Annotated in this window: 35 protein-coding genes and 2 pseudogenes; 16 read left to right on the top strand and 21 right to left on the bottom strand. The window is 68.0% G+C overall.

Annotation, left to right across the window (positions count from 1 at the left end; translation table 11 throughout):
* Positions 1–16: 16 nt before the first annotated feature.
* Positions 17–1318 carry an NF041680 family putative transposase gene (locus KBZ10_RS25405; RefSeq protein WP_210990060.1) on the bottom strand — a complete coding sequence of 434 codons (1302 nt, stop codon included), beginning with the start codon at positions 1316–1318 and terminating at the stop codon, positions 17–19.
* A 96-nt stretch (positions 1319–1414) separates the two neighbouring features.
* Here KBZ10_RS25405 and KBZ10_RS25400 point away from each other — a divergent pair, with 96 nt between their 5' ends.
* Positions 1415–2179 (top strand): transposase family protein, encoded by a 765-nt coding sequence (locus KBZ10_RS25400; protein ID WP_210990059.1) that lies wholly within the window; start codon positions 1415–1417, stop codon positions 2177–2179.
* A 98-nt stretch (positions 2180–2277) separates the two neighbouring features.
* Here the strand turns inward: KBZ10_RS25400 and ltrA are convergent, their stop codons facing one another.
* The 9 genes and pseudogenes from ltrA to KBZ10_RS25360 all read right to left on the bottom strand — a co-directional run bounded on the left by ltrA (position 2278) and on the right by KBZ10_RS25360 (position 25424).
* Entirely contained in the window at positions 2278–3594 is a 1317-nt protein-coding gene (gene ltrA, locus KBZ10_RS25395; protein WP_210990058.1) for a group II intron reverse transcriptase/maturase, read from the bottom strand.
* A 625-nt stretch (positions 3595–4219) separates the two neighbouring features.
* Complete coding sequence (locus tag KBZ10_RS25390; RefSeq protein ID WP_247702976.1) at positions 4220–4387, bottom strand: hypothetical protein; 168 nt, start codon at positions 4385–4387, stop codon at positions 4220–4222.
* 151 nt (positions 4388–4538) lie between these two features.
* Complete coding sequence (locus tag KBZ10_RS25385; RefSeq protein ID WP_210990057.1) at positions 4539–5819, bottom strand: hypothetical protein; 1281 nt, start codon at positions 5817–5819, stop codon at positions 4539–4541.
* Between the two features lie 362 nt (positions 5820–6181).
* On the bottom strand, positions 6182–15193 hold the full coding sequence (locus tag KBZ10_RS25380) for a neuraminidase-like domain-containing protein (RefSeq protein WP_210990056.1): 9012 nt from the start codon (positions 15191–15193) through the stop codon (positions 6182–6184).
* 199 nt (positions 15194–15392) lie between these two features.
* Positions 15393–22685 (bottom strand): SpvB/TcaC N-terminal domain-containing protein, encoded by a 7293-nt coding sequence (locus KBZ10_RS25375; protein ID WP_210990055.1) that lies wholly within the window; start codon positions 22683–22685, stop codon positions 15393–15395.
* Between the two features lie 654 nt (positions 22686–23339).
* Positions 23340–23732 (bottom strand): annotated as a pseudogene (locus KBZ10_RS25370) (sugar nucleotide-binding protein); the annotation flags it as partial.
* Positions 23733–24059, bottom strand: coding sequence for a class I SAM-dependent methyltransferase (locus tag KBZ10_RS30660; RefSeq protein ID WP_374223417.1), 327 nt, complete (start codon positions 24057–24059; stop codon positions 23733–23735). It abuts the pseudogene before it with no gap.
* Positions 24056–24328 (bottom strand): hypothetical protein, encoded by a 273-nt coding sequence (locus KBZ10_RS29805; RefSeq protein WP_247702975.1) that lies wholly within the window; start codon positions 24326–24328, stop codon positions 24056–24058. The genes KBZ10_RS30660 and KBZ10_RS29805 overlap by 4 nt, the downstream gene beginning before the upstream one ends.
* Positions 24329–24770: 442 nt before the next feature.
* Positions 24771–25424: a hypothetical protein gene (locus tag KBZ10_RS25360; protein WP_210990054.1), complete on the bottom strand. Its 654-nt coding sequence runs from the start codon at positions 25422–25424 to the stop codon at positions 24771–24773.
* Positions 25425–26142: 718 nt separating this feature from the next.
* Here KBZ10_RS25360 and KBZ10_RS25355 point away from each other — a divergent pair.
* On the top strand, positions 26143–27387 hold the full coding sequence (locus KBZ10_RS25355; RefSeq protein WP_210990053.1) for a hypothetical protein: 1245 nt from the start codon (positions 26143–26145) through the stop codon (positions 27385–27387).
* A 1414-nt stretch (positions 27388–28801) separates the two neighbouring features.
* Here the strand turns inward: KBZ10_RS25355 and KBZ10_RS29795 are convergent.
* Positions 28802–28975, bottom strand: a pseudogene (locus KBZ10_RS29795) (DDE endonuclease); the annotation flags it as partial.
* Positions 28976–29172: 197 nt separating this feature from the next.
* Between KBZ10_RS29795 and KBZ10_RS25350 the strand changes: the two are divergent.
* Positions 29173–29310 carry a hypothetical protein gene (locus KBZ10_RS25350; protein WP_210990052.1) on the top strand — a complete coding sequence of 46 codons (138 nt, stop codon included), beginning with the start codon at positions 29173–29175 and terminating at the stop codon, positions 29308–29310.
* Between the two features lie 497 nt (positions 29311–29807).
* Here KBZ10_RS25350 and KBZ10_RS25345 read toward each other — a convergent pair whose 3' ends face one another.
* The 4 genes from KBZ10_RS25345 to KBZ10_RS25330 form a co-directional block, all read right to left on the bottom strand.
* Positions 29808–31031, bottom strand: coding sequence for a site-specific integrase (locus tag KBZ10_RS25345; protein WP_210990051.1), 1224 nt, complete (start codon positions 31029–31031; stop codon positions 29808–29810).
* 114 nt (positions 31032–31145) lie between these two features.
* Positions 31146–31562: a helix-turn-helix domain-containing protein gene (locus KBZ10_RS30655; protein WP_374223416.1), complete on the bottom strand. Its 417-nt coding sequence runs from the start codon at positions 31560–31562 to the stop codon at positions 31146–31148.
* Positions 31559–32449, bottom strand: a complete 891-nt coding sequence (locus tag KBZ10_RS25335) for a TRM11 family methyltransferase (protein WP_210990049.1) — start codon at positions 32447–32449, stop codon at positions 31559–31561. Before KBZ10_RS25335 ends, KBZ10_RS30655 begins: the two co-directional genes overlap by 4 nt.
* A gap of 18 nt (positions 32450–32467) precedes the next feature.
* Positions 32468–33016: a hypothetical protein gene (locus KBZ10_RS25330; protein WP_307847600.1), complete on the bottom strand. Its 549-nt coding sequence runs from the start codon at positions 33014–33016 to the stop codon at positions 32468–32470.
* A gap of 534 nt (positions 33017–33550) precedes the next feature.
* Here KBZ10_RS25330 and KBZ10_RS25325 point away from each other — a divergent pair.
* The 13 genes from KBZ10_RS25325 to KBZ10_RS25265 all read left to right on the top strand — a co-directional run bounded on the left by KBZ10_RS25325 (position 33551) and on the right by KBZ10_RS25265 (position 49925).
* Entirely contained in the window at positions 33551–34276 is a 726-nt protein-coding gene (locus KBZ10_RS25325; RefSeq protein WP_210990047.1) for a DUF4839 domain-containing protein, read from the top strand.
* A 470-nt stretch (positions 34277–34746) separates the two neighbouring features.
* The gene (locus tag KBZ10_RS25320; RefSeq protein WP_210990046.1) at positions 34747–35577 is read left to right on the top strand and encodes a hypothetical protein; all 831 of its coding nucleotides are present in this window, start codon (positions 34747–34749) and stop codon (positions 35575–35577) included.
* A 368-nt stretch (positions 35578–35945) separates the two neighbouring features.
* Positions 35946–36326, top strand: coding sequence for a pilin (locus KBZ10_RS25315; protein ID WP_210990045.1), 381 nt, complete (start codon positions 35946–35948; stop codon positions 36324–36326).
* 299 nt (positions 36327–36625) lie between these two features.
* Positions 36626–38305 (top strand): hypothetical protein, encoded by a 1680-nt coding sequence (locus tag KBZ10_RS25310; RefSeq protein ID WP_307847599.1) that lies wholly within the window; start codon positions 36626–36628, stop codon positions 38303–38305.
* A gap of 6 nt (positions 38306–38311) precedes the next feature.
* On the top strand, positions 38312–39262 hold the full coding sequence (locus tag KBZ10_RS25305; RefSeq protein ID WP_210990044.1) for a PrgI family mobile element protein: 951 nt from the start codon (positions 38312–38314) through the stop codon (positions 39260–39262).
* The gene (locus KBZ10_RS25300) at positions 39259–41130 is read left to right on the top strand and encodes a VirB4 family type IV secretion system protein (protein WP_210990043.1); all 1872 of its coding nucleotides are present in this window, start codon (positions 39259–39261) and stop codon (positions 41128–41130) included. The genes KBZ10_RS25305 and KBZ10_RS25300 overlap by 4 nt, the downstream gene beginning before the upstream one ends.
* The gene (locus KBZ10_RS25295) at positions 41127–43532 is read left to right on the top strand and encodes a helicase HerA domain-containing protein (protein WP_210990042.1); all 2406 of its coding nucleotides are present in this window, start codon (positions 41127–41129) and stop codon (positions 43530–43532) included. The genes KBZ10_RS25300 and KBZ10_RS25295 overlap by 4 nt, the downstream gene beginning before the upstream one ends.
* A gap of 60 nt (positions 43533–43592) precedes the next feature.
* Positions 43593–44579, top strand: a complete 987-nt coding sequence (locus KBZ10_RS25290) for a replication-relaxation family protein (RefSeq protein ID WP_210990041.1) — start codon at positions 43593–43595, stop codon at positions 44577–44579.
* On the top strand, positions 44576–45493 hold the full coding sequence (locus tag KBZ10_RS25285; protein ID WP_210990040.1) for a bifunctional lytic transglycosylase/C40 family peptidase: 918 nt from the start codon (positions 44576–44578) through the stop codon (positions 45491–45493). Before KBZ10_RS25290 ends, KBZ10_RS25285 begins: the two co-directional genes overlap by 4 nt.
* Complete coding sequence (locus tag KBZ10_RS25280; protein ID WP_210990039.1) at positions 45490–46377, top strand: extensin; 888 nt, start codon at positions 45490–45492, stop codon at positions 46375–46377. Before KBZ10_RS25285 ends, KBZ10_RS25280 begins: the two co-directional genes overlap by 4 nt.
* Positions 46378–46748: 371 nt before the next feature.
* Positions 46749–47621: a hypothetical protein gene (locus tag KBZ10_RS25275; RefSeq protein WP_210990038.1), complete on the top strand. Its 873-nt coding sequence runs from the start codon at positions 46749–46751 to the stop codon at positions 47619–47621.
* Positions 47622–48582: 961 nt separating this feature from the next.
* Positions 48583–49191 (top strand): maleylpyruvate isomerase N-terminal domain-containing protein, encoded by a 609-nt coding sequence (locus KBZ10_RS25270; RefSeq protein WP_247702974.1) that lies wholly within the window; start codon positions 48583–48585, stop codon positions 49189–49191.
* A 74-nt stretch (positions 49192–49265) separates the two neighbouring features.
* Entirely contained in the window at positions 49266–49925 is a 660-nt protein-coding gene (locus KBZ10_RS25265; protein WP_210990037.1) for an HAD family phosphatase, read from the top strand.
* Between the two features lie 283 nt (positions 49926–50208).
* Here KBZ10_RS25265 and tyrS read toward each other — a convergent pair whose 3' ends face one another.
* From tyrS to KBZ10_RS25235, 6 genes are all read right to left on the bottom strand, one after another.
* On the bottom strand, positions 50209–51477 hold the full coding sequence (tyrS, locus tag KBZ10_RS25260; RefSeq protein ID WP_210990036.1) for a tyrosine--tRNA ligase: 1269 nt from the start codon (positions 51475–51477) through the stop codon (positions 50209–50211).
* Between the two features lie 113 nt (positions 51478–51590).
* Positions 51591–52757, bottom strand: a complete 1167-nt coding sequence (locus KBZ10_RS25255) for a glycosyltransferase family 4 protein (protein WP_210990035.1) — start codon at positions 52755–52757, stop codon at positions 51591–51593.
* Positions 52758–52761: 4 nt separating this feature from the next.
* Entirely contained in the window at positions 52762–53715 is a 954-nt protein-coding gene (locus KBZ10_RS25250; RefSeq protein WP_210990034.1) for a phosphotransferase family protein, read from the bottom strand.
* Complete coding sequence (locus KBZ10_RS25245) at positions 53712–54773, bottom strand: glycosyltransferase family 9 protein (protein ID WP_210990033.1); 1062 nt, start codon at positions 54771–54773, stop codon at positions 53712–53714. Before KBZ10_RS25245 ends, KBZ10_RS25250 begins: the two co-directional genes overlap by 4 nt.
* Positions 54770–56221 carry a pyridoxal-dependent decarboxylase gene (locus tag KBZ10_RS25240; protein ID WP_210990032.1) on the bottom strand — a complete coding sequence of 484 codons (1452 nt, stop codon included), beginning with the start codon at positions 56219–56221 and terminating at the stop codon, positions 54770–54772. Before KBZ10_RS25240 ends, KBZ10_RS25245 begins: the two co-directional genes overlap by 4 nt.
* 270 nt (positions 56222–56491) lie before the next feature.
* Entirely contained in the window at positions 56492–57094 is a 603-nt protein-coding gene (locus KBZ10_RS25235; protein WP_210990031.1) for a DUF4254 domain-containing protein, read from the bottom strand.
* Positions 57095–57671: the final 577 nt, after the last annotated feature.

Below are 57671 nucleotides of genomic sequence, written 5' to 3'. Positions count from 1 at the left end.
CGTCGTGGTGTCTGGCTCACTGTTTGTTGCGGGATCCGGGTGGGCGTCCTGGGCCGAGCCGGGACGGTTTTGGTGCGGCTGCCGGACGGGAAGCCGCCGCGCGGCCGTTGCGAAACCCTCGCCTCACCCGGGCGGGGGTGAGGCGGCGGGGTTCGGTGCGGCGTTCCCAGGGCCGGCGCAGGTCCTCCGTCAGGGGCCGGGCGAGGCGGAGCTGGGTGTGGGCGGCGATGACGAGCCAGGTCCACAGGTCGGCGGCGTCCGCGTAGCGGATCTTCGGCGCGGTCCAGCCGAGGGTCTGTTTCATGAGCCGGAAGGTGTGTTCCAGGTCGAATCTGCGGAGGAACGACTGCCACCAGCGGTCGATGTCCGCAGATGTGGCGCTGTCCGCCGAGGACCACAGCCAGACGGGTTTCGGGTCACGGTCGCCCGGTAGGTGCTCGACCTTCAGGCGGATCAACGTGCCGTGGAGGATGGGTAGTTCTTCGTGGGCGTGATCGAGCCAGGGGCCGCGGTGGGTGAGTCTGGGGTGCATCCGGTCCCAGGCCCTCGCCTCGGCGGTGCCGTAGTGGCTGGTGACCGTTGTGGTGGTGAGGTCGGGGGTGTGCCAGGTGTCGGGCTTGGCGAGGGCGAAGACACCGCCGTGGCGGCGGGGTCGTCCGCCGCGCGGTCCGGAGCGGGCGGGGCCGGCATCGCGGAGCATGACGCGGTCCGAGCGCAGGCGTCCGACCAGTACCACCGGGAGGTCCGCCAGGGATGGGTGAGGTAGGCGCTGTCGTAGCCGGAATCCATGACGATGAGGATCTCGGCATCGCCCGGCCGCCAGTGCCCCGCCGCGATCAACCGGCTCGCGGAGTTGGTGGGTGGTGACCTGGGTGGCGTCATCCGCCGGACCCAGGCGGATCGCATCCAGTAGAGCGACCCAGGAAGTGCGGCCCGTTTCCGGGGCAGCGACGAAGGAGTCCGGCCAGCCGGGCACGAACTGATCACTGCTGCGGTCGCCGCGTCCACAGACGTGGCAGAACAACCGCTGGTCACTGGTCGGCGCGTCAGGCCGCAGCCAGTGCGACACGTCCACCGCGAGCACGATCCGCCCGTCGGCCGCCCTCGGCAGCGGCAGGTCGGCCAGAGCACGGCGCAACCGCGCCGGCTCCAGCCAGCCCCGGTCCAGCACGGCATACAGGGCACCGTGCCCGCGCCGGTACTCGACTGCCAGGGACAGCTCGACCAGTGTCTTCACCGGCCCGTCCGTGCACAGCACCGCGTCGGTGAGCTCGAAGAGCGCGTCCGCCCGCCGGTAGAGACACTGAGCCTTTTCCAACCTGGTTCCGAAGTACGGCAGTTGGGCTGACGACGTGATGAAGCCCCTGGTAGATGGGTTTTCGACCAAGAGAACCGTCTCCACCAGAGGCTTCACGTGCTTGTCTACCCGTCGGGCGTCGACGTGGCCGGCTCCGCCCTCAGCTTCCTCACTCAGCAGCCGCGGCGGCACCGCCGCGCGATCGGCTCCCGGTGGCGGCGCTTGGCCGCCGGCCGCCAGGCTCTGCTCACCCTCGCCCATCTGCGGGTGGGACATACCTATGCCCAGCTCGCGGTCGGGTTCGGCGTCGGCACCACGACGGCCTACCGCCATGTGACCGAGGCGGTCGAGCTCCTGGCCGTTCTCGCCCCGAGCCTGGCCGACGCGGCGCGGGCTGCGTCGGTGAAGGCGTACCTTCTCTTGGACGGCACGCTCCTGCCGATCGACTGCATTGCCGCGGACCGGCGTACTACTCCGGGCAAGCACAAGAAGCACGGTATGAACGTGCAGGTCCTCGCCGACCTCTTCGGCCGGCTGCTGTGGGCGTCACCGGCGCTGCCCGGCGCCGTCCACGACGTTCGCGCGGCCCGCGAACACGGCATCGTCGAGGCCCTGGCCGAGACCGGTATCCAGTGCTGGGCCGACAAGGGATACAGAGGCGCCGGCGGCACGGTCCGCATCCCGTGCTGGGGACGGTGGGAGACCCTCTCCGCAGGCCAGCAGGCGGTGAACCGGTCCCACACGAAGATCCGGGCCCTCGTCGAGAAGGCCGTCGCCACCCTCAAGTCCTGGCGGCTCCTTCGTCAGCCCCGCTGCTCGACCACCCGGATCACCAGCCTCGTCCAGGCAGTCCTCGTCCTGCATCTGGCCGGCTCAGGGTGAGGATGTAGGGTCGGGGGCTGGCGCGGTGGCGGAGTACGTCCGCTCCGTTTCCAGCCCCCGCCGCTTCGAACCGTGCATGCGGTTCTCCCGCACACGGCTCACCGACGCCGTTCACCGGCGGCATTCGGTCTTTCCCGCCAGGGCTTGCCCGCCCTGGGTGCAACGACGGTCCCGTACGGGCTGATCAATCCGAGCCGGTTCGGAGACGAAACCGCAAACACCCACCAGCCGAAGGCCCGGCTGCGCCGGTGCTTCCTGCTGATGAAGTGCGCGACCCGTTCCTCTGCGTATCGTCCGATCTTGCTGAAGCGTCGGGCGGAATGACCGTACTTGAAGTACGCCATCCAGCCCCGGAGGAACAAATTCAAGTCCTCCACGATCACTTGCGGATGCAGCGGGAGCCGGCGCCGGGCAGTAATCTCCCGGATCCGGTCCCTGGCGTGCTGCATCGCCCTGTTCGAGGGCCAGCGGGCGAGGAAGTCGACGCGTCGGCGCCCGTGCAGCCCCCGGGAGCGGACCTGACGGTGGTGGAATCCGAGGAAGTCAAAGCCTTCCCCTCCCACTTCCAGGTGCACGATCCTCGTTTTGGCCGCCTTCGGCTTCAGCCCCAACTCCCCCAGCAGGTCAACCAGTCGGGCCAGCGCCCGTTCGGCCTGGCTGCGGGAGAAGCACATCACGACCAGGTCATCGGCATAGCGGACCAGAGTCCCGTCGTGCGCGTCCCATACCCGGTCCAGCCGGTGCAGATAGACGTTGCACATCAACGGTGAAATCACACCGCCCTGTGGGGTTCCGGTCACCGGCCGCCGCACCTGTCCGTCCTCCATCACCCCGGCGCGCAGGATCTGCCGCAGAAGTTTGAGGACAGACTGGTCACAGATGCGTTCTTCGATCGCGTGCATCAACTCTTCATGCGGGATCGCGGAAAAGCACTCGGCGATGTCCGTCTCCACCACCCACCGTCTGCCCCGGTGGTGCTCGTCGATGAGCACCTGCAGAGCGTCGTGCGCCGAGCGTTTCGGGCGGAACCCGAAGCTGCACGGCAACATGTCGGCCTCGAAGACCGGCTCGAGCACGATCTTCATCGCGGCCTGCACGACGCGGTCACGAACCGCCGGAATGGACAGCGGCCTACGCTCGTCCTTCACCCCCGGTTTGGGAATGAGCACCCGGCGGGCGGGCAAGGAACGATACGTTCCCTGCCTCAACTCGTGGGCCAGCTCGCCGAGAAGACGGTCGATGCCGTACTCCTCGACCGCGGCCAGGGTGATGCGGTCGATGCCCGGTGCGCCGTTGTTGGCACGCACCATGGCCCACGCGCGCCGGAGCACATCCCTGCGGTGGATCTTGTCTCCCAGCGCGTGGAACCGTCGTCCGGGATCGGCCTTGGCCGACCGGTAAAGCGCATGCTGCAAGGCACGGACCTTGTCCGAGGGAGAACGTCCCCCGGCGGCGGGACTAGCCACACGGGCACTCACCGAGCCCCTCCTTCACTTCATGACGCACCGACGAAGCAGTGGCCCTTCCCTCACCAGGAGTTGTGTTGTCTCCCGGCTGCAACCGGTACTACGGCCACCTCCGACGCCCACCCGGCCCGCGCCCACTTCCCGGGATCACCGGTTATAGGACGCGCCGCTTCCGATGACGATTCTCCGCAGGTCACCGGGCCAGGGAGGGCCTCCCCAGTTCCCGCCGCCACCCTCGATACGTTCCGCGCCCCATACGCCGGGGAGTCCTTCACGGCTGCCCGTCCAGGATCTTCACCGCTTCCATGGCCTTCACCCCGATTTCGAAGGGCTCGGCACTCCCTCGTTCCACCCGAAAGGGTGGCTGAGTAACGACGCCGCAGGCTTCGCGTGATGCTACGGACCGTATCGTCGCTCCCCCTTGCAGGGCCTTTGACGCTGGGCTTCGACGCCGGAGGTTTCCCTCCAACGCCGCCAGCCTGCTACCGGGCCTCCTGGCAGCTACCCGGACCGGACTTCCACCGGCAGGCGACGACGAGCTTCCGAACAGCAAGAACACCGCTACGTCACGGTGTCACCTCCTGTTCTGCTGGGCGCACGGAAAAGGCTCACTGACCCGCAGGTCATGAGCGATGACCGCGTTCTCCTCGCCCTGGACGAACCGCTCGGCCGCCTCCAGCCTCAACTTCCCGCGGAAGGCCCGCCGCTCATCGGTCAACCCACCGCCTTGCGCATACCTCATACAACCGGCATACCGCAGGGATCACGAAAAGTCAGACCCTACCAACACCGCACTTTGAAGGTCAGTAGGCCCAAAGGATAAATGGCGACGATCACCGTGGTCCGAGTCAGTGCTGAGATATACCCTGCCGCACGAACTCTGAACGCTCTCCTTATTGGCCGGGAAATCCCGACACCGGCAACTCTGCAGTCCCGCTGGTGGTCCTAATGAACCCATATCGCTTAACCCAGGAATCCACTTCCTTCTGGGTGGGCGGATCATCCTCCTCACCGGGTGAGGAGATGGTAGTCGCCAAGTAGGGGCCTGACGGATCGAGAACCCACCACGTGGTGATTACTTTTGGAATTCTAGTGACTTCGAATAGAATACTGCTAGGCTGGACCGTGTATGTATGCTGCACATAATCGACACCATCTCCCCCACTCCCCCAGCCAGTCACCCAACTAGGGGCGGGCTGGGCTGAACTTTTCCAGGAATGCTTAGGTGACGGGCTATCGAGTGTCAGGCGGTCTTTTCTAGCCAGGTTTACGTAGGTCGTGGCCGTCACGGCTTGATAGGGCAGCGCTTCCGGCAATTCCACAATCTTTTCTTCGGTCAAGCTCTCTCCGGGTTCGAGCCACAAGCCAGGCTCCGTGAAACGACCAGACTCGATTGTGTAATACCCCTCGATATCAACGTTCTGATGGATTTCATTACTAAGATTATCAATCTCCTCCTTCCAGCCCTCTGGCCCCCTTTCCTGTTTGACATGAGAAGCCTTCTGGCCGGTGACGGTATAGAGGCTCTGGATGGCATACACAGCAACTTTCCCCGTATTTTTAATCCTCAGGCGCAACGGCAGCAAGGTGCCACCGTTTTGATTGGCGACGGGTTCGCCAAACTTCACGGTGCTGCTAACCAACACGGGGTTGGAATATGGCACATAGATCTGCGAATACGAAAAATTTGCAACTGCGATAATCCCGGTTACCAGAACGCCCACCGCAAAGGTAGGGCGGGAGCGAATACTTTCCCATACTTGCTTCCGGTGGCACAGTGTCCAAAGCGCCCAAACCGACCAGAGTGTCAGCACGGTCCAGATGACGAGGTAGGGGGTGTACTCGTGCCCCTGAGCATGGATCGCCAGGATCATGAGGTTGGCAAGCAACACGGCCAACACCCCGAGTAGAACAACTGCGCCCGAATTCGCGACGCGCTCCTTTCCCCAGTAGTCGATCACAGCGACCGCGCCCACGAGCGCAAGCACAGCTGCGATAAGCATGAAGAATCCAGTAAGCCGCCCTAGGTACGAGAGAGCTCCGCTTGCGTCAGCGAAGCCGAGCCAGGAAAGCAACACTGAGGAAGCCAGAAGTCCAGTAATCATCATCAGAGCGTCGGCACGACGACGCTCGATGCGCGTTGCACCTTCTGGCCTCTTTGGTGGGGTGTCCATGGAGCCATGATTTGCATAGCAGCGGTAACGCCACGCGAAGGCACTCCGTCCGTTGGCCAGTGCACAGCCGAATGTAGGACCTGTTGGCGCACACCACCACCCGGACAGCCTTCCGGGGGCTTCGGGGGCGAGTGACTGACACTCCTCGGCGCGCTGTCGTGCGGGTACTGGACCGCAATGACGTACTGACCGAGGGGGCGGGGGATGCCGACGCCCTGGGTGGGCGAGGGCGATGGCTTCGCCCGCCTGAAGGGAGAGCTCGGCGTCGGCCCGAAACGGGATGGCCGTCGTTGCCGACCGTGGCGGGCTCGGCTTAAAGAGCGTGCCCGTCACCCAGGTTCAGCTCGGTGAACCAGCGACGTTCAGCCGGATCTCGGCCAGTTCAACGGCCCGACGAAGTCGATCACCAAGTTGACGTCCTGGATCGCGTCCTCGCGGAGCCGTGAACCGTCCGCCGTTTTCAGCACGTCCGGGATCGCGCTGAGACTGAACCCGAGCGTCTGACCGTTGCCGACGAGATCGCACAGCAGAGGGCCTGTGCCCGCCGGGAAGATGTGGGACCCCGCGTAGCCGTCGCGGAATGGGATTTTGACGGTGGAAGCATGGGGGGCAAGCGTGATGGATACGAAGGGGCCGCCGGAGGGGAAGGCTTCCGTGGTCCGCAAGGACAGATACAGCGACACCACGCGGGCGACGCGCGGATCGACGTGCGGCGGCAGCAGTGTGCGGGGCAGTTGGAACCGCATCAGCTGGTTACCCGCCTCGAACTCGGGCTCGGCGAGGAAACCATGCCAGTCGGCTGGGTATTGCTGTGCGAGGCTCACGAACTGCCGCCCGGCGTAATCGGGGAGGAGCCGCTGCACCTCGCCCCGGAAAACATCACCTCCATCCAGCGCGTTGTAGCGCACGGTCAGCACAACATCGGAGATCGCCTCGAAGTCGATCTGATTGGCGGCGAAGGGAATGCGCAGCCGCCACTGGGAGACGGCCCCCGTGCGTTCGAACGGCAGATAGCGGCCGTCATTCTTGCTGACATCGAAGACGCCGTCGTCCTCCATACCAGTCGACAGCGCGATGGACTGCGCTGCCCGGACAGTGCTGCGCAGGACCTCGGGGCCCGGGGGCTGCACGGTGGTGTCACCGAGCAGGTATGCCACCCCGGCGCGGTTCGCCTGCAGCAGGATTTGGCTGCCGAGCTGGGTAAGGGTTCCCCGGATGTTCTGGTACGGGCCGACGAGCGCCGGAATCGTCACCGCCACGGAGGTGATGGCGCGCCGGTAGTGGCCGGGAAAGTCCTGGTCGTAGAGGCGCTCCGGAAGGTCGAAGACGCATTCGCCGGTGGTCCGGAGATTCAGCAGCGCGGTGGGGTCGTGGCCGAGTAGGGAGATGGTGCGTTGGATCTCGTAACCCCGGACGTACTCGTCGAGGTAGGCGCGCTGCAGGGATCCTACGGCGAGGGATAGCGACTCCCCGGCCACGAGGCCGGAGCGGGTGTCGTCCCAGCAGTCGGGGGTGATGAACCGTCGGTTGCTGCCGACTTCCGTCTGGTAGGCACGCTCGGCCAGGCGGGCCGACGTCTGGGCCAGCCGGTAGAGCTGGAAGTAGAGGGCTGACAGTCGGCGGGCCATCCAGGAGTACAGCTCGCGGCTGGTGAACTTCTCGCGCAGGAAGCGGTCGGTCTGCGTGCTCTGCTCGAGGGAGCGGAGGTGAGCCGTGTATTCCTGCTGTGCCGCCTTGATCGCCGACTGGTTGGCGTCGAGCTGGGCCTGGATCTGCTGGGCTTCGTGACCGGCCAGGTTCGCCTGCAACTGCCACTCCTGGGAGCGCCGGTCGTAGTTCGCCATGAGCAGTGTGCGTTCGGCGGCGAACTGGGATGTGGCCGCCCCAAACTGCAGGACACCGGCTGCGGCCTGCGTCGCGGAGCCGATCTGCTCACCTCCGTAGGTCATGGCGAAGGGGGAACCGACATTGGGCAGGGCGAAGGCGATCGCGGAGGCCGTCTGCGCGGCGACCGAGAGGGAGTTGAACACCAGGGCAACCTCGCTGGCTCGCAGGTTCGCAACCTCTGCGGGGATGAGGCCGGTGGCCAGCAGGCTCTTGTAGTGGGTTTCCCGGTAGCGGGCGGCCGCGAGCGTCTCGGCCAGCGAGTCCTGAGTGGCCAGGAGCTGGTTGACCTGGTCGCGGCGTACGCCGGTGGCCAGGTCCAGGAGAGCCTGCTGCTGGCGGTTTTGGAGCAGGGCGAGGTCTTCGGCGTCCTTGCGTTCGAGCGCGGCGAGCAGTTCGGCACCGAATTGGATGACCTGGGAGCTGAGCTGCCGGGCCTGCTCGATGAGGGTCGAGAAACGGTAGTTGGGGATTCCCACCGGGATGTCGGCCCCCGTCGTCCCGCCCCATTGGGCGCGGGCGATCACCGTGCGTGTGTCGCCCGGAGGTGCGAAGAGGGGGAGCGACCGGTTCACGCCCTGCAGGTTCTGACATGTCCGGATCTTGGCCAACCGGTCCTCGATCAGAGCCCAGCAGTCGTCCAGTTCATGGTTGGCGGGGACGCAGAAGTAGGCATCGATGTCGTTGATCGGGGTGGTGGCGTACGTCCGCTCGTCCGGGCCGAGGGAGCCCAGGGGGGTGTGTTCGAGGTCGATCAGGAATTGCGGGATGTTCTCGTGCCGACCGCGGTACTCGGCGCGGATCTGGGCGAACGACTTCGGCGCCGGCCGGGGTGAGTCGCCAAGGCGGCGCGGTCGTGGCCCGAGCAGTTCCGCGGCGGCCATGTAGAGATTGGCCGCCTGGCCGATCGACTCCCTGGTGTCCTGAGCGAAGAGGCTGTCGCCCCAGCTCACAAGGTTCTGCACGTATCGCATGACCACGGATTTGGCGTACGCGCTCGTGCGTACGTCGGCGATGGCGAAGGGGTCGAGCGGATCGTCGTTGTAGGCGCGGATGCCGGCCGGGTCGGTGAGCGAGGCGAGCAGGGCGGGCACGGTGACGCCGCGGAAGGGGAGGTAGCGCCAGAATCTGTTGGTGCCGTCGCCGTCTTCCGAGCGGGGCTCGGCCGTCGGGTCGAAGATGTACTGGTACCACTGGCGTGCCTCGTCGTACCGGGAGTTGGCGGTGAGCAGGGCGGCGGCCAGGTACGGCGTGTGGAAGAACACCTCGCGCTGGTAGAGCCCGAACGGCCCGGTGAAGCTGAGCTGGTCGGTGGGAAGCCTGTGCGCGTCGAGGGTTGGGGGCGGGGCCGCGTCCGGCGTCTGATAAAAGCGCTTGAACGGCGCTTCGCGTGTCAGTTGGGCCTCCGGTGTGAGGAGCCCGCTCACCCCGCGGGCGAGCAACTGCCGTCCCAGGCTGTCGATGGTGCCTGTGGTCAGCCGGGTGACGGCGAAGGACACCCCCCGGACACCGTGTGGGTCGGGCACATAGCGGTCGGTGGCGAGCGTGTGCCCGCCGCGTACCTTGGGGTCCAGTGGATAGGGAACGGCCGTGATCCGGTCGGAGAGCGGCCAGGTTCCGCTCTCCTGGGACTCCAGCAGGAACGCCTCGTCCCCGTTGTCGAACAGCACGGAGCCGGTCACGTTGGCGACGTTGCGCACCGCCGCGTCGGCCGAGACATTGAACAGCAGCGGAACGGGGTTCGCCGGAAGAGTTCCGGTGTGGACGTGGCCGGGGTCGCTGTTCATCCAGTACTCGGCGCTCATGCTGCTGTCGACCGTCCCCACGATCAACATGCTGTTCTCGTCGTCGAGCGTTCCCGCGTAAGGGGCCGCACCAGGGTACGGCGAGTCGTCGGGAGGCAGGTGGAAGCGCGCTTCCTGCGAGTTCAGGCCCTCGTCGATGAGGAACCCGACCCCGGCGCCGACCTGTCCCTTCAAGCCCTGAGCCTTCTGGCAGAAGGAGAGGGCGTCGCTGACCGAGGTGTTCAGCCGGCCGAGGGCATCGGTGTAGGGGTCTCCGCTGTCGTTCGTGGGCGGTGTCCATGAGGGGATGACGAACGTGTTCGACACCTCCACCGGCGGCCCGAGCTGGACGAGCAACTGCTCACCGCACCGCTCCTGCGGGACCACGATGTACGGCAGGTCCTGGCGACTCTCCGGGCAGGCTTGGTCGACGTACAGGTTGTTGTTGCTCCCGACCTTGGTGACCGTTCGGGTATATCCGTCGCAGACGATCCGGTCACCGATCGAGACCTGCTCGAGGAACTTCGTGCCGGTGCCCGATACGGTCGGCTCGGTGTTGCTCACGCTGATGGTTCCCGGGCCGGTGAACGTCTTGAACCGGGTCTGCCGGGGGTCGGCGGGAACGATCCTGTATTCGCTTGCTTCGACGCGCCACGCCCACAGTTCCTCCATGGTCAGTTCCTTGGCGGAGTCGACCGATCTGACCACGCCGCGCTGCGCCCCGCAGGTGATCGTGTCGCCCTTGCAGACCTGAAGGTCAAAGCTCGTCAGGCCGTTCGGAACTGCCTTCAGCCCGCTGACCTTGCCAAACAAGCGCTGGTATGTGTACATCCATACGCCGGTGGCAGTGAATGGCTTGTCGACCACCAGCTCTTTTTCGCCCCGGATTTTCACCACTTGGCGGATGTCTTTGCCGACGGACAGTGTGCAGCCGGGGCGCAACTGGGTATTGAACCTCGTGCCCAAACCCTGGACCGTCGTGGATCCGGCCGTGAGTTTCACCTCGCCCCACCCCCGCATCCAGTTGCCATCGGGCTCGTTGTGAAGAGTCACCCGCGCACGGCCCCGCAGCCCTCGGGAGACCTTCACGGCCTGCGGCTGACGCCAGATGAGGTGGTCCGGGTTGAACAGCGAGGCCAGATCGGGGTTCTTTCCCAAGACGGTCCCGGAGGGCTGGGGAAGTACGCGGATCGGGACCCGGTCGGCGAGCGTCTGGGGTGATGTCCAGTTGCCGGTCAGCGTGCGGAAGGCGTAGCGCAGCGTCGCGGTGGCCACCGTCTGGGTCTGGGTGGCGGCTGTGACGTTGTCCCCGGCCTGGCCGCCGACGGAGACCGCCGAGCTTTTGATCACCTCGATCTCGGACCAGAAGAGAAAGAGCTTGTCGAAGGCGACTACGGGGGTGACGAACTCGGAATTGATGGTGAGTTCGATCTTCTGCCAGGGCGTCCACCGGTCGCCGTCCTCGCGGGTCAGGTAGTAGTAGGTGTAGGGGGCGGTTCGGGTGCGGGCCAGCAGGTAGAGCGTCGATCTGCGGTCCGCGGGGCTCGGTGCCGGGGTGACGTCCGTGAAGGCGGCGCACGGTACCAGCGCGGCCAGGTCGGTCAGGGCCTGGAAGTAACGGGCGTAAGCGGTGGTCACGGAGGCATCGGTGATCTGGGTCTGCGTCAGCCCTTCCTTCAGTTCGGCGAACTGGGGGCTGGTGCGGCGGCGAAGTGTCGGGTCGAGGTAGTTTTCCGGATACAGGAAGACCTTCCGGCTCGTCTGCCAGGCCCGGTAATCCTCGGCCCACTCCCACCACTGCGGCGCGATCCCCTTCAGGTTGACCACCCCGGGCTCCAGCCCGAGGTGGCAGCGCTGCAGATACAGCTGTACCGAGGAGATGGCCTGACTCAGTCGGGAAGTGGTGTCACACGCCGACATCTCGACATCGATCAGCAGGCGTGAGCAGAGGGACTCGGGGCCCGTGATCGAGGGATCGTTCTGCGCGAGTCTCCAGATCACGCGGGCGAGCAGCACGTCCCTGTAGAGGGTGTCCGTGGCGTTGACACAGTCGGTCATCGCCGACGCGGGCCGACCGTCTTGGCGGGCGCCGAGCATGCCGAGCGCTGCCTGTGCCATGGCCTCGTACTCTTGCCAGGTGCGGTCGCCGACGGGCAGCCGTCGCAACGCGTCGAACCTCAGCAGGGACCGGACGTCGGCGTTGACGCGCGCGGAGAGGACGAAGCACGCGCGCAGGGCGGCCACAACGGCCACCGAGCGGACCGGCTCGTTACCGAGCGGGTACCGGGCCGTGATCAGGTCCTGTAGCTGCGCCTCTTCCCAGCCCGTCACCAGTGCCAGCTCGGCGGCCGGATCGGTGCCGATCCCAGTCAGGTAGCGGAGCAGGCCCCCTGTGGTGTCGTCGAAGGCGATGGTGAGAGTGCGGAACGCGGCCAGAGATCGCAGATCGGCGACCGAGGGAGCGGCTGGATCGGCGACGTCGAAGCCCGAGGGCCGTCGGCTGAGGGCGGTCAGCTCGGGTCCGCTGTATTCCAGCGCCGTCACCCAGCGTCGCGTGCGCCACAGCGAGGTGACCAACCGCACTGTCGGCTCGGGCAGTGGTTGGTCGGAAGGCAGGGGGGTGAGCAGCAACTGACGGCAGCCGGTGAGGCGTTCGGTACCGGTCGCGATCCCGAGCATCGCGGTGCCCGTGCCGGTGTCGACCGCGAGGGAACGAGCGGTTTCCTCGCGGAGCACACCGTCCTGTGCCGCACAGGCTGCGAGCAGACCGGTCAGGACCTGGTCGATGGACGCGGCGGTCCGTGACAGCAGGCCCCGGACCAGGTCGGTCTTCTCCTGTCTCAGCGATGTGCCGGCCGGGAAAAGGAAATCCAGGTTGGCCTCCGGCCGGTAGTGGGGCGTCAGGAAGACACTGTCCGGCCCGGTCCCGGCGTGTCGGCCGTCCGGCGTTCCCGCCCCCCGCCCCTCCGTCGGGTCGCCGGGCGTGGTGGACAGATAGGGAGGATCGTGGCGCGTCAGTGCTTCCACGATGGCGGCCGATGCCGGGGCGTCGATCAGTTCCCCGGCGAAGGCGTCCGGCCCGAAGGGAAGCAGTGTGGTCGCCAGGGCGTGGTCGAGGACGGTATCGCCGATGATCCCGGCGTGATTGAGCACGCCCCGGTTCCGCAGCGCTTCGGTCAGCGCGGCCGATTCCTGTGCGCTGATCGTCGCTGACCAGAAGACTTCAGGGGTGACGGCCGTTCCGGTCGCGGCGGTGGACAAGGTGCCGGCGAAGCCGCGGACGTCTCTTTCCTGGTCCGGGGTGACCGGGTGTGGCGAGACGATCTCGAGGACGTCGTCGAGAGTGAACGGGCTCACGTCGACCCACGCCGCGGCCTCCAGCAGGCCGCGGAGGCTGTCGGGGTCATCGGGCCCGCCCGAGCCCACGGCCCGTACCAGCCGCAGTAGGTCCCGCACCGACCAGCGGGCCAGCCTCGCCGCGGCCGCGATCCGGTGGAAGCGGCTCAGTGTCGGCAGGTCCAGCGGCAGCCTGTGCCCTCCGGCTGGTCCGGCGCAGTGGAAGGCAAGCGCGGTCAGGTCGTCGTCGCCCAAGGCCAGGGCCGCGCCCAGCCGTCTGCGCAGCGATTCGGCGGTGGCGTCGTGTTCACCGTAGGCCCATACGGGGGAACGCGCCGGGTCGAAGGGCGTACTGCTGCCCGGGGCGTAGGGGTCCTTCCCTCCGAGCAACACGGGCTTGTTGTAGATCTCGTCGAACGGATCAGCGGGATCCGGACCGTCGCCTCGCCCGGTGGTCTTCAGGTCCCCGAGGAAGGCCGCCGCCGCGCGGACGCTCAGCCCGGTCTCTTCAGCCAGGCGGACCAGGGCGGCGAGCCGCTCGATGGTCTGCGGAGTGATGGGGTGCTGTGCCCCGCCGCATCGCATGGCCCAGTCGAGGTCCTCGTAACCGATTCCGGTCGTGTTCGCCAGCCGGATGAACCGGCTGAGCCGGTCCAGGCGCTCAAGCGTGAGATCGGTGACGCGCTGGACGGTGTTGCCGGGGTCCCGACGGTCGAGTTCCAGTCGCATCGGCGGGCGGTCATCGGTGCCGTTGATGTAGAAGTCCCGAGCGGCGCCCGCGGTCAACTCCGCGTCGGACAGGCATTGGCGGAACAGTGCGGTCAGCTGGTCCTCGGTCAGCCCGACGCGCTGCGCGAACACCTGCGCCCGGTCGAATCCGTCCCTGGGGTAGATCCGGTATCCGCCGGAATCGTCCCTGTCCCACCGCCTGTCGACCTCCGCCCTGGTGGGGTCGGCCGGGTCGAGCCGGGCCACCGTTCGCAGTTGAGTGCCGATGAGGAGCTGGCTGCCGACATCGGCGCTGCTGAACACGGCCTGCTCCCCGCTCAAGCGCACGGTGCTGGACCCGGCGCTGACGGTGAGCGTTCCGGTTCCCGCACGGGGAAGATGGCTGCGAATATCGGACACCCCGTATTGCGCGCTCAGGAGGGCGGGTGCGCTGGCATCCACCGGCGACGCCAGCAGGATCTCCAGGGCCTCGCCGGTGAGGCCGAGGGCCTCCCGGGCCCGCTCGAGCGGATCGTCGAGCAAGAACTCCGGTGGGTCTCCGGGGGCGGGATCGAAGGAGCGGTCGAGGGTGGCGGTTCTCCCGGGGCCGTCGTAAGAGACGATACGACGGCGCTGCCCCGCCGCCGCTCCGCCCGTGAGGAGCACCTCCGTCCTGGCGTAAGCCCCGGACTCGGTGGACGCGGCGGAGTCGAGCGTTAGGGTGCGGCCCGCGTATCCCTGGGCTGTTCCGGCATGTACCGGTGTGCCGCAGGTGCGCCACAGCTCGGTCGTCGAGGTACCCAGTTGCCGCAGCACCTCACGGATCCGGCTGAGCGGTAGGTTGAACGGGGCGTTGAAGGGATATACGGCACCGGCGAGCACACGCGCGGCCTGGTCGGGACCCCGCTCGGGTGCGACGAGCGCGGTGAGAACCTCATTGATCAGGGTGAGGTAGGGGATCCCGTCGTTGGCACAGGCGCAGTCCAGCTTCATCGCGAAGAGGTCGGGTCGGCGGTCCTCCAGCCGCATACCGCTCGGGATCGCGTTGCCGCTGGCCGGGTCAGTGACGTAGCGGTCGACGATCCGCATCAGGTCGGTGAAGTACGCCGCCGGCCCGAAGATCGAACAACAGTCGGGACAGCCGAGGAAGTCCTGGGACCCGAAAAGCTCCTCGAAGCTCGGCAATCTTCTCAGGTCGTCCGCGAGCTGCGGGGACGCGTTGTTGAACGGGGCACGGCGAACCTGGGGAGAGAGCATACCGATCAGATCCGCGAACGCATGGGCGGTTTTCGCCTGAACGGCGGTCGCCCGCCGGTGGATCGCTCGGGCCACCGCGTCACCCGAGGCGCTGGAATCCGCGTGCGAAAACCGCTCACCGTAGTCGGCGACGAAGTGCTCGACAGGTACGCGGGCGACAGCGTTGGCCGAGCGCAGCCCGTCCGCGTGGAGCAACTTCGCGGCGGACTCCTCGGGGTGGAGGCGGAGCAGCCGCTGCCAGCCGAGCAACGCATCATGCTCGCCCGACCCGTGCTCGACTCCGATGGATTCGAGCAGCGCCGCGTCAAAGAGATCTTCCGCCACGACGTCGAAATCAGGTCGCGCATCGTAAATCGCGGCGAATTCAGAGGAAAGCAGTCGGACGGGCGACCCTTCTACGGTCATGGCGAACAGCCTTCCGTTGGAATCGGCGCGGCCGAGCGACGCCCAGTCACACTGCCGGATAATCCGAGCACATATCGGGAATATGCGAGGCGCGGCGAGTCTATGACATCTCCGACGGGCGCCCCCGGAGGACACGCACGGCCATGACAGCCCGCGGGTTACGCGGCGGGAAACCTCGTGGCGCCGCGCCGCCGCGCTGTTACGACTTTGACGACGCCGGCTGCACGACCACCGTGATGGGCTTAGCCCCTACGAAATACCCCTCTCCCTCACCCCAGACAGCGTGGAAGGAGCTCGTGCTACTTCCGACGGTGTAGAGATGGGCATGAGCAGGCGCTTTGCCCGGTGGATTTTTGTTGTCGGACCAGGCCTCAAGGGTAATGCGAGTAGGGCCGTCGAGAGCAACTACGGCACCGGCGTGGAACTGGCACATTTTTGTGTCTCCGGTGTCGGTCGCGACGATTACGAATGCTTCCCCAACCCCAGGGGAAGCAGAGCCGTTACGCGGCCTAGCGAAATTCTCGGCCTGGCTTCTGTTCTGCTGGTCACTTTCCCCGAAGGATTCAAATCTCTCCTCTCTCCCCGCGCTCCTGACTTCGATTCGACTATACGAACCTGCGCCCCATTTCAGTTTGCCGACCTGGTTGTTGATGATTTCCTCGGCAGTGTGCAGGCAGTCACACAACACATCCTTACCAAGTGAGTACGAGCGATAGGTATGACCCTCATTCCTAAGCGCTTCAGTGCCAGCCTGAAGCGCCTTGGCGACCTGGTTCGGCCGCACGTCCTCGCGGACATAGACCTGGGGCTCGCCGGGCTTGATCGCGAAGCGTCGATTCTCGGAGAACTTCAGTCTCGGCCGCCCCCCGTTGTGTCCCGTCGGATCGACGTGCACTGTCGGGTTGTTCGCGCAGTAGGTGTAGAGGTTGAGTCCGTCGAGAGTGCCGGCCGGGTCCGGGGTGATCCAGCGGAGCAGCCACGGGGCGTAGTAGCGGGCGCCGTGATAAGCGAGCCCAGTGGTCCCATCGCGTTGCTGGCCGGTGTAGCGGTACATCTTCTTCGCCACCTCGTCCTGGGACCTTCCGGTGACGAAGACGGTTACCCCGAACGGCGCGTATTCTTCATAGCTGATCCATGAGGCGTCGTCGTCGAATTCCGCCGTCGCGGAGTCGACGAGATTCGGGAGCTGGTGACGGCGCTGCACTACGGGGTTGCTGCCCGGCTCACCACGATGGACCAGGACTTCACCCAGCCGCTGGCTGCCGTCGTGGACCTCGATTCGTCCCTGTTCGGCGTGGAGTTGGCCGTGGGGCCCGGACCGGCGCTCGGTCACCAGGCCGGGGAAGTAGCGGGTGTCGGTTGTCGAGCCGTCAGGCGCCCTGGTCACGCGGCGACGTCGGGCACCCTCCGAGTCATAGGCGTAGTGTTCGGCCCCCAGGGGTGTTCCCGAGGGGGTTTCGGACCGGGTGGTCCGCAGGGCGGATCGGTGATCCCAGGTCAGCTCCGGGACGGTCGGCAGTTTCAGCGCGTTCCCATCCTCATCGAACTCGGACAGGTCGAAGGCATCGCCCACCGTCACACGGTTGGAGTCATCGGCGGCGGTGAGCGCAGTGGTCCAGCTGCCTTCGGCGGTAATGAACGTCTGCCGCAGGCAGTTGCCGGAGTCGTCGTAGCCGTAGGCGGCCGAGTAGCGAACCAGCCGTCCCTGCCGCCATGGCGCATAGACCTTCGTGTATCCACCTGACGCGGCCGCCTCGGCGTCGAAGGAGGCGGTCGCCCGGCCAGTGGCCTCGGTGAGGCGGTAGAGGGCGTCATAGGTGTAGGTGAGGTCGGCGCTCACACCGCTCTCGCCGCCGGGGGCCGCGGCATCATCGACGCTGATCACGTTTCCGGCGGGATCGTAGACGTAGTTCAGGTCTTGGACGACGGTGTCGTCGCCGGTACGGGTGGCCCGGATGGCGACCAGTCGCTGGGTGTCCTTGTGGTAGCGGAGCTCCCGCTCGATGATCCTGTCGCCCTGGGTGGAGCGGAGGGCGAGGCCGCGGCACCGGCCTGCGGCGTTGTAGCTGATGTCGGTGGCGTAGGGAGCCGCCGTGCCCCCCTGTACGGCTACATCGATACCGCACACTCTGCCCGCCCTGTCGTAGTGCCATGCCGTCGTGTGGCCATGGGGGTCTGTGCCGGCGAGGACGCGCCCCTGCGGGTCGTAGCGGCTGGTCGCGTGGTACTCGGAGGGCTCCAGCCGGTCCGCGAGGGCCGCGAACAGTTCCGCCCAGGTCGTCCAGTCTCCGGTGCGCCAGTCGGGGTCGTGTTCGATGTCCGCCGTGAACGATTCGCTCGACGACAGTCCCTGGCCGGTCAGAGCGTAGGAGTCGACCTGGTGCCGGCCCGCCTGGTCGTAGCGGACACACAGTCTGCCGATGAGGCCACGCCTTCCGGGATCGGGAAAGACCGTCTCCCCGGTGCCGTCGAGTGTGTCCCCGTACACCCGGCGCTCGATGATCACCGATGAGCCCGCTGCGGGCCGGTCCGGCGCATTCGCCGAGCCCGCTCCGGTGTCGAGGCTGATGCCCGCGCGGGGGCCGCTTTGGAGGATGAGGGCCACTGATCGGCGCAGCGGGTCGCGTTCGTGGATGAGTGTGTTGCCGCGGCCGTCCGCTTCGATGAGCGGGGCGCCGGTGGCGTCGATGAGGCGCATCCGGGTGCCTGCGTCTACGCTGGTCGTCTTCACGGGGTCGGGCGTGAGGCCGTAGCGGACGGTGAGGTTGGTGCGTCCGGCTGCCGCCTGGCGGGGATCGGCGGCGCTGATCTGCCGGCCGAGCGCGTCGTGGCGGAAGAGGGAGATCAGGGACCGCTGCGGGGTCAGCCGGCGCTCTTCGGCGATCGTGCCCCCGCGCACATCCAGATGCCGGGTGGTCGGCGTGCCCGCGCATCGGGCGGCGGCGATCAGGGCCTCGCGCTCACGCTGCGGGAGTACGTGCCCGTCGATGATGTGGTGGCGATAGTACGCGGACTCGGTCACGGTGTCGTTGACGTCGGCTTCCGTGACCGCCCAGGGGCCGTAGCGGGTGGTGGTGAAGAAGGCGTGGGGGAAGTCGCCGAGAGGAAAGTCGGTCCGTGTATGGCGGTCGAGTGCGTCGTAGCTGGTGGTCGCGGCGTTTGTGGTGCGTTCCAGCTCCGCTGTGCCGGGGAAGGTCAGCGAGTCGGTCAGGAACGGGAGGTAGTGCCGCCACGCGCCGCCGCGGCCGGTGTAGCGGATCCGGCTGTTGACGGCCCAGCCGGGAGGGCCCTCCCCCAGGGTTGGTGCGGCGGAGGGCGACGGTTCCGGAGGGACCGCGGTGGTGGTTTGTAGTAGGCGGCCCGCTCCGTCGGCGTACCTGATGGTCAGGGTCGGCGGATCTGCCGTGTCCTGGCCGGGCGCATCCTGCGGGTACGCACGGGCTGTCGCGGCGGCGCTGAGCGCCGGTGCCCGGTCCCTGCACCAGCCGAGGTCGTCATGGAAGAAGAACGCGGCGGCAGGGCCGAGGAACGCGGCCGGATCGGCGGCCAGTTCCAGCACATCGCGCGGTTGTGGCCAGGAGACGGGGTCGGTCACCGGAAGCGGCTCGAAACCCTTCTCCCGAGGAACACCGTCCATCCACTCGGTGCCCCGGAACGCGGTGGCGAAGACACGGCCGCGCGGATCATAGAGCACTTCGCTCACCACACCCGTGGCGTCCCGGACCCGTTGTGGCAGCAGCGACTGGTAGTCGATCGACTCGGCCGTGATCCGCTGGTCCAGCACACCGCCGCCCTCGGCCCGCTGCACCGCCTCGCGAAGCGCCATCGCCGTCTCGTCGTACACCAGCGTCCGGGTCACCCCACGCGCCGGTTCCAGGGCCGCCATCGGGTCGAGAACACGGCTGGGAACCCAGAACCGCTCCGGGTCGTAGAGCGTGGTGTCCCCCGGGCACCACCACACCCCCGCCTCGGCGTCATTTACGTAGCCGCCCCACTCGCTCATGAACCGCTCCGGGGGAACCGGCAGCGCCACCCCCGCGAGCAGATCGCACACCTGAGCGTCCGTGAACGCGGCCACGTCGCGGCGGCAGACTCGCGGTGGCACCGCCAGCTCCCCCGACGGGTCTTGTCCCCCATGCGGCCCGGCGTACGTCAGCCGCTCACCGGCCAGCAGGCCGGTCTCCGGCATCGCCGAGGCGTCCGGCGCCGGGTCGGCGGAACGCTGGTTGGCGAGGGCGAGTTCCACCTGCCGGGAGATAGAGTCGACGTCGTAGTAGAGTCCCCGCACCGCAGGCGCCGCGATCCCGTTGACCGCATAGGTACGGGACAGCCGGGGGAACCCGAACAGCAGGACGTCCGCTTCATCGCGCGGCGGCAGGAAGTCCCCCACGTGCGCCGTCACGATCGTCTCGTCCTGGCCGGCCAGCGCTGCCCGGCCAGGACGACGACGGTAGAGCACCGTACAGCTCCGCGAAACGACCCCGTACTCGTCCACGGCCAGCGTGAACCTGTGCTGAACGGCGGGGTCGGACGCATCACGCTCATAGCGGTAGTCGATGGACTCGCGTTCGTGGACCAGGAACGCGCCGGCGCCTGCGGTGGCCCGTGCCACTGGCCGGACGGACATGCCACACTCCGCCACCCGGTACGGGACGTCCGGCCGGGACGCGTCATAGATCTCCACGCGCCGCAGGATCCCGGCGAGCGCATGGTGGGCCTGCCTGCGCAGCGAGCCACTCGGCACCGCACCCCTCCAGTCGAAGACCGGGCCACCGATCGGGCAGACGTCGACATCACCGCGGAAGTACTCCCGGCGCAACGCCTCTTCCAGCCCGTCGACCGCGTACGCGCCCACATGGAACCAGCTCCGTGTCAGCAACGGCTCCGCACCGGTGACGGAGGTGTCCTCCGGGCCGTCTCGCGGCGGCTCGTCGGGCAGGACCGTCTCCGTCTCGGTGCGATCGACTCGGGCGAAACCGGTGAACATCCGCTCTTCCGAGTCGAAATAGCCGTCACGGTAGCGGTAGGTGTTGGTGGAGCGGACCGCGGCGATCTCGTCGTCCACCTCCATGGTCTCGACGACGACCACGGGGAAGGGCAGTGTGAGGAGCCAGGGTTCGCCGCGTGCCTCGTCCCGCAGCCGCATCCGCGTCGACGTGGTGTAGCCGAGCCTCACGCGTGTGCCGCGGTTGGCGTTGTACTCGCTCAGCCGGAACGGGTCCGCCCCGGCCACGAGGGTCAGCGCATGGAGGCGGGGGTGCGGCCCGCCGGTGTTCCAGACCAGTGACCGGCGGCCATCCGTCGTGACGTTGCCGATGGTTAGTATCCCGTGTGTGGTCTCCGGCGTCGGCACCACGAGCGGCTCTGGCAGAAAGCCGTTGCCGCCGCGGTTGAGGTGGACGCAGACGTGGCCTGGGCGCAGCAGGACGAGGTCGTCCGTGCCGGTACCGGTCAGGTCCACGAGGTGGACGTTCTCGCTGCTCACGTCGTCGAACGACGGAACTTCGGACATCTCGACCGGGGCACCGAAGGTCCCGTGCCCAAGGCTGGGCCAGCAGATCACGCGGCCGCTTTCGACGAGGACGAGCTGCTGCCCTCCGCCGAGGACGTTGGCGAACCGGGTGGCGGTCCGTGGGGCCTCGAGCACTGCGGAAGGCAGATCGGCGCGGCGTGTCCGACGGCGGAAGGCCGCGTATCCGGCTGGGCCCATGTTGGCGGAATAGGTTACCGAGGTGTCGTTGATGTGGATCAGATCGGGCAGGCCGTTGCCGGTCACGTCGGCCCGGCAGTAGGTGTGGCCACCCGTGGAGGGGGACAGCCGCTTCGGCACCGAAGCGCGGCCTCTGTCGTGCGGCGCGCCGGCGGCCGCATCCGTGACATGGCCGGCGAAGGCCGTGAATGGCCGCCAGGTACCGTCCGACCCGCGGGCGTAGTACCCGGCGCGCGTCTCCGACTCCACGATCAGTGACAGGCGTCCGTCCCCGGTGACATCGCCCAAACGGCACGTGCCCCAAGCCTCGCGCTCGATGGGGAACGTCACCGGCGTCTGCGGCTCGAACCGGACCGGACCGTCGGGGGCGGCGCGGTCGAGCGTCGGCCGCCAGTAGGTGATGGCCGCTTGGTCGGCGTACACGATGCCGTCCACGCCGTCACCGTCGAGGTCGGCGAGGCAGTACGAAGGCGGTTGATCCGCCATCGGCGGCACACCTTCGGATCGGGTGGATAGGGGAACGAAGCGGGCGCCTTCGATGGTCGGTGGGTGATAGCGGAGGGCCAGTGGCGGCTCGTCAGCCGTCCAGTAGCGTTTGCCGGGCGGGCGGGCCGCGATGTAACGGTGCCCCGTGCCCCGTGCCTCGACGAGATGGGTGGCCAGCCCACCACTGGCTTCCGTGTCGTAGGTGAACGATGTCGAGCGGACGAGCACCGGCTCCGGGCCCAGCTCGTCGAAACGGTGGAACAGGCCGATCGCGCGGCACAACCGGTGGGTCCGCCGCTCGAACCCCGCAGAGTAGTCGGAGAACGGAAGCTCCCGAGCCGACCACGGACGAACCGGCCGGTACGGAGTGTCATGAGCGGGCGAGAAGTCGTATTCGCCGTAATCGAAGGCCAGCTCGATATGCCAGGGGCCGTCCGGCAGGATGAGTGGGGAGTCCGGGTGGAACGGCAACCGATTCCCATACCTGATCGACTGCGGATATCGGTTGGCCGAGCGCTGCCGGTTCCGCTCGTGGAGCACATCGGGCACCCCGGTCGCATCCTCACCCTGATAGGTGAAGAGAATAGCGCTGCCGCTCCCGTCGTAACGCGCTTGCGGAAGCCAGGCGAAGACCCGCCGGGGGTCGTCCGGGTCGGCGACCCGCGCCAGCGGCGTCAGGCCGAACACAGTGATCACGCCGGAACGGTCGATAGTCCGCCAAAAGTCCGCCCCCGCTGCGTCGGACGACCAGCGCTCGACACGTTCCCTCACCTCAGCACTGCGGCGCGCGTACGCCGAAACGGTGTACGCAACACCATCGAACGCCCGCCTGGTGACCGAGCCCGGCAGCAGAACGAGCGGCGCGTCGTCGAGCTGGAAGGTGTCACTGCCGTCATAGCGCGGCACCGAAGTGTTGGTACGCCGCGCAACCGACGGCAGGTCAAGAGTGAAACCGAGTCCGAAGATCCCATCGCCCGATTGCGAGCTGTACCCAATGGTCACGTCCGGTTCGAAACCGCGTGCCCGGCTGGTCTCGACACCGATGCCCACCATGGCAGCACCCGTGAGGGCGGCCGTCGTCACATGTGGCGTCAAGCCCTGCTGAGTTCCGCCGTCTCCTGGCATTCGGGTCCGCGTCACGTCGAGAGGACCCAGCGGACTCCACGCGGCACCGAGCGCCGTATCCGCCCCGAGCGCCGACTCAATACCGCCGTCGGGTGCGCCACCAGACAGACCCGACGACTGCGGCACCACACCAGCAGGGACACCGTCGTTGGTGCTCGCGTCGGCGTTCACGTTTTCCTCCGGCATCTGTGTCCTGATGGTCCTATCCGCACCGCGGGGGACCGGACAGCAGCCGGTACGGACGGCGGTTTACGCGGCGTCAGAGCCGTGGCTCTATACTCCCCCCTCTCACCCCTGCTAATTCAGGCATTCAAAATTGTCGACCAAATGCGACGGTAAGCGCGTAGGCAGACACATGATCGAATCAGCTTGATATTCTTCCGATCATATCGAGCATGTCGTCGAGCGGCATAGCCGACATGAATCTTGCCATTTCGAAATATACAACACCGATCGTTTCACCGACCGAAGACACGCGGACGTCCTAGGGAGCTGTCCGGGCGATCACGGTTTGATGTGCAAGGTCAGGGGTTGCTTGTCAGCACATTCCCATAACTGCGCTCATGACGATCGCTGAGTCCGGATCTTTTTCGAGTTCGGCCCTTGCGGAGTACCGGCCGAAGAATTCACAGCAGCCAGCACCAAGCCCTCCTTGCCCGCCGACTACGCAATCGTGTTGGCCAGGCGCTCACCATCGCCGACGAGAAAACGGCTCATCCCGTTACTCACGCACAGTGAGCTCCAAGCCATGATTCGCCAACAAGACTCCTCCACGCGCCCCTGACCTGCGCATCTCGTACCATGATTCGCCAACTATGAGTCTCGGTCACATCCGTCGCGCCGGGCGATGAGCACACCCAGCTCGTGCCGGCTGAGAGCCTGGTTCCCGCTGAGGTAGTGGACGCTGGTCGTGTCGCCCGACGCGAGTTCGAGGAGCGCTGCGGCCAGATCGCTCGCGTGGACCGGGCATCGGAAGTCGTCTGTGGAGAGGAAGCCTTCGCGGGTGCCGGTGGCCAGTTCGTGGACGGTGCGTTCGTGCTCGGGCTGTCCGTCACCCATGATCAGCGAGGTTCGGGCCACGGCGGCGTTATTCGGATGGAGCAGAAGCACCGTTTCCGCGGCGACCTTCGCCGCTCCTTACGGGGTGATGGGGTCGGGCTTGCAGTGTTCGTCGTAGGGAACGTGGCTCTTGCCGGAGAAGACGGCGTCGGTGGAGACCTAGATCATTCCGCTTCCGGCCTTCGCCGCCGGCCCCGCCGCTCGATGCCCGGCGTAGCGGCCCTGGGCCAGGGTGTCACGGACCCCGTCCTGAATCGCGGACTCGGTGATACCGGTGGTCGCGATGTGGTCGAGGAGGGGCGAATAGCGGGAGATCGCCGCCGCGGCGATGAGTCCGCCAGGCCGTGCCAAGCGGGCCGCCTCCGTCAGCGCCGAGATCCGGTCGGTCTTGCCGTGAAGGTGGTAGAGCGGGCCGAGGAGCAGAACGACGTGGTACGTCCTGTCCGCGAAGGTGAGGCGGCGGGCGTCGCCCAGCTCGGCCGTCACGCCGTCGATGGCGGCGGCCTGGGTGACGTGCTTGGGGAGGGGTTCACGACGTGCACCGTGTAGTCGTCGGCCAACCACCGGGCGTGCATTCCCGGACCACCGCCGACATCGAGCACGCGGGCCGGTCCCGGCGGGAGGTGGCGACGCAGTAATTCGCGGGTGCGCGCGAACTCCAGGGTGCCTGTGGCGATGGTTTGCAGCCGTGCGGCTTCGTCGGACCGGGTGTAGAAGTCGGTGATCTCCGGGCTCACGGCGGGGCTGCTCGTCATCGGGGTGTCCTCGTCAGGAGGGGCTGTTGGAGTCCGGCAGGGTAGGGGGCAGGGAAGTGATCACTTTGATTCTCGGAGCCCTGCGACGGTCCGGACCCCACCACCGCTGCCACAGTGCCCGGCTCATTCTGACCAGGGCAGGGCCACGCATTCAGTCCCGGATGCGAGGTTGTGGAACCGCGGCTGGTCGTCGCACACCAAGCCGACGAGGAAGCAACTACCGGGTCCAGTAGGTACAGGACGGCAAGAGGCGCACGTCGGCAATGAGTGACGACCTGCCCAGCGTGTAGAACCGCAAGAGGACGCTGGAGGCCCAGGGCACCGCCACGGACATCAACATCGTGAAGTGCAGCCCGGCCAGTAGGTGCCAGCATCCATGAGTGAGCGGTCACGTGGTTGTCCAACGAGCGCTGCTCCGGCTGAAGAACGCGGGGACCCGTGCTCACCGCCCGGGCCGCTCGTCACTGCGTGGATGATCTCGGCGGTTCAGGTGCTCCTGCGCGGCCTGCGTGAACCGCTCGATCGCGGCAAGCAGGTCCTCATGACAAGTCCAGGAGCGCTCCGGGTCCGGCGGGACGACGCCTCCGGCCAAGCGCTGGCTATGCCCCGCCCGCCGGAGCGTGCGGAAGAGACCGGTGGCGGCGACGCGCACCTGCCGCGCGGCCTCGGCTACCTCGACGGGCCCTTCGAGCTCCACATGCTGAACAGCCGTCGATACCAGGTCCGGGTTGTTTACCGCCGATATGCGGTCCCGGAAGTCCGCTTCCGCCGCGGCCTCGCGGGCGGCCTCCCTGCGGGAGAGGCTGCGTGTGTTCGCGGCCGCCCTGTCCATCCCCCTGGCCAGCCGAAGGACCGGGTGTACCTCGGTCGCGTAGCTCTGGGCTGCCGTCATGAGCCGTACGTAGGCTTCCCTCTGCGCCGCGCGGCGGGCCGTGTCGAGGGGGCCGAGGTAGGCGCTGGCGGCCTGGGCGAGACCGGCTTGGACAGCGGCTGCGGCTTGCCGCCGCGCACCACGAACGCTGAACATCCCGGTGAGGGCCGAGCCCACCACAGCTCCTCCAGCGCCCATGACGGCGGTGGCTGTCTCCTGTCCCATACCCCACAAGCTCATGTCCCCGATCTTCGCCTACAGTGCCGGGGTTGGTCCCGGAATCGTAGGCAGGAGACAACGGGCTAGCGCTGGCGGGAGGTGCCGAGGTACTTCGGCCGGCGTGCCACCCCCATGACCGGCTGCCGGGCAGATGCCATTTCTACGGGGGGGTTCGGCTCTGTCTCACTTCCGGTGGTGGCGGAGCGTAAGAGTTGGGCGGCGTTGCTTGCGGAGAGTGCGACCGGCGCTTGACCTCGTAGTTCGAACGGATGGCAGCGCACCAGGGTCGCTGAGCTTGCCGCGCAGACTCTCCCGGGCAGACGCCGAGCCGATCAGCCAGTACCGAAGAACGATCGCCACGGTGCGCGGACCTGCAGGTTCTGGTTGACGGCCTGCCCATCACTACTGTTACTGTCTGTTACCACCGGAAGTGAGACAGAGCCGATTACGGGACAGAGCCGAACGTCTTACAGTCCCACGTCCGGCGAGGCCTACGCCAACTTCAGTACCGCCACGACGTCCTTGACGGCTGCCTCGCCGGAACCGGCCTCCAGCGCGAACCACCATGACGACACCACACATTCAAAGTGAGTAGCACCAGAACAGCTCCATCAAACTCCTCCGCCAGCCTATGTCCCAGGAGCGCCCATCCAGAAGGAGGAACTTCTGCAATCAGAGCTTCTCTTGCCTTTGCGCGCCCACCTGATGTCGTACCTTCTTTCATATGGCGATTGGAATTACAGGCCCAAAGTCCGGACTCTCCAAAATCCTCAACATTTCAGCCGCAATCCTAGCTCTCCTTATCCCCGTCACGGGTGGATTGATTACACTTGCCTCAGCTCACACGAATGTGAAAGGTGAAGAATCACCAACCATTTCCGTTACCCTCAATGGCGCCGGCAGCATGACAGATCGCTCCCCTGCCGATATCACTGCCGTAGTGCGCAATAACTCCACTGCCGAAACGGCGGTCACAGTAAAGGCTGATGCCAGTCATCACCAGGTGATCGCTGCCCAAAAGGTCAGAGACTTGAAGGCTTCGAAGATCAGAGCGCTGCAACTCACGCTTCCTCCACGCTCAGCGAGACTGCTATTCATTGAGGTACGGGCCAAAGACCCGGTGCGTCAAGGCACCGCGGCTCTGGTCGTGATCGCTACAACAAAGACCCAACCGCCCGAAGAGACTGTAGCTGTGCAAGAACTGCAAGTGGAGCTGGCTGGCTCCGACCTGTTGCCGGGGGCATTGGGCTTCCCCGCCTTGATCGTCCCCGGACTGGTCGCAGTGTGGGCGGCATTGGAGATCTGGGTTGCTGACCGTCGACGTCTAGGACTAAGAAACCTCAGCAGCCCTGCAATTATTTGGGGAAATAAGCTGTGGCTACTGGCAGCAGTAGCCGTCTCACTAATTAGTACCTGGTCCTACAGTGCCGTTTTTGGGCAGGTCGACCTGCTGGACACCTATCGTTGGCATGACCTGGCACTGGTCACCGTGGGTGCCGCTGCATTCACCGCGGTAGCCGCTCTGACAGTGGTCGGCATCCACCGATGGCATACTCCCCTGATCACCCAACGCACTTCCGTCCTCAACATCCTCCGTGCAGTACAGAAGCGTGGTAGCGAAACATTCGAACAGCCCGTATACCAAATTTCGGAAAATCCAGCCTGTTACGGGCTGCTGGTGCATCATGATCGCGAAGCCACGGTTCTAACCCCTCCCATCAAGTTCAGCAAGCCAGATACTCTCTTCAAAATCTACAACAAGACCGACAGGAATCTAACCGACGCAATTAACGAGATTAACAAAATTGAAGAATCTGGTGGAATCTTTGACGCCAAAAAGAACACCAGTGATCTACCAGAGACGTGGATCTCTGATGTCACCGTCGCATTGTCGCCGAAGAGGGCTGATCTAAATGACGTAGAAATTCTCAGGTTTCGCCTTGATAGCGAGGAGGGTTTCGAAGAATGAAAAGTCCTGGAGCCATTAGAGCGCTCAGCGCCAAGATGGCGCTGAGCGCTCCGCCATGCAACATGCACGGCCTTCTTAAGGGTGCTCCAACCCCGTGAGCTGGAGCTGCTGTCTCTGGAGAGAGGAGGGAGGAGCTGCCCCTGCCGGCGTAGAGGCTCCCTCGCCACCGCAACAGCAGGCGGACGTGCATCCAGCGCGACAGCGTATGACAATGATACCTCCGGGAGGTTAGTCGAGCCAACGGAGACCGTCATGGGGCACAAGGCCAAGCACGAGGTGAGGGCGAAGCGCCTTCGCGTCACTTACATAGATAGCCAGGTTCATGATCAGGTGCCGCTTGGAGGACCCAACGCCTTCATAGACTGCATAGCACAGCTAGGAACGGCGGGTTCTGTACAGATGTTGGGCGGTCTGCAGGTCTCGCTTCCTTTTCAAGACCCCGGTAATAGGGACGACGTGGCATGGCGGTTCTGGGACGCCGTCCTAAATTTCCGCCAGAAACTGCGTCCCCCTGCCGATCAAACGGAAGCGAGAAGGCTATTTGCACGATTGCTACCTATCCGCCACCAGGGAATCTTGGAGTCTCACCTTACACCACCACGCCTAGAGACTTATATCTACCCATTCGGGTTGACGGCATTGACTACGGTCGACATAACGTGGAAAGAAGCTGTTCATCTAGCGCAGGCTGCAAAAACGCTCGAAGATGAGGAAGTTAAGAGCACCGAAGCAATTGTTGCCGAGGAGAAGATATCAACGTCTCTGGCTACGATTTCGCGCGCTGCGGTGCAAATCCTATCCAAGCGTCTTTCACTGAGCCAACCGCAGGCACTGCCTGGCCATAGACTAGCATCCGTCATTGACGGATCAGTTTCATCGCAGCCTATGGAAATGCCTTCGGCTCGAAGCCCACTGCATAGCGCCTTGCATCAACTCGCCTCAGGATCCTCGCCCCCATTGAGTAGGCCGGAAAAGAATTTGGTACCCCGCTGGGACGGCAGTGGGGAATTTGTGTGGGATCCAGGCCTCCTGGTTTACATGCTGTCGGGGGGGACCTCCGCAGCCGCTCCATACGAGGTCAGCATGCGCCCTTCTACAAGGATAGAAAGTACCTCAGGCCTCCATCGACGCCTAGCTCTGCTCATTTCTCACCTGTCAGTGACTGCGGGACTTGCCTACTCAAGTCCGAAACAACCGGTGCAAGCCGATTGGGCCCGAGACACGGCCAAAATGCTAGGACGCCTATACGGCCCATACATTCCAGGAATTGATTATTGGGGACTTGAAAGTAGGTACTACATAGATAGGTCCCCCGCCAAGTCTGACATTGAGAGGCTACAAGGCGGCAAGCTATATGTCCGACCGGACATAGGGGTGCCAACGGAATACTACTGACTTTGAATGCGTGGTGTCGTCATGGTGGTTCGCGCTGGAGGCCGGTTCCGGCGAGGCAGCCGTCAAGGACGTCGTGGCGGTACTGAAGTTGGCGTAGGCCTCGCCGGACGACGGTGATCAGATCGTGTGGGTCGGCGAACGCGCGGTTGGCCGTGGTGGTGCGTCGCAGTACCGACCAGATGCCCTCCCCTGGTCGGCGCCGAGCCGGATGGCGGTGCCCGAGCTCACCAACGTCGGCTCTCAGTGGCTCGGTTCCGCCTCCGAGACGTACCTACTGGAGCGCAGCCTCATCAACGCAGGAACACTGCACCCCCGCCAGGCCCGACTCCTGCTCCTCGCGCACCTTCGGTAAGGGCTGACGGTTCTTGATCCCTGCGGTATGCCGGTTGTATGAGGTATGCGCAAGGTGGTGGGCTGACCGATGAGCGGCGGGAGGCTTTCCCTGATCACGCGGTCGGCGGCACGGGCGGCGGCCAGCACCCGCTCGCGCAGCCGATCAGGGAACACGCCCGCGCCAAGGTCGCATGAGCGGACAAGTGCCGCAAGGGAACGGGTATGGCGGCTCCCCGTAGTGGTCGCACATGCGGGGTGGGACACGATGTCCCGGGCGGCATAGCCGTCACGGGCATCCAACGTGCGGCGGACCAGGTCCTCGGCGAGACGGTGCGCCGCAGGGGCACCGGCTGGGCCGACCGCGTCGAGGATCGCCAGGCCCAGCCGGATGTCGAAGACGGTCAGGCCGGGTTGCCGCCGCCGGACTCGCGGCCGAACCGGCGATACGCCGCTTCTCCCGGGGCCGGCGTCTTACTCTCGGAAGACGGCGGAGCAGCGCGAGCCCCGTACCCTCCCAGTCGATGTAGTCCGCAGGGCCGAGGAAGCAGCCGCGAAGCGGGGACCGGGGCCGCCCACGTCGATCCTGCGGCCGTTCTTCTCCAGCTGGTCTAGGAACGCTGCGACTCCCAACGACCGACCGGTACAGCAGACGCCACTCGCCGCCTGTGGTCCTGAAGGGATCAGCCCGGCATTCAAGCGGTGAGTCGCAGCGGGTCGGGGATATCTCCTTCTCGGTTGTGGTGCTCGAGGGAGCGTTGCCAGCGGGCTTCGAGGTGCCTGAGGAGGCGTTCTTCGATGCTGGTGGCGACGTGGGAGTAGACGTCGTCAATTTTCTTTTGCATGGCGTGGCCGAGGCGTCGTGCCTGGGCGACTTCGGGGATGCCGTCTTCGATGAGCCAGGTTTTGTGGGAGTGCCGTAGTCCGTGGAAGGTCAGGCCCGGGGCGATGGGGGGCCAGGGCGGGGAGGTGTGGCGGCTGCCGTTGACGGCCGGGGCCCACAGGCGGCGTTGGAAGCCGGAGCGGCGTAGGGGTTTTCCGCGCAGGGTGGTGAAGACGAAGGGGCGGGTGGAGGCGGTGAGGTCGGCGTGGAGGAGTTGGGTGAGGAAGGGGGGCAGGGAGACGGTGCGGACGCTGGCGAGGGTTTTGGGGTGGCCGAGGCTGAGGTGGCCGTTGACTTCGTGGAGGGCGCCGGAGGCGGTGATGTGGAGGCGGTTGTTGGGCAGGTCGAGGTTGTCGCGGTGGAGTCCGGCGAGTTCGCCCCAGCGCATGCCGGTGTAGGCGGCGGTGATGACCAGGAGTCCCTGGTTGCGTGAGGCGAGGTGGAAGACCCGGTGTGCGATGGTGAGGACTTGGTGCTCATCAGCCCAGGGGCGCTCGCGGCGTGGCTGTAGTCGGCCGCGGCCCCTGCGCTGGGGGCGTACCGGGTTGGTGGTGATGAGTCCGTTGTCGACGGCGTCGGTCATGAGCATCGCGAAGAGCTTGCGGATGCTGGTGACGGTGGCCGGGGCGTAGGCGGGGGTGAGGGTGTTGAGCCAGATTTTGATGTCGGCGGGCGTGATCTGGTGTACGGGGGTGGTTCCCCAGCGGGGCAGGATGTGGCGGGTGAGGAGGCTGCGGTAGAAGGCTTCGGTGTTGTCGCCGACGTCAACGGTCTGCCACCACACTTGTGCCCAGTCGGCGATCGTGGGCGGCGGCTGCGTGAGGGTACCCGGGGCGGCGGCTGCCGTGGTGATCGCGCTGGTGGGCGTCGGTGCGGGCACGGTATCGGGCCGGGGGGTGGGTGTGCTGTGGAGCTGGTCGGCGTGGGCCTGTGCGGCCTGCCGGGTGGGGAAGCTTCCCGGGACGCTGGCGGCTTTGCCGTTGGCCGCCCAGTAGCGCACGCGCCAGCGTTTGCCGCGCTGTTCAACCCAGGCCATGGGTGCACTCCTTCCAGGTCGTGTTGCCCTCGGTGCCGGGATGCGGGTCGGACCGGGGGCGACCATGGACGCTCGATATGTCCCAGAGCGGAAGCCCCGACCGGGTGATGGCCGTCAAGGGCGGGCCCCGGGCCGCCGGACGGGCCGGGCCCCGTCGCGGATGACGGTCTCCACATCCGCCGGGGAGAACCGGAGGTGCCGCCCAACCCGGGTACAGGGGATGAGGCCGGCGGCGGCCTTCTTCCGCAGCCACGAGGCAGGGATCTGCAACAGCTCAGCCGCCTGTTCGGGGGTGTACAGGAGTCGAGCCGGGCTCCCCGTGCCCGAGCCTGGCCCCGGCACAGCCGTTGCCTGGCCACTCGCTCTGCCTTGCGAGGTAGCAAGTTCTACCCGGGCGTTGCCGCGCTGGAAGGAGGCATCCTCCTGGGGGTGGGGGCGCTGGGAATGGTCCGGCGGGTTCCCGGTCGGCTGGTCGGCTGTCCAGTTCAAAGGTGCGCGCGTTCGGCCCGGGGTGGTGTGTTGCTTCGTCATGCGGACTCGGACTCAGTCGAGCGGGGTGGCCTGGGTGTCTCCAGGGTTTTCGGCGTGGTAAAGATCAGGGCATCCTCGTGCTGGACGAGGCAGAGCGGGATGCCGTGGCGACGGGCATCGCGGACGTTCTTCATCTGGAAGAACGAGGGGCGGGCGATGAGCCGGCCGTCGCGGATGCCGGCGAGGAGAGCCACGCAGCGCTCGACGGGGACGAGACCGGCCGCGCGTCCGGCGGCCAGAGCAGCGGAAGGCAGGTCGACCAGTTCACCGCGGGTGCGCCAGGGGCGGGTGGTGACGACGACGGTGCCGCCGGGGCGGAGCATCAGGCGGCACTGAGCAAGGATCTCGGTGAAGGCGTTGAGGAGCTGGTCGGTGGAGACGTGGGCGAGGTTGGCCGGGTCGTGGCTGTAGCGGTAGTTCTTCTTCGCTACGCCGCGCTCGCCGGTGTCCCGGGTGGAGCGGACCTGCCCGTGGACGCTGGGCCCATACGGCGGTGAGGTCACCACGAGATCCACCGTGCCGCGGAGCGTGGCCGGCAGGAACTGGGTGAGCCGGCGCGCGTCGCCGCAGTACACAGTGCCCGTGGCGGCGCCGCCTTCATGCGCGGCGGATGCGGTGTTGCGGCTGGCGAGGTCGGCCCACTGCGGTTCGTATTCGACGCCGACAGCGCGGCGGCCGAGGTGGAGGGCCTCGACGAGGGTGGTGCCGATGCCGCACATGGGGTCCAGGACCAGGTCGCCGGGGTTGGTGTAGGTGCGGATGGCGTGCGCGGCGATGGCGGGGAGCATCTTGGCGGGGTGGGCGGTGGAGCCGGGGACGTAGCGGCCCTTGCGCTGAGCGGGCGCCGAGGTGGGGGCGGTGTTCCACACCGAGAAGGGAGCGGGCACGGTCAACTCCTCTGGCGGTCAGTCGTGGTGGATCGCGGAGAGGACGAGCAGGTCGCCATGGATGACGCCGGGGGCGGCGTCGCCGGGCGGGGCGGGTGCGAGAGCGTCGTTGGCGGCACGGGCGTAGAGGATGACGATGTGCTGCAGGTAGCGGAAACCCGCTGTGCGCGCCGCGGCGACGAGCGAGCCGAGCGGGTCGGTGAGTACTCCGGCGTCCCGGCGCTGGCGGGTGGCGAGCAGGAGTAGCCCGTCCGCGGGCAGCAGGCGGTGGGCGCGGTGGAAGAAACCGGGCCAGCCGTTCTCCATGGCCCCCGGCATACCTCTCTCCGAAACCCCCAGTGCATCGCTCGACGCCGGCAGGGCGTTCGGGTGCAGTTCGGCAAGCAGCACCGACGCGCTGCCGGGGGCGGTCCCGTCTTCGTCGGTGTAGCTGGTACAGGGCATGCAGGCGTCCGACCCTGGCACGGGGTCCTGCTGGATGGAGACCTTGAGAAGCGTTGCGGGCCGGCCGCCAGGGCGTTCGCCGAACTCGGTGCGGATCATCTCGATCGCCCAGTCCGGCAGCACCGCGCCAGGAGCGGGAGCGACGCGCGACTGCTCGGGACGCGGGAGCCAGATGTTGGTTGGCAGAGCGGCAGAGTCCCGCTTGTGGGAGCCGCGTGGGGCACGGCGTGCGGAGTGGAACATCGTCGGGCGGCGCCCGGACTGGAGAACGCGCCGTCTGGTGCTGACGTCCAGTAATAGGGATGGAGCATGCGGTTCTTGCCGTCGCTGTTCGCGTTCAGCACTGCCATGGTGCGTGTTCACTCGTCCGGCGGGACCGCGGAGATCCTGTGGGATCTACGTTCTCCCAGCTCAGACAGGTGACGAGCCACCCGCGAACCACCGGCGAGCCACCCGACGCCCGGCTGTTTCTTTCGGGTCATCGGATGCCGTTCAGGTATGTCGCTGACTGATGCGGAACGCATCCGGTCGCCACTTGCCCACGATTCGGACCAAGGAGCACTCGGTCGGAGACAAGCCGGCTCGCGGTCTGATCTGAGTCCCTTATGCTCGCGAGGCAATTAGTATGAACAGTCCAATCCGGGGGCGCAGAGCCGCATGGCTGACGAGATCAAGTACGAGTACAAGACCGTGCAAACAGTTCGCGGCACCGACGGCTTGGTGATCTCGAAGATGCGGAAGGATGGCTGGGAGCTCGTGGAGCAAGTCCCGGGCAGGCTGCGCTCCACCCTCAACTTCCGCCGGCCGAAGAAGCCGCTGCCGTGGCCCCTGATTGGCACGGCGGCGGCCGTCCTCGTGATCCTGGCCATCGTCATCGGCGCCGCCTCTGTACTCAGCGACGGAGGCGAGAAGAAGGACGCACCAGAGAAGCCGGCGGCCGCCGCGAGCGAGAAGCCTTCCGCTACGCCGACTCCGACCGCGGCCGAGTCGGCTGCTGCTGAGGTCATCACGCCTCAGAACAATCAGGAGTTCGCGGCGCTGCTGAAGGCGGACAGGTGCGACGAGGCGAACCTGGACTTCGCGACGAGGTATAAAGGCCAGACGGTGGCGTTCGATGGCTCGATCGCCCACATGGCGCCCCACGGTGACTACGACACCCGCTACGACCTCCTCCTAGGCCCGGGCGACAAGGGACCGCAAACGACAATCGGTCCGTCCTTCAAGTATGAGGACGTCAACGTCTTCGACCTGGAACTGACCGGCAAGAAGATCCCCGCCACCGTCGGCGCAGGCGACAAGTTCCGCTTCGTCGCCGAGGTGGGCGACTTCAACGCGGACCAGTGCCTCTTCTTCCTCGACCCGATCTCGACGGAGACCCGGTAGTCAAGAGGAGCAGCCGCAGGATCACGGACTGTGTGACCAGATACTTCTTCAGCGTGTCAAAGAGGTATCCAGCCGAGACGATCTAACGACTGGCTCGTTGGAGTGCCTGGCGCTGTAGGTGCCAGAAGAGAAGGGGACGATCTCGGAGGTGCTGGCCGACGACTTGCCGGCTGGAGGAGCAGACCTGGTCGCGTGGTGGCGCGCTCACCCGACCGCCGTGGAGGGGAGACACCAGTCTCCCAGCGGCCATGTCTCAAAGACCGCCGGGCAATTTCTTGTTCGATCATCCGACCCCCGCCACGTGTAAAAGCCCTGGCTGCGGCGGGTGAGCCAGTGGCGAGCAGTCGCACACACCGTGCCACTGGACCGCCCGCGGCGCGGTGACGGCTCGCGATCGGTCCGCCGGTGGCACTGGGCGGTGACAGGAGTGGCGGCAGACGTTGTCCGCCACTCCTGCAAGGAGCAGTGCCATGCACCACACCGCACGTACCGCCCACCGTCGCGTTGCCTGTGTCCGGTCCTCAGGCCGTTCGCCCCTGGGGGCTCTGGAGGAGGCCTTTCTCGCGCTGGCGACCGCAGCCTCCCCGCTCACGTTGCCCGCTCATCTGGTCTGCGACGAGCCGGAGCAGCCGGCGCTGCCCGTGGACCAGTTCCGGGCGCGTCTCGCCCACCCCGCCACGTCGTCGGCCCAGCGTGAGCGGAGCTGGCGTGAAGTGGTTCGCCGGGCTCAGCAGCTTGGTGAGCCCTGGGGGACCGTCGCCGTTGCGATGGCCGTTCCGGTGCTGCGCCGGGTGCTGGCCCGGCTGGCGCGGCCGGCTCATCTGGAGCGCGCCGAGGTCGAGCAGGAGGCGCTGGCTGCGGTTGCTGTTGCTGTGCGCTCGGTGGACGTGGACGCTGCCGACGTGGGGCGGGAGCTGTTCGCGGCGGCTGACCGGGCCGTGCACCGTCTGGCGTATGCCGCTCGCCGTCAGGCTGCCCGTGAGACCGGGTCGGCGGCAGTGCGTCTGGGCCGGTTGGCCCGCTTCGAAGGTCGGCCGGGATGCCAGGAGGCTGCTGATGCAGCCGAGGTCGCCGGCGCCGGCCGGCAGGAGGACGAGTACACGGTGCTGGCCCGTGCCGTCCGAGCCGGGATCGTGGGCATCGCCGAAGCGCGGCTCATCGCGCGGACCCGGCTGGATCGTGAGCCGATGCAGCGGCTGGCGGATGAGCGCGGTGTGAGTGTGCGTCAGCTCTACCGGCACCGCGCCGCTGCCGAGCAGCACCTCAGCACGCATCTCCGGGAGCAGCTGCGCGAGCAGTAAGGCGGCTCCAGGCCGCGGAGATTAGCGGCCGCTGGTGTCAGTGTGCGGCTTGTGGATCTCTATTACCGGTGAGCGGCTGCCGTCGGATTCGTGCCATGCACCCGGCGGCAGCCGCCCGGTGAGGGCCCTGGTTTGTGCCACCGCGGGCCTGTCGTCGGGTGAGGTGAGCGCGGCCGTCTCGTGCTGACACCCGAGCTCCCTGTTCCGCCGTCGTCCGTGAGGAGGCCGGCCCCGGGCAGGGGAACTCCGCGCTCACCTCACCTTTGCACCTTCCCCCGCACGGCCCGCTGTTCGCGGCTCGTTGCGGCTCCCGCTGCTCTGTTCCTCTCTCCTGTCATCCCTGATGTGCCTCTTGGAGGTGGTTCGTCATGCTCGGAGGGCTCTGTCCGACGGGTCGGTTGTCTGTTCTCCGGGCAGGCCGCCGAGCAGCCCGGGTGGGCTTCACGACGGTCGTGGCCGGCGTCGTGCTGGTGGCGGATACCTCGCTCGTGTGGGCGGTCGCAGACATCCCCACCGTGATCACGAATCTGCGGAACTGGATCGTCGGCATCCTCGCCGGGCTCGCCACCTTGTTCCTGACCTTCGGCGGGCTGCGGTACCTGATGGCCGGCGGGGACCCGGGCGAAGTCGAGGCCGCCAAGCGGGCCCTGAAGGCGGCGGCCATCGGCTACGGGCTGGCCATCCTCGCGCCGGTGATCGTGACCGTGCTGCAGGGCATCGTCGGAGCCGGTGGCGGGGGCGGGCAGTGACCCGCGCCCCGTGCTCCGGCCGGGCGCTTCTTCTTCTGCCTGCCGTGGGGCTCTTGGTCCTGGTCGTCCTGGCCGCTCCGTCCGCCTCCGCGCTCGCAGCGGGCCGTGTACCTCTGGCACCGGCGGCCCCGGAACCGCAGCCGGCCCCCGGTCCTGCCGCTCCCGCCCCGGAGCCGGGTCCGGAGCCGAGGCCCGCCCCCGGGCCAGGTCCGACCCCCGTGCCGGATCCTCCCGCCGCCGAGTCCGAACCGTCCCCGCCGCGGGAGCCGTCTCCGGGGCCGACTCCGCCGGCGTGCGAGGTGGACGACTTCTCCTGCGCGCCGCAGGAGGGCGGCCTCGGGGACCTCTTCGACGTATCCGGCATGGTCGTGAACGCGATCACCTCGTTCCTCGGCATGCTGATCGAGCAGAGCATGAAGCCGGTCCGCGAGCTGCTCGCTGACACTTTGCTGGCCACCCCCGATGTCACCCAGCACGCCGACATCAAGAAGCTGTGGACCACCATGCTGGGGATCACGGCCGGGGTCTACGTGCTGTTCGTGACCGCGGGCGGTGTCACGGTCATGGGGTACGAGACCGTCCAGACCCGCTACGCCCTCCAGCAGATCCTCCCCCGTCTCCTCTTCGGGATGGTCGCCGCGGCCAGCTCGCTGACCGTGATGGGCAAGGCGATCGGCCTGTCCAACGCCCTGGCCCACGCGGTGATGGCCAGCGACATGTCGGACGCCGGGCAGGGCATGGTGGAACAGGTCCTGCCCTTCGCCCTCTTCGGAGCCGCCGGGCTGAAGCTGTACCTGCTGCTCCTGGCGACGACGATGATCGCCCTGGTGCTCGCGGTGCTGGTCGGCTTCCTCGTGCGCGTCGCCATTATGGCGCTGCTGGCCGTGGCCGCGCCCTTGGCCCTCGCGTGCCACGCTCATCCGCTGACCGATCCGGTGGCGCGGCTGTGGTGGCGGGCGTTGGCCGGTTGTCTGGTCATTCAGGTCGCGCAGTCGATGACGTTCATCCTGGCTTTGAAGCTGTTCTTCGCTCCCGGCGCGACAGCTTTGGGCATTCCGAAGTCGGACCAGCTCGGCACCATGCTCGCCGGGGCAGCTCTGTTCTGGGTGTTGTTCAAGATCCCGGGCTGGACCCTGCAGGTGGTGCTGCGCGGGACGCCGGCGCACAGTCCGCATGCGCCCACGGGTGTGCGGATGCTCAAGCACCTGGCGATGTACCGGCTCATGGATCACTACCTGCCCGGGATGCAGCTGCTGCGGCGGCGTCCCGGAGGTGGGCGTGGTGCCGGCGGCTTGGGTCCGGGGCGCGGTGGGCTGGGCGGTGGGGGAGGTGGCCCGGGTCGAGGTGGCGGTGGTGGTCGGGGTGGCGGTGGACGGCCCTTCACACCGGGCCCGCCTGGGCGCGGTGCCGGGTCTTTGGGGCGGGCGCGGAGTGCGGGTCGTGCGTGGTTGTCCCGTGGTCGCGACGCCGTAGCAGGCCCTACCGCCCGCCTGCGCTCCACAGGCCGGCCAGCCACCGGAACGCCGTCGGGTCCGAGCCCCAGCCGGGTAGCGAGGACGAGGCCGGAGCCGGCCGCCTCCAGTGCTCCTCGTGTCGCAGGCCGGCCGCTGGCCGGCCGGCGTTCCCGGGCTCGCGGTCTGGTCCCTGCTCCTCCTCTCCCTGCTCGTACACCGAGAGGTCCCCGCGCCGTGATGCATCCCGCCCGTGCCCGTCGTGTGCGGCAACTGGCGCTTCCGGTGGCGGCTCAGCGTGTCCCGTCCCGGCCGCCCCGGCCCACACAGATGTGGCTGCCCATCCGTGCCGAACGCTCTCCCGCGCGCTCCCGTTCCGAACGTGGCCAGCCCGCTCCCCCGTCTCTACCAGCTGCTGCCTCGGCACCGCGTGGCCGTCAGCTCGTCCTTCCCATTTCCGCGCCCCGCGTGCGGGTGCGTCCGCCGCGGCCCATGCAGTTGCGGCTGCCTCTCGAACCCCGGAGGTGATCCGGCATGAACCAAGCCGACGACCCGGCGGACACGGTGCAAGCCACGCGTGTCCCCGCCGATATCTCCCGCCCCGACCGCATCCTCGGCCCCTTCACCGCGCAGCAGACCGCCGTCATCGCCGCCGCAGCGGTGGTGCTCTATGCCGGGTACTGGGCCGCGCGGCCGTTCATGGCACCGGTCGCCTACGCCGCACTCGTCGTCCCTGTGGCCGGGGCGGTGGCCGCGCTCGCGCTCGGTAGGCGGGAGGGCCTCGGCCTGGACCGCTTCCTCCTTGCGGCCCTCGCCCATGCCCGTGCGCCCAAGCGCCGGGTGCACGCGCCCGATGGGGTGCCGCCGCTGCCCGCCGTTGTCCCCGGCCACTGGGCCGAGGCCGCAGGCCCGCCTCCGGCCGCGCTGCGCATGCCGTACGAGGGCATCACCGCGGCCGGAGTGCTCGACCTGCGCGGTGAGGGTGTGGCCGGGCTGGCGACCTGCTCGACCGTCAACTTCGAGCTGCGCTCGGGAGCCGAGCAGCAGGGCCTGACGGCCGCGTTCGCGCGGTGGCTCAACTCCCTGACCGGCCCCACCCAGGTGCTGGTGCGCTGCCACCGGATCGATCTCGCCCCGCTCGCCGACAACCTCCAGCAGGAGGCCGCCGCGCTGCCGCATCCCGCTTTGGAGCGGGCCGCACGGGAGCACGCGGACTTCCTCGCCGACCTCGCCACGGGCGGCAATCTGCTGGGGCGGCAGGTCGTCCTGCTCGCCCGGGAGGAGAGCCCGGCGCACGGTCTGCGGCACGGGATGCACGAGGAACGGGTGCTCCAGCGCCTCGACGAGGCCACCCGCACGCTCGCGGCCGCCGAGATCACCGTCACCCCTCTGAACGCCGAGCAGGCCGCCGACCTGGTCAGCGCGGCCTGCAACCCCGACTCCCCCACCCTGCCCGGCCTCGGATCGGAAGGCGGCCCCGCATGACCCGGTTCTTCCTCAACCGCCGCCGCACCCCGGCGCAGACGCAAGTGTGTGATGCCGGCCAGTTGCTGGAGGCGGCGAGCCCCGAGGCCGTCGAGGTCCATGCCCGCGCTCTGGCCGTCGGCGCGCAGCTGGCCACCACGCTGGTGGTCACCGGCTACCCGGCCGAGGTCACGCCCGGCTGGCTCGCCCCGCTGCTGAGCTTCCCCGGCCATCTCGACATCGCCCTGCACATCGATCCCATCCCCAACCCCATGGCCGCGGCCGGGCTGAGGAAGCAGCGCGCCCGCCTGGAGTCCGGGCGCCGCGCCGGTTTCGGCAAAGGGCACCTGGACGACCCGGAGGTGGAGGCCGCAGCCGCCGACGCCGCCGAGCTCGCCTACCGCATCGCCCGCGGCGAGGGAAAGCTCTTCCACGTCGCCCTCTATCTCACCGTGCACGCGCCGGATGAGGAGACGCTCGCGGAACAAGCGGCCGCGGTGCGCGCCGTCGCCGAGTCGTTGCTGATGACGGTCGCCCCGACCACCTACCGTGCCCTGCCGGGCTGGCTCGCCACGCTCCCTCTCGGCATTGACACGCTCCAGATGCGCCGCACCTTCGACACCGCCGCGCTCGCCGCCTGCTTCCCCTTCACCAGCCCCGACCTGCCGATCGCCACCACCCCTGACGGGGCGCCGCAGGGCGTGCTGTATGGGCTGAACACGGTCTCCGGCGCGCCCGTGCTCTGGGACCGGTTCGCGCAGGACAACTACAACTCCATCACTCTGGCACGCTCCGGTGCCGGCAAGTCCTACCTGGCCAAACTGGAGCTGCTGCGCCTGCTGTTCACCGGGGTGACGGCCTCGGTGATCGACCCGGAGGACGAGTACGTCCGCCTGGCCGAAACCGTCGGCGGACAGGTCCTCGCGCTCGGCTCCGACGGCGTACGCCTCAACCCCTTCGACCTCCCTGTAGCCGACGACGGGGAGGACGTTCTGACCCGGCGGGTGCTGTTCCTGCACACCTTCCTCACCGTTCTACTGGGCGCGGAGCTGACCGCTGCCCAGAAGGCCGTACTAGACCGGGCCGTGCTCGCCGCCTACGAGCGTGCGGGCATCACCGCGGACGCCCGCACCTGGCAGCGCACCCCGCCCACGCTCTCCGATCTCGCCGCCGTGCTGGCCGAGGAGGACAGCGCGGCGGCAGCGGCCCTGGCCGACCAGCTCGCCCCCTACACCACCGGCTCGCACGCCGACCTGTTCAACGGGCAGAGCACCGCCTGTGCCTCCGGGCATCTGGTGGTCTTCGCACTCCGCCGCTTGGCGGAAGAGGTCAAGGCGCCGGCGATGCTGCTGACGCTGGATGCGATCTGGCGGCAGGTCACCCACCGCCCGCGCACTGGCCAGCATCTGGTCGTGGTCGATGAGGCATGGCTGCTGATGCGCGAGGGGGCCGGGGCCAGCTTCCTGTTCCGTATGGCCAAGGCCGCGCGCAAGTACTGGACCGGCCTGGCCGTCGTCACCCAGGACGCGGACGACGTGCTGGCCTCTCCGCTCGGGCGGGCCATCGTCTCCAACGCGGCCACCCAGGTCCTGCTCCGCCAGGCCCCGCAGGCCATCGACACGATCAGTGAGAACTTCCACCTGTGCCGCGGCGAGCGGGAGTTCCTGCTGACCGCAGCCCGGGGCGAGGCACTGCTGCTGACCGGGGACCGCCGCCACAAGGTCGCGCTGATGAGCATCGCAGCACCAGGCGAGCACGAGGTGATCACCACGGACCCGGGCGAGCTCGCCGCCCAGCAGCCGGACGAGGCGGATGAAGCGGATCCTGAAGCCGACGCACTCTGGTGCGAGCCACCGTTTAATGCTGGTGAGGGAGGGGTCGATTCATGACCGCCCTCGCGCAGATCGCCGCCTCACCACCGGGTGGGCCGCTGGTGGACTTCCTCACCGATCCCGGCGGCTTCTGGACGGCCGTCATCGGCGACGGCCTCGGCCGGCTCGGGGCGCAGGCGCCTCTCCTTGCCTGCGGCGCCGCCGTCGCCGCGGCCGGTGGCTACGCGCTGCGGTACCGGCTGCACGCGCTGCGCGAGCGGCGTCTCGCCGAGGGCGCGCGCTGTGTGGAGATCCTCACCCCGCCCGCTGTCGCGGCCCGGGGCGGCGAAGTGCTGTGGGCTCAGCTCTCCGGGATCCTCCGCCCGTGGTGGCGCCGGGCCACCACGGGCCAGCCGCACCTCGCCTTCGAATACGCCTGGTCCCACACCGGTCTGCGGATCCGCCTGTGGACGCCCAGCGCGGTGCCGCTGGGCCTGGTGCGCCGCGCCGTCGAAGCCGCCTGGCCCGGCGCCCACACCCGCGTCACCGAACCCGCGCCCCTGCTCCCCGGCGGGCACATCGTCACCGCCGGGCGGCTGCGCCCGGCCCGCCGTACCGTCCTGCCGCTGCGCACCGACCATGCCTGCGACCCGCTGCGCGCCCTGCTGCAGGCCGCGACCGGCATGGCCGAGGACGAGTCCGCGTGCGTGCAGATCCTGGCCCGCCCGGCCACCGGCGCCACACTCCGCCGCGCCCGCCGCCAGGCCCGGCGGCTGAAGAGCGGCCGCTCCCCCTCCCGGCTGCCCGCGCTGGCCGCGTTCCTCCTACACCAAGCCAAGCCCGCCGCGACGGGCAAGCAGGACCCCGAACACAGCGCCGCCGTACGGCAGGTGGCGGTCAAGCTCTCCGGCCCGCAGTGGCAGTACGCGCTCACCTACGCCGCCACCTGCGCGCCAAAGACCGAGCGCGCTCAGGACGTGGCGCGTGGCCGGGCCCACGCCATCGCCTCCGCCTTCGGCCTGTACGCCGACCGCACCTACCTCGCCCGCACCCGCCTCCGCCACCCCCAACGGGTCCTGAACGGCCGGCGCTTCCCGCTCTCACGCGCCGCGCTGCTGTCCGTACCGGAACTCGCGGCCCTTGCCCATCTCCCCCTCGACGCGGACGCCCCCGGCCTGCGGCGGGCCGGCGCCCGCTCCGTCCTGCCACCCCCGCCGATCCCCGAACCAGCCCCGGGCAACGGCGTCAAACCGCTGGGCCGCTCCGATGCGGGAGCCCGCCGCGGCGTGGGCCTGGCGGTGCCCGATGCCCGCCACCACCTCCACGTCATGGGCGCCACCGGCTCCGGCAAGTCCACCCTCATCGCCAACCTCGCCCTGGATGACGTGCGCAACCACCGGGGCGTCATCGTCATCGACCCCAAAGGCGACCTGGTCACCGACCTGCTGGACCGGCTGCCGGACACCTGCGCCGACCGGCTCGTCCTCATCGACCCCGACGACCCCCACGTCCCGCCCTGCCTGAACGTGCTGGACGGGACGGACATCGACGTCGTCGTCGACAACATCACCGGCATCTTCCGCCGCATCTTCACCGCCTTCTGGGGACCACGAACCGACGACGTGATGCGCGCCGCCTGCCTGACCCTCCTCAAGCACCGCGACCGCACCCACCAGCTGGTCACCCTCGCCGACGTCCCCCGCCTGCTGGGCGAGAGCGCCTACCGGCTCCGCATCGTCCCCGCGCTGAAGGACCCGGTGCTGCGCGGCTTCTGGGCCTGGTACGAGACCCTCTCCGAGCCCTCCCGCGCGGCCGTGGTCGGCCCGGTGATGAACAAGCTCCGCGCCTTCCTGCTGCGCGACTTCGCCCGCCGCGCCATCGCCGCCGGCCCCTCCACCTTCGACCTCGCCCGCGTACTCGACGGCGGCATCCTGCTGGCCCGCCTGCCCAAGGGCGCCCTCGGCGAGGAGACCGCCCGGCTGCTGGGATCCTTCATCGTCGCCGGGACCTGGCAGGTTGCCTCCGCCCGCGCCCGCACCCCCGAACACTCCCGGATCGACGCCACCTTGAGCATCGACGAGGCCCACAACTTTCTCACCCTCCCCTACCCCCTGGAGGACATGCTCGCCGAGGCCCGCGGCTACCGCCTGTCCATGCTCCTGGCCCACCAGCACCTCGCCCAACTCCCCCGCGACCTGCGCGAAGGCATCTCCGCCAACGCCCGCAACAAGATCTTCTTCAACGCCTCCCCCGAGGACGCCAACGCCCTGGAACGACACACGCTCCCCACCCTGGCCGCGCACGACCTCGCCCACCTCGGCCCCTTCCAGGCCGCCGCCCACCTGCTGACCGGCGGCGCGGAATCCGCCGCCTTCACCCTCACCACCCGCCCTCTCCCGCCCGGCGTACCCGGCCGCGCCAAGGACCTGCGCGAAGCCGCCGCGGCCCGCAACGGCCCTCGCCCGGCCACCGGCCCCTGAACTCCCCCAACGCAAGCCCGTTCGGCCACCTGCCCCTCACACCCCCGGTGGTGATCCGCCATGCCCGCACTCCCCCGCCCCGCCCACGGCCCCGGCTCCCGCTACACCGCCCGTGCCGCCACCACCCGCCACCGTCCCGTCCGCCCCGAGGACGTCGCCGCACTCGCCCGCCGCCTCACCGACCGCGACCTGTGGCTCGCCCGGATGCTCCACGAGCACCGGGTGTTCACCACCCACCAGATCGCCCGCCTCGCCTACACCTCACTCCGCTCGGCCCAGCGCCGCCTGCGCACCCTGCACCAGCACGCCGTCCTCGACTCCTTCCGCCCCCTCACCCAGTACGGCTCGGCCCCCGAGCACTACACCCTCGGCCCCACCGGAGCCGCCCTCCTCGCCGCCCACGCCGGAGTCGACACCACCGCCCTGGGATGGCGCCCCTCCCACACCGGCCGCATCGCCTACTCGCCCTCCCTCGGCCACGACCTGGGCGTCAACGAACTCCTCTCCCACCTCGCCGCCCGGGCCCGCACCACCCCAGGAGCCGACCTGCCCCTGTGGCTGTCGGAAAGCTCCTGCGCCCGCCGCTGGAGCGACATCATCCGCCCGGACGCCTACGCCCACTGGCAGGACGACGGCCTGCTGCTGCCGTTCTTCCTCGAATACGACACCGGCAGCCAGACCCTGCCCCGCGTCGAGGCCAAGCTCACCGGCTATGCCGCCTTCACCACCGCGACCGGCGGCCGCCCCGCCCTGCTCATCCACACCCGCACGGCCTCCCGCGACCAGGCCCTGCGCCACCGCCTGGCCCGTCCCGCCGCCGAACTGGGCCTGCACGTGGCCACCTCCTCCGCGGACTTCACCACCACCAGCCCTTGGGGCCCCTGGTGGACACCACTCCAGCCCGGCGGCCAACGCACCACCCTCACCGGCCTCGCCGCCCACTGGCCCGGCCTCACCCCGGCCGGCGGCCTGGAACCGAGCGACGCCGACACACCCCTGACGCTCCCCGTGCCCCCACTGCCGCCCACCCTAGAGATCGGGCCGTGAGTTCGGCGTTTGCCAAGACGGCAGGCGGCATCGGCTGCGCGGTCGTGGCCCTGCCGCTGCTCGTCGTCGTGGCCGTTGCCGCGCTGCTCGGCGGTCCGCCTCCAAGTCAGCGCGCCCTTGCCGATATCCCCTCGGCCATGCTCGCCCTCTACCGGCGTGCGGAGCCCGAGTGCCCGGGCCTGTCCTGGACCGTCCTGGCCGCGATCGGGAAGGTCGAGACCGACCACGGACGGCACCCCACCATGGTGTCCTCCGCGGGCGCCGTCGGCCCGATGCAGTTCCTGCCGTCCACCTTCGCCGCGTACGCGCAGCCGGTCCCGCCCGGCGGGAGAAAGCCGCCCACGCCCTGGGACCCGGTCGACGCCGTGTACGCCGCGGCCAGGCTGCTGTGCGCCCATGGCGCCCGCCACGGCAAGAACCTTCCCCGGGCGATCTGGCACTACAACCACAGCGACGCCTACGTGCGGCAAGTCCTCAAGATCGCGGACGGGTACGCGGCGGCCGAACCCGCCGCCCCAGGCCGCGCCGCCGCCAAGGTGATCGCCTTCGCCCGCGCCCAGCTCGGCACCCCCTATGTATGGGGCGGCGACGGACCGGCCGAGGGCGGCTTCGACTGCTCCGGGCTGACCCAGGCCGCCTACCGCGCCGCCGGCATCACCATCCCCCGCGTCGCCCAAGCCCAGTACGACCACGGCCCCCGCCTGCCCAAGGGCGCTCGGCCGGCACCGGGCGACCTGCTGTTCTTCGGCCCCAGCCCGAGCAACATCACCCACGTCTCCATCTACATCGGAAGCGGCCGGGCCATCGACGCCCCGCGCCCCGGCATGGTCATCCGCGAAGGCCCCGCACGCACCAGCAGCCCGACCTTCCAAGGAGCGACCAGGCCCGCAGCAACAGGCGGTGATACCCGATGAAGCAGGTCGCCACCCGCGAAGCCATCGGCCTGCTGCGGTCCATGACCTGGGTGCTGTCCGCGGTGGCGATCCTCGCCCTGGTCTTCACCACCGTCAACGTCACCCGCTTCGCCACCAGCCGCGGCGTCCCCCTGCCCATCGCCATCCTCCTCGACCCCATGATCGGCACCGCCCTGGCCGGCGTCCTCTACGTGGACGCCCGACTCGCCTCCTGGGGCATCCGTCCGCCCACCTGGTCGACCGCGCTGCGCTGGGGCGCCGGATGCACCGCCGCCCTCATGAACTCCTGGGAAAGCCTGTGGCCGGACGGCCAGATCGGCTGGCCCCGACAAGCCGACCCGGCGGCCGTGCTGCTCCATCTGACCCCGGCCCTGCTCCTGATCGCCCTGACCGAGACGATCGCCGCATACCGACGGACCGTCACCGCCCTTCTCAGCCGGATCGGCTCCCCCGACCCAGCCGCTCCCTCCCCTCCGCCCGCCTCGCCCACAGCCACCGCCGACCGATCGGTCCAAGACCCCACCGATCCGGACACCACCGACCCAGATCGGGCGAGTGCGGATCACCGGGAGGGCAGATCCGACTGCTCCACGCCCCAAGCCGACCACCCGGTCACCAGCGGCACAAAGAACCTCCCGCCCCACACGGGCGACCACGCCGCCGACAACCCGGACCTGGCATCCCAGCCCCAGCCCGACGATGACAGGGCCGGAAAAGCCGACGTGTGGCCGTTCGCGGTAGCCCTGGACAACGCAGCCCGCGCCGCCACCGGAAAACCCGTGAGCATCTGGCGACTTCGCACCGATCTGCGCATCGGTCCGCAACGCGCCCGACAGATCCGCGAACAACTGCTCACCCGCCACCCACCGGACCCGGCCGACTGACCGGCCGGGTCCGAACACCTCCGCGCGCCGGAACCCGATCGGCACCCGCACGCCCCCGGCTCCGGACCGCCGCTCACCGATCGGTCCACCGATCCCCAAAAGGCAGACGACCGGCGGAAGTAACGCTCTCTCACCAGCGCGGATCCGCTGACCGACCCACTTGCTTGACTTCCTGCCGGAGGCGAGCGTCCATGGTCGCGGCCGACGGATCGAGCGGATCGGCGAAGCCCCATGAAGCCGCTCGCACCCATCGCCATGCCGCCCGGGAGAAACGCGATGCGCACGCGCCCGGCGGCCCCCGCGGCCCACACACCGAGGGCCACCCCCGGCCGGGGACCTCACCCATCACACTGCACGAAACGAGGTTCCCCATGTCTGACACCACCCCCGACGGCACCAAGCAGACGCAGCACCCGGCCCCGAAGCCCGCTTCCCTCGCAGGGCTCACGGGCGCACCCGCAGCCGTCTACACCGCGTTGGTCGGCCACCCCGACGGTGCCACGGTCACGGAACTCGCCCTCTCCGCCGATGTGGGCCGCTCCACCACCGGAAAGGCGCTCACCCTCCTCGAGAAGCAGGGCTTGGCCGTACGTACCCCCGGCGGCCACGAGGGAGCCCGCCGCATCCCCGACCGCTGGCGCCCCGCCCCCGAGCGTGAGGCCGCCCCAGGCGAAGGCACCAACGACGCCCCTGCCGAAGCTCAGCCCGAGCCGTCGGCCGACCCGGCCCCACAGCCGGGCCCGCTGCCCGAAGAGGGCAACAGCCCTGACGCGGAAACCACCGCAAACACCCCCTCCGCACCGGAAGGCATCGTCCCGGACGGCTCCACGGTGTTCCCGGTCAGCTCTCAGCAGAGCGCACCTCAGCCCGACCCCGAGGCCGGTGACGGCGATGACAACCACGTCGAGAATCCGCGCGACGAAGACAGCGACAGCCCCAAGCAGGAGGAATCGCAGCCTCCGCACGGGACCACCGGGCAGAGGCCGACACCGCCGGGAATGGCGACACCGTACTCGGCGAATGGAAAGAAGCGTCTCGCGCCGGGCGGCCTGCGTCAGATGGTCATCGACCACCTGACAGCACATCCCGGCGAGGCATTCACCGCCACCAAGATCAGCCGCCAGATCGAGAAGTCCTCGGGTGCCATCGCCAACGCGCTCGTCACGCTCGCTGAACAGGGCGTAGCGGAACAGGTGAGCGAGAAGCCGCGCACCTACCGCCTGGCGGCTTCGGACGACAAGTAGCCACGGAACCATTGGGTGGGCCCTTCCTCCTGAGGGCCCACCCCAATCTCGGCCCGGACATCAAGGGGTAACTCTCCGAGTCCGGTGTCCCTCGCCGTTCGAGGGAACTGGTCGATGAGCCCCGGCGCTTCGAGCACCACGCCGATCCCGAAGCCAAAGCGGCTGGCATTTCCGTTGAGGAAGCCGTGTCTGGCTGGACGAGTAGACGTTCCGGCCACCGACCCTCACGGCGTGACTCGCAGTACCTCGTAAGATCCAAGCCCAGCAGTACGCCGCGCGCTACCGTAACGGCCGCGGGCAGCGCCTTCCAGGGTCAGGGACTTACGCGGTCGCCCACCCAGCGCGTGTGCTGACAGGCCATTCGCTGACTGCCTTTGAACTTCACGCACAGCTTGGTGTTCGTCCCCGTCATTAGCGACGACCACTTGTAACTCAGAGTCCTCCCTACGCGGGTCGCCCTGCCAGTGCTGTCCAGTTTTCCGTTCCAGTAAAGACTCACGGGACGGGACTTCACTCTCTTCGGCGGATTGACCCAGAACCCGATCACCGTGTTGTAGTCGTTACGTCCTTCCAGGCGGATGCAAATCTGCGGCCCGGAGAAATGATGCGTGCACGCGCTACTGTCCGCCGCCGCTGACTCGGCCGTCGAGACCACGAAGAGTACGGCCAACACCGGCGCCAAGACCCTGTTTCTCCACATACCTCTCCAACGCTTGCCTCAGGCTGGTGAGATACGCCTCCGGGGGGCCGAATCACTCTGGCAGACGAATTAGGGCATCTTCAGACAGCGCGCCGGCTGTCAGAGGCTCGGCGCGGTGGTTACGCAGAAGGGCCTCGAAGCGCACGACCGACACCTTGGTGACGCTGAAGTGATCCGTGCCGCGGGCCCAGATGGCCAGCGGCCTGTGAAATCGACACCAGCCCAGCCCACCGTCACAACACGGACCGCGAGGAGCTCTGCATGGACCATCAAGACGTCGACGCCGCCGTAGCAGAGATGCTGCGGGTGCTCGGCCCCCAGACCTCCGAGGACTGGACGGTGCCGGCGGGGCCGCTCGAATGGACCTGCTGGCAAACAGCAGCCCACGTCGGCCACGACCTGCTGGCCTACGCAGGGCAGCTGGCAGCACAGCCCACCGACGCCTACCTTCCCATCGACCTGAACGTTCGCCCCACTGCCTCGCCGGCCGACGTACTCCAGGCCGTCACCGCCTGCGGCGGACTGCTCAGCAGCGCCCTGGCCACAGCCAACTCCACCCTGAGGGCCTGGCACTGGGGTCCGTGCGACCCCGAAGGGTTCGCCGCGATGAGCGTCGCCGAAGCCCTGCTGCATACCCACGACATCACGCGGGGACTGTCCGTGACCTGGCTGCCGCCAGCAGCTGAGCGCAGCAGTACTCACCCGGCTCTTCCCCGCCGCCCCGCCCGGGGACCCCACCCGGGTACTCCTCTGGTGCACCGGCCGCGGAGAACCTCGACGGCCTCCCTCGCCGAACCTCATGGAGGTGGGAAGCAGCACGACCGGACTGATCAAGCTGACCCCGGCGAACGTTCCCGGTCACAGTACTGACCAACGTTGGCGCCCTCGGAGAAGTCAACTCGCCTGCACCACGGGCCCATCGCCCCAGGTCTACACTCCGGGTCATGACGCGGTCCTCTGTCGAGCTGGTGATCTTCGATTGCGACGGCGTGCTGGTGGACAGCGAGCGGATATGCGTCAAGGTGGACGCGGTGATCATGGCCGACCTGGGATGCGCGTTCACCGAGGCAGAGATCATCGAAAGGTTCGTCGGATCGTCCACCGAGGCATATACGGCTGCCGTGGAGGAACGGCTCGGACGGACGCTGGAGAAGGACTGGCTGCGCCGGTACGAGCATCTGTACCGGGCGGCCCTTGACGCGGAGCTGACCGCCGTCGACGGCATCACGGAAGCCCTGAACGGTCTCGCCACACCCTCGTGCGTCGCATCGAACGGCGATCACGCCGACATGAGGCGAAACCTCGAAATCGTCGCGCTGCACGACCACTTCGCAGGACGGATCTTCAGCGCGTCCGACGTCCCCCGCGGCAAGCCCGCCCCCGACCTCTTCTTGCACGCCGCTCGCTCCATGGGCGTGGAGCCCGGGCGGTGCGCGGTGATCGAGGACAGCGCCTACGGGGTTGAGGCCGCTCGCGCCGCTGGCATGCGGGCCTTCGGCTACTGCGGCGGTCTCACGCCACCTTCACGGCTGGAAGGACCGGGCACCACCCTGTTCGACGACATGCGTGACCTTCCGGAACTGCTGGCCGCCGCTGCCCACTGATCTCTCCCCGCAGAGCTTGACCCGCTGCCTCCGGGAAGACGTGTCCGCCGGGCAGGGCCAGCGGCTCAAACTCGGCGGCGCCTTGGGCTGCAAGCCGTACGCGGCATGCACCCCAGTTGGTCTCCTGCGGTAGACCACATGACGCTCGGGCCAGCCGTTGTCGTTACGACCGGCCCGAGCGCTGACACTGACGATCTTGCTGCCGCGTGGTTGCCGAAGCCCGTTTCCATGCGCCGGGATGACTCCGCCCGGCCACACCCGGGCCCGTCTTTCCGGACCTGCGTCAGGCTCCGGTGACTTCGATCGCCGCCAGGTTCTTCTTGCCACGGCGCAGCACCAGCCAGCGTCCGTGCAGCAGCTGGTCAGCGGTGGCCACCGCGTCCTCGGCGGTGACCTTCGCGTTGTTCACGTAGGCACCGCCCTCCTTCACGGTGCGGCGGGCGGCCGACTTGCTGGCCACCAGGCCGACCTCCGCGAACAGGTCGGTGACCTGCCCGAGTTCGCTCACCTTGGCGTGGGGGAGCTCGGAGACCGCGGCGGCCAGCGTCGCCTCGTCGAGGTCGGCGAGTTCACCCTGTCCGAACAGTGCTTTCGACGCGGCGATCACGGCGGCGCACTGGTCGGCGCCGTGCACCAGCGTGGTGAGCTCCTCGGCGAGGGCCCGCTGGGCGGTGCGGGCCTGCGGGCGTTCCTCGGTCGTCTTCTCCAGCTCCTCCAGTTCCTCGCGGGACTTGAAGGAGAGGATGCGCATGTACCGCGAGATGTCCCGGTCGTCGGTGTTCAGCCAGAACTGGTAGAACGCGTACGGCGTGGTCATCTCGGGGTCGAGCCAAAGAGTGCCGGTCTCCGACTTGCCGAACTTGGTGCCGTCCGCCTTCGTCATCAGCGGCGTCGCCAGCGCGTGCACCTCGGCGTCCGGCTCCAGGCGGTGGATCAGGTCCAGGCCGGCCGTGAGGTTGCCCCACTGGTCGCTGCCGCCCGTCTGGAGGGTGCAGCCGTAGCGCCGGTACAGCTCGCGGAAGTCCATGGCCTGGAGCAGCTGGTAGCTGAACTCGGTGTAGCTGATGCCCTGGTCGGACGCCAGCCGCTGGGCGACCGAGTCCTTGGTGAGCATCTTGTTCACCCGGAAGTGCTTGCCGATGTCCCGCAGGAACTCGATCACGGACAGACCCGCGGTCCAGTCCATGTTGTTGACCATGGTGGCCGCGTTGTCGCCCTCGAAGGAGAGGTACGGCTCGATCTGCGCGCGCAGCCGGGTCACCCACTGGGCGATGGTCTCCGGGTCGTTCAGGGTGCGCTCGGCGGTCGGCCGGGGGTCTCCGATGTGGCCGGTGGCTCCGCCCACGAGCGCGAGCGGGCGGTGTCCGGCCTGCTGGAGCCGGCGGAGGGTGAGGACCTGCACCAGGTGTCCGACGTGCAGGCTGGCCGCGGTCGGGTCGAAGCCGCAATAGAAGGTGACGGGACCGTTCGCGAGAGCCTTGCTCAATGCGTCCTCGTCGGTGGACTGGGCAATGAGCCCGCGCCACCTGAACTCGTCGACGATGGCCGTCACGGTCCCGTGTCTCCTTGGGTTGTGTGTCAGTCTGGCGGCCAGTGTAGTGCTCCGGCCGTTTTCTCTGTGTTCTTGCTGGTCAGCAGCTTGCCTGGGGCGGCCCTCAGAGCGCCCTACGCCCGGACCGTCCCGCTTTGGGATCTTTCGAACCATGTGTCGAGCAGTCGGCTGATGACAGCTTCGCTGTGTCGCCGGTAGTCACGCACGAAATCTCTGCCGTTGGCCACGAGCCGGGTCCTGAGCGCGGCGTCGTGATCGATCGCGTCGATGGTCCGGCTGAATGCCTGTGCGGCCCGGTTGATGTCGCTCGGAGAAACGATGGGGTACAGCACATTGCCCTCGAGTTCGTAGCCGGAGATCGGTGGCGGGGGGACGAACATCGCGGCGTCGCCGAGTTCAGGCAGGCTGCCTATGCGGTGGGCGACGACGGGCGCTCCCGCCTCCATCGCCTCCAGCGCGATGCGGGGAAGGCCTTCCGGGCCGAGGGAAGGCACCAGAAGAACCCTGGTGCGGTGGTAGATCGTGGCCGGGTCCGGGGCGAAGGGGAGCACGTGGACCTTCGGTGAGGGCGGGACATACTGCGGCACGTCGGGCCAGGTCTCCACGACGAGGTAGGCGTCGCCGGGGCGCTGGCGCACGAGCGCGTCCCAGACACGTCGGCCCTTGATCGGATGGTGGTTGATCAAGGTCAGGAACCGGCCCTCCGCGCCCCGGGGCTCCGGGCTGGCTGGACGCTCGGGCAGGAGGTTGGGGAGCACCTGCGCCGGCACGCCGGTCTGGCGTTGGAAGGCGTCGGCGATGGTCTGGCTGACGGCGTGCACGCTGGTGGTCTGCCGTATCAAGTCGTAGTAGCGCCGGATCTCGTCGGCAGGATGGTCCTGGCCGGTGGGGTACAGCTGGTCGGTGACGAGCACGACTACACGCGGACCACTGGCGAGGCTTTCCTCCAGCACGGCGAGATGTGCTGCGGTGAGGCGAACCGCGCACGAGTTGAGCAGGACCACATCGGGATCCAGATCGCTCAGAAGATCTCGGAGAGCACGCCGGTAGGTGTTCGCTGACGCCGGGGCACCGATGAGCGCTTCGTGGACGGTGCAGCCCTGGACTGTCCGGGTCCGGCGTGTGATTCCAGGGTTCCCGCTCTGGGCGATACAGGCGAGGGCGGCCGGTCGTCCTCGGGCGGTGACGTGTCGCAGTATCTCGCGGACCTGCAGGAACAGGCCGTTGGTGAAGCCCTCGCGGGTGAAGTCGTCGATACTCACGAAGACGGTGCCGGCCATGGCGTTACTCCTTGTGGGCAGCGGCGGCGGCGAAGGTGTCGAGCAGGGTCCGGAGCCGGGTGGCGATCCCGCTGTCGGCCGCGGGTGGCCCGGTGACGCTGAGAGGGCTGGGCGCGAGCATTTTGAGGCATGCGATCGCCGAGTAGAGGTCGAAGACACGCTGCCGCATCAGGCCGGCGCACAGGGGCGCGGCTACCTGTTCAATGCAGTCCGCCTCTGGCCCGCGGGCCAGAAGGCCCGCGCGGGCGACACCGAGCGGGTACAGAGCGTCACCGAATCCGAGCTCGTCCAGGTCGACGATCGCCGTCACTCTTCCGGCGTCCACCAGCACGTTCTGATGGGTGGCGTCGATCAGGTAGGGCAACGGGGGAATGCGGTCGAACTCGGGGCGCAGTTCGCGGATGGTTCTGCGGATGGCTGCGACGGCCGGCCTCTGCCGCTGTGCGGGTGTCAGCTGGTCGGCGGCTCCGGTGAAGTACTCCCAGAGCACATCCGACCAGCGGGGGTGGCAGCGAAGGTCGTTGTAGTCGGCGATGCCGCCGTATCCGGGGCCGGGCGGAAGACGGTGTACGCGGCGCTGGATATCGAGCAGGTCGTCGGCGACGCTGCGCTTCTCCGCATCTGTCAGGTCGGCGTAGACGTTGCAGAGATCCTCCCCGGGGACGCGCTCCAGGAGCAAGATCGGCCAGGGCAGTACTGTCCCGGTCAGGTCCATGGCGAGCACGCGGGGAACAGGCACTCCTGCCTGATCGAGCCGGCGCCGCCAGTACGCGAACCCCGTGAAGCACTCGGCGCGGTCCTGCCGTGCTACGCGTGCGATCACGGACCGTCCGGACGCCAGGTACACGGTGAAGACGAAGTGACTGCGGCCCATCGGGATGCGGTGCGCGGCCACGGCCTCTTCGTGCAGACATCGGCCGACCGCGCGGGTGACCTCCTGCTCTGTCGGAGGCTTCATGGCAGGAGGAGTTCCGCTGCCGCGAGCGGGATGACGCTCAGGCCGGCGTAGTTCCGGAAGAACGACCAGGTCGTCTCGAAGTCGTCGGTGCTGAGGATCAGTCCGGGCACGCCGAGACAGCCCGCGAGATGCCCCAGGCCGCTGTCACAGCCCACGAAGAGGCGACAGGACAGCAGGCGGGTGACCATCTCGGGAAGGTCGGCCCGTACGTAGGTCAGGTCCTGGCCGAGGTAGTCCTGGGTGTCGGGGCCGCCGAGAACCCGTACCTCGCCGTGTGCCGCGACCCGGCTCAGAAGCCGCCGAGCGGTGTCCCGCGGCAGCGGGGTGCTGGACCGCGCGTCGAACTGGCAGTAGACCACCGCCTCCCTGTCCCCTGGCACCGGTGCCTGGCGAAGGGGTAGGGGAGGAACTCGGTGGCGGGCCCGCCCTCCGAAAGCGTCGGTGGCGGCGTGGTTGAACCGGTCGAGCCACGGGAGGCTCCATGAAGACCGCGCGAAGACCGCGTCGCCACTGATCGTTTCACCGGGGGAAGAGACATACCGCACCCGTTCGCACGCGAACACCTCGACGACTTCGGCGAGAGCACGCGAACCGGTCACGCCGACCGACGCCACGGCGTTGTCCCGGCAGTAGTGCTCCAAGCCGGTGACGATGCCCAGCGCATCGCCGAGACGGTTGTGCCGGACGAACCGCAGGACGGATCCCTCGGGGAGCGTCGACAGCGGCGTCCCACCCCCCGACGGAGCCCTTGCCGCATCGGCGAGCTGGTCGCTCAGACAACGCAGCCCGCGCTGGCCGCAGCGCCAGATTTGTGGAGCCTCCGCGATATCCACCGCGGGCTTTCGGTGGGCATCGACGAAACGCACCTCGTCGAAGCCGAACTCCTTGATCAGTTCACCGATCGCCGACGGCCCGCTCACCTCGACCTGCGACAACCCGTGCCTGCGGGCATAAGAGGCCAGGCCGGCCGCCAGCTCGACACAGTCACGGACAGGGAGGTCGGCGGCGGCGAAGCGCGTCGGTAGTTCTTCTCGGCCGCTGGTCGATGGCCGGTTCACCGTGCCTCCCCGGAGACATCTGCGGGCGGACGCACCGCATCGAACTGCCGCTTGCCCTTGAGCAGGCGCATGATCAGTTCTCCGGCGTGAGAGTCGGAGAAGTGCGGATTGAGGGAGTACACCCGCACCGCCACGACCGGCTCGCCGCTCGGCGTGTAGAACGCCGCCGAGGTCTTGCTCACCGCGATCTGCTCCGCCTCCGGCACGCGCTGACGGGACAGCCATGTGAAGAAGTCGGAGACGTACTGGTTGATCCGGCGCACCGAGCCGGTGTCGCTGAAGTCCTCGCCGGTGGCGGCCGGGTCGTCCGGCGGGTAGCAGCGCAGGAACACATCCGGGCCGTACGCGTGCTCGTTGATGACTGTCATGTCGCGAGTCGCGAAGGCATCGACGTGGCGCCGGAGGGCTTCGGCCATCTCCAGGGCGTGACCGAGCAGTCGCCGCATCCCCTGCTTGCCCAGAGCCTGCAGGCCGATCCAGGTCGCGACCATGTTCGCCGCGGACCTCGATGTCTCCAGTGTGAAGGTCCCCGGGTTGTAGGCGTCCTTGTCGTGGAACAGCGGGGTCATGACTCCCCCGTCGCGGCGCAGCCGCGAGAAGTCACGGCCGTCTCGCATAACGATCATGCTGGAGGTGTACGGCGCGAAACCGGTCTTGTGGAAGTCGGTTCCGAATGAGTCGGCGTGCCGTACCGTCTTCAGGCGCTCAACGAGCCGTGCGAGCTTGGCCACCACGGGCGGGCTGAATCCGAGCGCGTTACGCGACAGGTCGTAGTCGACGAAGCAGAGGTAGGCCCAGCCGACGACCGTGTCCGCATGCACATGGGGCGTGTAGTCCAGCTCGTAATCGGTGACCAGCCGGTCCCGCATCGCGGTGATCTCGGCGAAGTCGTCGACAGCCATGTTGGAGGTCGTCCCACCTGCACCCATGATGCAGGCGAGTCGGTGTCCGCGTGCCAGCACGTCGCGACAGGCCCCTTCCATCGACTCCAGGTCGGTGGTCTGGTCGGGCAGCGACGCGGCGGATAAGTAGTTCCGGGTACCGATCCCGAGCCACGCACACGCGGTCTTCTGCGAGTAGTGCGCCGGCCAGGAACCCACGACGGCGACACCGGGCTCGATTCCCCGCTCGGCGTGGTCGGGCTGCGCCTTGGAGAGACCGACGTTGATCGCGTACAGGTTGGTCGCGGTGCCGCCGAACGTGAACAGTCCCCCTGCCTGCCCCGGGTCGTAGCCCACCAGCCGCGCCATCGCCCGTGCGCAGGACAGCTCGGCGGAAAGCGTCTCGGCGGCGTCCTCTCCGGTGACGCCGTTCGGCATGAACAGCGACACCGCGCACAGCGCCGCCAGGTTGGCGAACGACGGTGGCGGAACGATGTTCTTGGCGAACATGTGGTGATGCACCTTGACCGACCCGGCCAGCCACCAACGCAGTTGGCTGAGAGCCATCTCCGGTGCGACAGGGGCCTCCGGCAGGTATCCGCCGGCAACCGGTGAGCGCCCGTCCTCCTGCTCTGCTCGCGGATAAACGGGCCCGGCACCCTGATGACTCAGTGCCTCTTCGATGGCGCTGCGGACGAGTCCGACGAGCGCATCGGCGTTGCCACCGTCGGGGCGCAGGAACAGGCTGTCGCGCCAGTGCGCGAACCCGTCCCCGTCGCTGAAGGCGTCAGTGGGCATCGCAGACCTCAGCGTCTCCGTGGAGCAACGCGACCGCGCTCACCGTCCGCCGGGCTTCCCGTAGAGCTTCATACGCTCTGGCCGGGGCGTGCGCCGCCGACCGGACACAAGGTCTTCGCAGGCGACGGCGATGGACCACACAAGATCGTCGCGCTGGCGGCGCAGGATCGCGACGCGTTCCACCGCGCTGTTGTCATCGCCGACCAGCCGCTCGGTGTGAACGATCCGAAGCGTCAGTACCGAGAGCCGGTCGAGCGCTGAGCCGATGGACTCTGTAAGAGGCGGCACGTCATGGTTCACGGGCCACGCAGTACCAAGGAGTCGATCAACCTGCTCGATGAGTTTGTGGCGAAGGCTGTTGAGTTCGTCGATCTTCCGCTTGATGGCTGGAATCTCTCCATCACCGGCTCGCCGCACCCGGTCTTCGGCGCCCCACTGCCGACTATTGACCGCATGCAGCCTGTCGAGCTGCTTCCACAACTCCGGCGAGCACGGGAACGGCATCCCGGCAAGAGCGTCCTCACACCACCCACGCTGCCCGTCCATCACGTCCGAGCCGGGTTCTTCATCGGGTAGCACGGTACGCACACATCGCCCGAGATCATCCGTATCGAGGAGGAGGCGAGCGGGCGTCTCGGTCATCAGTGGTGATCCCCTTCGGTGCCCCGTCAGGACAAGCTGTGCCCAAGGCTGAAGCTCAGCCGTGGGCGCGAGCAGGGGCGGCCAAGAGGGGCGTGCCGTCGCTCCAAGTCGTCCTCGGGGCATGCCACTCAGCGACCGGAGTGGTATGACGACATCCGCTTCCAAGTCCGCGCCCTGCTGCGCAAGTTGATCTCCTGGCACGCTAACAGCTCAGAGGGAACAGATGGCCGACTTGGCACATCCCGTTCGCCGACAGAGCGGTCCTGGTGGGCTCCAGGGCAGCGGCGCAGCCTGTGGCGTCCGATAGCTGATTTCCCGAGGTCAGAGCACGAAGGGAGCGCTCTTCTGCCGGCGAGGCCGTGGTCGCACGCTGCACGAGCGCGGAACGGAGCGGCGAGCCCGGCCAGTTCCCTTGTGGCGGCCCACACACGGCGGAGCGCCGCTCGCTTAAGAGGTCGTTCTCTATCCGCTCGGGTGGTCGATCGGGCTTCGAACAGGGCGCTGGATCGGGTGACTTGGCGGCTGGTGGGGCATAGAGGAAGGGCCTCTTGGTAGCTCGCGGTTGTCGAATCCAGCG

This window comes from Streptomyces sp. F63 (genome assembly GCF_018070345.1).
Lineage (GTDB): Bacteria > Actinomycetota > Actinomycetes > Streptomycetales > Streptomycetaceae > Streptomyces.
Note: the sequence above shows the minus strand (reverse complement) of the source record. Positions and strands in the feature narration are given on the sequence as shown.

What these genes read in the sequence shown, in the direction of transcription:
- KBZ10_RS25315 (WP_210990045.1), top strand. Translation starts at nt 35,946, where the DNA reads ATGCTCGGAGGGCTCTGTCCGACGGGTCGGTTGTCTGTTCTCCGGGCA.
- KBZ10_RS25385 (WP_210990057.1), bottom strand. Translation starts at nt 5,819, where the DNA reads ATGGACACCCCACCAAAGAGGCCAGAAGGTGCAACGCGCATCGAGCGT.
- KBZ10_RS25345 (WP_210990051.1), bottom strand. Translation starts at nt 31,031, where the DNA reads ATGGCCTGGGTTGAACAGCGCGGCAAACGCTGGCGCGTGCGCTACTGG.
- KBZ10_RS25275 (WP_210990038.1), top strand. Translation starts at nt 46,749, where the DNA reads ATGTCTGACACCACCCCCGACGGCACCAAGCAGACGCAGCACCCGGCC.
- KBZ10_RS25305 (WP_210990044.1), top strand. Translation starts at nt 38,312, where the DNA reads ATGAACCAAGCCGACGACCCGGCGGACACGGTGCAAGCCACGCGTGTC.
- KBZ10_RS30655 (WP_374223416.1), bottom strand. Translation starts at nt 31,562, where the DNA reads ATGACGAAGCAACACACCACCCCGGGCCGAACGCGCGCACCTTTGAAC.
- KBZ10_RS25295 (WP_210990042.1), top strand. Translation starts at nt 41,127, where the DNA reads ATGACCGCCCTCGCGCAGATCGCCGCCTCACCACCGGGTGGGCCGCTG.
- KBZ10_RS25360 (WP_210990054.1), bottom strand. Translation starts at nt 25,424, where the DNA reads ATGGGACAGGAGACAGCCACCGCCGTCATGGGCGCTGGAGGAGCTGTG.
- KBZ10_RS25300 (WP_210990043.1), top strand. Translation starts at nt 39,259, where the DNA reads ATGACCCGGTTCTTCCTCAACCGCCGCCGCACCCCGGCGCAGACGCAA.
- KBZ10_RS25350 (WP_210990052.1), top strand. Translation starts at nt 29,173, where the DNA reads ATGAGGTATGCGCAAGGTGGTGGGCTGACCGATGAGCGGCGGGAGGCT.
- KBZ10_RS25250 (WP_210990034.1), bottom strand. Translation starts at nt 53,715, where the DNA reads ATGAAGCCTCCGACAGAGCAGGAGGTCACCCGCGCGGTCGGCCGATGT.
- KBZ10_RS25320 (WP_210990046.1), top strand. Translation starts at nt 34,747, where the DNA reads ATGCACCACACCGCACGTACCGCCCACCGTCGCGTTGCCTGTGTCCGG.
- KBZ10_RS25390 (WP_247702976.1), bottom strand. Translation starts at nt 4,387, where the DNA reads ATGAGGTATGCGCAAGGCGGTGGGTTGACCGATGAGCGGCGGGCCTTC.
- KBZ10_RS25270 (WP_247702974.1), top strand. Translation starts at nt 48,583, where the DNA reads ATGGACCATCAAGACGTCGACGCCGCCGTAGCAGAGATGCTGCGGGTG.
- KBZ10_RS25255 (WP_210990035.1), bottom strand. Translation starts at nt 52,757, where the DNA reads ATGGCCGGCACCGTCTTCGTGAGTATCGACGACTTCACCCGCGAGGGC.
- KBZ10_RS25325 (WP_210990047.1), top strand. Translation starts at nt 33,551, where the DNA reads ATGGCTGACGAGATCAAGTACGAGTACAAGACCGTGCAAACAGTTCGC.
- KBZ10_RS25290 (WP_210990041.1), top strand. Translation starts at nt 43,593, where the DNA reads ATGCCCGCACTCCCCCGCCCCGCCCACGGCCCCGGCTCCCGCTACACC.
- KBZ10_RS29805 (WP_247702975.1), bottom strand. Translation starts at nt 24,328, where the DNA reads ATGACGAGCAGCCCCGCCGTGAGCCCGGAGATCACCGACTTCTACACC.
- KBZ10_RS25380 (WP_210990056.1), bottom strand. Translation starts at nt 15,193, where the DNA reads ATGACCGTAGAAGGGTCGCCCGTCCGACTGCTTTCCTCTGAATTCGCC.
- KBZ10_RS25280 (WP_210990039.1), top strand. Translation starts at nt 45,490, where the DNA reads ATGAAGCAGGTCGCCACCCGCGAAGCCATCGGCCTGCTGCGGTCCATG.
- KBZ10_RS25265 (WP_210990037.1), top strand. Translation starts at nt 49,266, where the DNA reads ATGACGCGGTCCTCTGTCGAGCTGGTGATCTTCGATTGCGACGGCGTG.
- KBZ10_RS25240 (WP_210990032.1), bottom strand. Translation starts at nt 56,221, where the DNA reads ATGGCTCTCAGCCAACTGCGTTGGTGGCTGGCCGGGTCGGTCAAGGTG.
- KBZ10_RS25355 (WP_210990053.1), top strand. Translation starts at nt 26,143, where the DNA reads ATGGCGATTGGAATTACAGGCCCAAAGTCCGGACTCTCCAAAATCCTC.
- KBZ10_RS25235 (WP_210990031.1), bottom strand. Translation starts at nt 57,094, where the DNA reads ATGACCGAGACGCCCGCTCGCCTCCTCCTCGATACGGATGATCTCGGG.